Source organism: Bartonella sp. AA78NXGY, from assembly GCF_042197005.1.
GTDB lineage: Bacteria > Pseudomonadota > Alphaproteobacteria > Rhizobiales > Rhizobiaceae > Bartonella.
Genome location: NZ_JBHIRI010000003.1, coordinates 57,672 through 115,342, shown reverse-complemented (window position 1 = coordinate 115,342; position 57,671 = coordinate 57,672). Strand labels below are relative to the sequence as shown.

45 protein-coding genes and 5 pseudogenes (1 of these 50 only partly in view) are annotated in these 57,671 nt (G+C 38.6%); 22 read left to right on the top strand and 28 right to left on the bottom strand.

Translation table 11 applies throughout. The features are described 5' to 3' along the window. The 5 genes from ruvB to ACFINL_RS02880 all read right to left on the bottom strand — a co-directional run. A protein-coding gene (ruvB, locus tag ACFINL_RS02900; protein WP_375649934.1) for a Holliday junction branch migration DNA helicase RuvB crosses the window boundary here: on the bottom strand, positions 1-387 show its start. Its footprint begins 708 nt before the window's first position; only the first 387 of its 1,095 coding nucleotides appear in the window; its start codon is at positions 385-387; its stop codon lies off the left edge, out of view. Positions 388-400: 13 nt separating this feature from the next. Then, positions 401-1,015: a Holliday junction branch migration protein RuvA gene (gene ruvA / locus ACFINL_RS02895; protein WP_375611757.1), complete on the bottom strand. Its 615-nt coding sequence runs from the start codon at positions 1,013-1,015 to the stop codon at positions 401-403. A gap of 13 nt (positions 1,016-1,028) precedes the next feature. Continuing rightward, the gene (gene ruvC, locus ACFINL_RS02890; protein WP_375613206.1) at positions 1,029-1,544 is read right to left on the bottom strand and encodes a crossover junction endodeoxyribonuclease RuvC; all 516 of its coding nucleotides are present in this window, start codon (positions 1,542-1,544) and stop codon (positions 1,029-1,031) included. A 1,560-nt stretch (positions 1,545-3,104) separates the two neighbouring features. Further along, complete coding sequence (locus tag ACFINL_RS02885; protein WP_375649927.1) at positions 3,105-3,623, bottom strand: DUF1465 family protein; 519 nt, start codon at positions 3,621-3,623, stop codon at positions 3,105-3,107. 180 nt (positions 3,624-3,803) lie between these two features. Continuing rightward, positions 3,804-4,946: an OpgC family protein gene (locus tag ACFINL_RS02880; protein ID WP_375649919.1), complete on the bottom strand. Its 1,143-nt coding sequence runs from the start codon at positions 4,944-4,946 to the stop codon at positions 3,804-3,806. Between the two features lie 365 nt (positions 4,947-5,311). On the opposite strand from ACFINL_RS02880, the gene ACFINL_RS02875 reads away from it, so the two are divergent. Together ACFINL_RS02875 and ACFINL_RS02870 are read left to right on the top strand one after the other, a co-directional pair. Next, positions 5,312-5,974: a thiamine phosphate synthase gene (locus ACFINL_RS02875; protein WP_375649912.1), complete on the top strand. Its 663-nt coding sequence runs from the start codon at positions 5,312-5,314 to the stop codon at positions 5,972-5,974. Between the two features lie 308 nt (positions 5,975-6,282). Beyond that, positions 6,283-7,020 carry a TIR domain-containing protein gene (locus ACFINL_RS02870; RefSeq protein ID WP_375649905.1) on the top strand — a complete coding sequence of 246 codons (738 nt, stop codon included), beginning with the start codon at positions 6,283-6,285 and terminating at the stop codon, positions 7,018-7,020. Positions 7,021-7,295: 275 nt separating this feature from the next. Here the strand turns inward: ACFINL_RS02870 and ACFINL_RS02865 are convergent, their stop codons facing one another. After that, entirely contained in the window at positions 7,296-7,604 is a 309-nt protein-coding gene (locus ACFINL_RS02865) for a type II toxin-antitoxin system RelE/ParE family toxin (RefSeq protein WP_375649898.1), read from the bottom strand. Next, positions 7,582-7,770: an antitoxin gene (locus ACFINL_RS02860; RefSeq protein WP_375611750.1), complete on the bottom strand. Its 189-nt coding sequence runs from the start codon at positions 7,768-7,770 to the stop codon at positions 7,582-7,584. Before ACFINL_RS02860 ends, ACFINL_RS02865 begins: the two co-directional genes overlap by 23 nt. 466 nt (positions 7,771-8,236) lie before the next feature. Between ACFINL_RS02860 and ACFINL_RS02855 the strand changes: the two genes are divergently transcribed. The 10 genes and pseudogenes from ACFINL_RS02855 to ACFINL_RS02810 form a co-directional block, all read left to right on the top strand. After that, positions 8,237-8,638: a helix-turn-helix domain-containing protein gene (locus ACFINL_RS02855; RefSeq protein ID WP_375649891.1), complete on the top strand. Its 402-nt coding sequence runs from the start codon at positions 8,237-8,239 to the stop codon at positions 8,636-8,638. Positions 8,639-9,009: 371 nt separating this feature from the next. Further along, positions 9,010-9,375, top strand: a complete 366-nt coding sequence (locus tag ACFINL_RS02850) for a helix-turn-helix domain-containing protein (protein ID WP_375649886.1) — start codon at positions 9,010-9,012, stop codon at positions 9,373-9,375. 344 nt (positions 9,376-9,719) lie between these two features. Then, positions 9,720-10,763, top strand: coding sequence for a tetratricopeptide repeat protein (locus ACFINL_RS02845; protein WP_375649880.1), 1,044 nt, complete (start codon positions 9,720-9,722; stop codon positions 10,761-10,763). A gap of 605 nt (positions 10,764-11,368) precedes the next feature. Then, positions 11,369-11,737, top strand: coding sequence for a helix-turn-helix domain-containing protein (locus ACFINL_RS02840; RefSeq protein ID WP_375632054.1), 369 nt, complete (start codon positions 11,369-11,371; stop codon positions 11,735-11,737). 633 nt (positions 11,738-12,370) lie between these two features. Then, a complete protein-coding gene (locus ACFINL_RS02835; RefSeq protein WP_375649877.1) occupies positions 12,371-12,769 on the top strand; it encodes a hypothetical protein in 399 nt (132 codons plus the stop codon). A 164-nt stretch (positions 12,770-12,933) separates the two neighbouring features. Further along, positions 12,934-13,143 carry a hypothetical protein gene (locus ACFINL_RS02830; RefSeq protein ID WP_375649873.1) on the top strand — a complete coding sequence of 70 codons (210 nt, stop codon included), beginning with the start codon at positions 12,934-12,936 and terminating at the stop codon, positions 13,141-13,143. After that, positions 13,104-13,502: a helix-turn-helix domain-containing protein gene (locus ACFINL_RS02825; protein WP_375611779.1), complete on the top strand. Its 399-nt coding sequence runs from the start codon at positions 13,104-13,106 to the stop codon at positions 13,500-13,502. The genes ACFINL_RS02830 and ACFINL_RS02825 overlap by 40 nt, the downstream gene beginning before the upstream one ends. A gap of 441 nt (positions 13,503-13,943) precedes the next feature. After that, a complete protein-coding gene (gene efp / locus ACFINL_RS02820; protein WP_015856958.1) occupies positions 13,944-14,519 on the top strand; it encodes an elongation factor P in 576 nt (191 codons plus the stop codon). Between the two features lie 11 nt (positions 14,520-14,530). Further along, the gene (locus tag ACFINL_RS02815) at positions 14,531-15,322 is read left to right on the top strand and encodes an inositol monophosphatase family protein (protein WP_375629708.1); all 792 of its coding nucleotides are present in this window, start codon (positions 14,531-14,533) and stop codon (positions 15,320-15,322) included. A 6-nt stretch (positions 15,323-15,328) separates the two neighbouring features. Further along, positions 15,329-16,007: pseudogene (locus ACFINL_RS02810) on the top strand (inositol monophosphatase family protein); the annotation flags it as partial. A 494-nt stretch (positions 16,008-16,501) separates the two neighbouring features. On the opposite strand, the gene ACFINL_RS02805 reads toward ACFINL_RS02810, so the two are convergent. The 4 genes and pseudogenes from ACFINL_RS02805 to rpmE form a co-directional block, all read right to left on the bottom strand. Next, a complete protein-coding gene (locus tag ACFINL_RS02805; protein WP_375611744.1) occupies positions 16,502-17,782 on the bottom strand; it encodes a hypothetical protein in 1,281 nt (426 codons plus the stop codon). 854 nt (positions 17,783-18,636) lie between these two features. Beyond that, positions 18,637-18,883, bottom strand: a pseudogene (locus ACFINL_RS02800) (ABC transporter); the annotation flags it as partial. A gap of 209 nt (positions 18,884-19,092) precedes the next feature. Continuing rightward, positions 19,093-19,313 (bottom strand): annotated as a pseudogene (locus ACFINL_RS02795) (ABC transporter); the annotation flags it as partial. Positions 19,314-19,566: 253 nt separating this feature from the next. Then, positions 19,567-19,788 carry a 50S ribosomal protein L31 gene (rpmE, locus tag ACFINL_RS02790; protein WP_005774581.1) on the bottom strand — a complete coding sequence of 74 codons (222 nt, stop codon included), beginning with the start codon at positions 19,786-19,788 and terminating at the stop codon, positions 19,567-19,569. A gap of 187 nt (positions 19,789-19,975) precedes the next feature. Here rpmE and ACFINL_RS02785 point away from each other — a divergent pair, with 187 nt between their 5' ends. Further along, positions 19,976-21,766, top strand: coding sequence for an ABC transporter transmembrane domain-containing protein (locus ACFINL_RS02785; RefSeq protein WP_375649865.1), 1,791 nt, complete (start codon positions 19,976-19,978; stop codon positions 21,764-21,766). Between the two features lie 1,968 nt (positions 21,767-23,734). Here the strand turns inward: ACFINL_RS02785 and ACFINL_RS02780 are convergent. From ACFINL_RS02780 to tkt, 5 genes are all read right to left on the bottom strand, one after another. Then, positions 23,735-24,076, bottom strand: coding sequence for a hypothetical protein (locus ACFINL_RS02780; RefSeq protein ID WP_375630921.1), 342 nt, complete (start codon positions 24,074-24,076; stop codon positions 23,735-23,737). Positions 24,077-24,832: 756 nt separating this feature from the next. Beyond that, positions 24,833-25,864, bottom strand: a complete 1,032-nt coding sequence (locus ACFINL_RS02775) for a class I fructose-bisphosphate aldolase (RefSeq protein ID WP_375649855.1) — start codon at positions 25,862-25,864, stop codon at positions 24,833-24,835. 109 nt (positions 25,865-25,973) lie between these two features. After that, complete coding sequence (locus ACFINL_RS02770) at positions 25,974-27,167, bottom strand: phosphoglycerate kinase (RefSeq protein WP_375650189.1); 1,194 nt, start codon at positions 27,165-27,167, stop codon at positions 25,974-25,976. A gap of 515 nt (positions 27,168-27,682) precedes the next feature. Beyond that, positions 27,683-28,690, bottom strand: a complete 1,008-nt coding sequence (gap, locus tag ACFINL_RS02765; RefSeq protein WP_375611739.1) for a type I glyceraldehyde-3-phosphate dehydrogenase — start codon at positions 28,688-28,690, stop codon at positions 27,683-27,685. Positions 28,691-28,893: 203 nt separating this feature from the next. Continuing rightward, the gene (gene tkt, locus ACFINL_RS02760; protein WP_375638265.1) at positions 28,894-30,900 is read right to left on the bottom strand and encodes a transketolase; all 2,007 of its coding nucleotides are present in this window, start codon (positions 30,898-30,900) and stop codon (positions 28,894-28,896) included. Positions 30,901-31,234: 334 nt separating this feature from the next. Here tkt and ACFINL_RS02755 point away from each other — a divergent pair, with 334 nt between their 5' ends. Continuing rightward, positions 31,235-31,510, top strand: coding sequence for a DUF4164 domain-containing protein (locus ACFINL_RS02755; protein WP_005774573.1), 276 nt, complete (start codon positions 31,235-31,237; stop codon positions 31,508-31,510). 12 nt (positions 31,511-31,522) lie between these two features. Beyond that, complete coding sequence (locus tag ACFINL_RS02750; RefSeq protein ID WP_375629691.1) at positions 31,523-31,912, top strand: cell division protein ZapA; 390 nt, start codon at positions 31,523-31,525, stop codon at positions 31,910-31,912. Positions 31,913-33,393: 1,481 nt separating this feature from the next. On the opposite strand, the gene pyk is transcribed toward ACFINL_RS02750, so the two are convergent. After that, a complete protein-coding gene (pyk, locus tag ACFINL_RS02745; protein ID WP_375628685.1) occupies positions 33,394-34,830 on the bottom strand; it encodes a pyruvate kinase in 1,437 nt (478 codons plus the stop codon). Further along, a complete protein-coding gene (locus tag ACFINL_RS02740) occupies positions 34,827-35,315 on the bottom strand; it encodes a DUF1036 domain-containing protein (protein ID WP_273790491.1) in 489 nt (162 codons plus the stop codon). The genes pyk and ACFINL_RS02740 overlap by 4 nt, the downstream gene beginning before the upstream one ends. Positions 35,316-35,577: 262 nt before the next feature. Between ACFINL_RS02740 and ACFINL_RS02735 the strand changes: the two genes are divergently transcribed. Then, positions 35,578-35,838, top strand: coding sequence for a DUF2312 domain-containing protein (locus ACFINL_RS02735; protein WP_005774567.1), 261 nt, complete (start codon positions 35,578-35,580; stop codon positions 35,836-35,838). Between the two features lie 537 nt (positions 35,839-36,375). On the opposite strand, the pseudogene ACFINL_RS02730 reads toward ACFINL_RS02735, so the two are convergent. The 4 genes and pseudogenes from ACFINL_RS02730 to ACFINL_RS02715 form a co-directional block, all read right to left on the bottom strand. After that, positions 36,376-36,935, bottom strand: a pseudogene (locus tag ACFINL_RS02730) (GNAT family N-acetyltransferase). Positions 36,936-37,497: 562 nt separating this feature from the next. Beyond that, the gene (locus ACFINL_RS02725) at positions 37,498-39,360 is read right to left on the bottom strand and encodes an ABC-F family ATP-binding cassette domain-containing protein (protein ID WP_375611776.1); all 1,863 of its coding nucleotides are present in this window, start codon (positions 39,358-39,360) and stop codon (positions 37,498-37,500) included. Continuing rightward, positions 39,360-39,746, bottom strand: a complete 387-nt coding sequence (locus ACFINL_RS02720; RefSeq protein ID WP_375611735.1) for a hypothetical protein — start codon at positions 39,744-39,746, stop codon at positions 39,360-39,362. Before ACFINL_RS02720 ends, ACFINL_RS02725 begins: the two co-directional genes overlap by 1 nt. 100 nt (positions 39,747-39,846) lie before the next feature. Next, positions 39,847-40,482, bottom strand: a complete 636-nt coding sequence (locus ACFINL_RS02715) for a thiamine diphosphokinase (RefSeq protein WP_375611734.1) — start codon at positions 40,480-40,482, stop codon at positions 39,847-39,849. Positions 40,483-40,629: 147 nt separating this feature from the next. Between ACFINL_RS02715 and ACFINL_RS02710 the strand changes: the two genes are divergently transcribed. Beyond that, positions 40,630-42,192: a M48 family metalloprotease gene (locus tag ACFINL_RS02710; protein ID WP_375649843.1), complete on the top strand. Its 1,563-nt coding sequence runs from the start codon at positions 40,630-40,632 to the stop codon at positions 42,190-42,192. Between the two features lie 308 nt (positions 42,193-42,500). Here the strand turns inward: ACFINL_RS02710 and ACFINL_RS02705 are convergent, their stop codons facing one another. Beyond that, a complete protein-coding gene (locus ACFINL_RS02705; RefSeq protein ID WP_015856975.1) occupies positions 42,501-43,412 on the bottom strand; it encodes an RNA polymerase factor sigma-32 in 912 nt (303 codons plus the stop codon). 576 nt (positions 43,413-43,988) lie between these two features. Between ACFINL_RS02705 and ACFINL_RS02700 the strand changes: the two genes are divergently transcribed. From ACFINL_RS02700 to ACFINL_RS02685, 4 genes are all read left to right on the top strand, one after another. Further along, a complete protein-coding gene (locus ACFINL_RS02700; RefSeq protein WP_375649836.1) occupies positions 43,989-45,569 on the top strand; it encodes a hypothetical protein in 1,581 nt (526 codons plus the stop codon). 21 nt (positions 45,570-45,590) lie between these two features. Beyond that, positions 45,591-45,932 carry a ferredoxin FdxA gene (gene fdxA / locus ACFINL_RS02695; protein WP_015856977.1) on the top strand — a complete coding sequence of 114 codons (342 nt, stop codon included), beginning with the start codon at positions 45,591-45,593 and terminating at the stop codon, positions 45,930-45,932. A 303-nt stretch (positions 45,933-46,235) separates the two neighbouring features. Beyond that, entirely contained in the window at positions 46,236-46,820 is a 585-nt protein-coding gene (locus ACFINL_RS02690; RefSeq protein ID WP_273790499.1) for a CarD family transcriptional regulator, read from the top strand. 371 nt (positions 46,821-47,191) lie between these two features. Further along, the gene (locus tag ACFINL_RS02685) at positions 47,192-47,395 is read left to right on the top strand and encodes a hypothetical protein (protein WP_375649830.1); all 204 of its coding nucleotides are present in this window, start codon (positions 47,192-47,194) and stop codon (positions 47,393-47,395) included. Positions 47,396-47,727: 332 nt separating this feature from the next. Here the strand turns inward: ACFINL_RS02685 and ACFINL_RS02680 are convergent. Further along, positions 47,728-48,477: pseudogene (locus ACFINL_RS02680) on the bottom strand (tyrosine-type recombinase/integrase); the annotation flags it as partial. A gap of 1,601 nt (positions 48,478-50,078) precedes the next feature. Further along, positions 50,079-50,258: a 50S ribosomal protein L32 gene (rpmF, locus tag ACFINL_RS02675; protein ID WP_005774555.1), complete on the bottom strand. Its 180-nt coding sequence runs from the start codon at positions 50,256-50,258 to the stop codon at positions 50,079-50,081. A 424-nt stretch (positions 50,259-50,682) separates the two neighbouring features. On the opposite strand from rpmF, the gene ACFINL_RS02670 reads away from it, so the two are divergent. Continuing rightward, entirely contained in the window at positions 50,683-51,585 is a 903-nt protein-coding gene (locus ACFINL_RS02670; RefSeq protein ID WP_375621012.1) for a polyprenyl synthetase family protein, read from the top strand. Between the two features lie 1,731 nt (positions 51,586-53,316). Here the strand turns inward: ACFINL_RS02670 and ACFINL_RS02665 are convergent. The 3 genes from ACFINL_RS02665 to ispG form a co-directional block, all read right to left on the bottom strand. Next, complete coding sequence (locus tag ACFINL_RS02665; protein ID WP_375611730.1) at positions 53,317-53,640, bottom strand: hypothetical protein; 324 nt, start codon at positions 53,638-53,640, stop codon at positions 53,317-53,319. Between the two features lie 1,077 nt (positions 53,641-54,717). After that, the gene (locus tag ACFINL_RS02660) at positions 54,718-55,869 is read right to left on the bottom strand and encodes an MFS transporter (RefSeq protein ID WP_375621014.1); all 1,152 of its coding nucleotides are present in this window, start codon (positions 55,867-55,869) and stop codon (positions 54,718-54,720) included. Between the two features lie 502 nt (positions 55,870-56,371). Beyond that, positions 56,372-57,613: a flavodoxin-dependent (E)-4-hydroxy-3-methylbut-2-enyl-diphosphate synthase gene (gene ispG, locus ACFINL_RS02655; protein WP_375649823.1), complete on the bottom strand. Its 1,242-nt coding sequence runs from the start codon at positions 57,611-57,613 to the stop codon at positions 56,372-56,374. Positions 57,614-57,671 lie beyond the last annotated feature (58 nt).

The window sequence follows — 57,671 nt, the reverse complement described above, 5'->3', positions numbered from 1 at the left end:
TGCTGGGTACAGAATTTCTTCAATCGCCGGATTTAAGCGATGAATTTCATCAATAAACAAGACATCACGTTCTTCGAGATTGGTCAAGAGAGCGGCTAAATCTCCTGCTTTAGCGATGACCGGCCCTGAAGTAGAGCGAAAATTAACGCCTAATTCTTTTGCCATAATCTGTGAAAGCGTTGTTTTTCCCAACCCCGGTGGCCCTACAAACAAAACGTGATCCAGCGCTTCTTGCCGCGTTTTTGCTGCTTCAATAAATATTTTTAAATTAGCCCGCGCCGCTTCTTGACCAATAAAGTCATCGAGAACTTGTGGCCTCAAGGAACGATCTGGATCGTTAGGAAGGGAGGCGGAACCCAGAAGGCGTTTATCTTCATCTTTATGCATTGTTACCTTGATTTTAAGTAGGAGAAGAAAGCAATTTGAGACTATGGCGGATCAGCAGGGCAGAAGAAACAGTTTCCCCCTCAAGAGCATTCATCGCAAGAGCAAGAGCACGGGATGCATGCTCCCGTTCAAACCCTAGCTTCATCAACGCGGAAAGCGCATCATGCGCAGGTTGATTGGTCATCTCACGCTGAGAAACCGAAACAGTCTTGACCGCTTGTTCAAAGGGGAGTGTTTTACTTTTCAACTCACCCACAATTCTTTCACTGACTTTTTTACCAACGCCCGGCGCTCGACTAATCATCGCAACATCGTTTAAAGCAATAGCCTGTGCAAGTTCATCTGGCGATAAAGTACCCAAGATTGCCAAAGCAACCTTTGCCCCTACTCCAGGAACATTTTGTAGAAGACAAAACCACTCCTGTTCAGCTCTTGTAGCAAAACCAAAAAGGCGGATTGCGTCTTCCCGAACATGCGTTTCAATAAAAAGGCTTAACGCCTCCCCAACAGAGGGTAAAGAAGGACGCAGCCGATTTGACACAAAAACAACATACCCCACACCGTGAACATCAAGAAGGATATGATCATCAAAGATATGTTCAAGAGTGCCCTTTAATTTGCCAATCATGCTTCCACCCCACTCATATCGCCATCCTTGCCTGATAAGATCGGTCAATACTGTTACGGTGCATACTATGACAAAGAGCAAGAGCAAGAGCATCAGCCGCATCACTGCTATCAAATTCAGCCCGTGGGAGGAGAACTTTGACCATCATATGGATTTGTTCTTTAGCCCCATGTCCAACCCCAATAACTGATTTTTTCACTTTGTTGGGCGCATATTCAAAAACAGGAAGATTTGCTTGCGCAGGAACCAGTAGTGCAATTGCACGCGCTTGGCCAAGTTTTAAAGTTGCTGTAGCATCTTTGTTGACAAATACATGTTCTACAGCGGCTTCATGGGGCATAAATTGATGCACAACCTCTGAAAGACCTTTGTGGATCTGACATAGTCTGGAAGCCAGCTCACACTGTACATCAGAAGAAACCGTCCCTGCTGCAATAAACTGAAGACGATTACCCGCAACATCGATAACGCCCCACCCTGTACGCCGTAATCCGGGATCAATGCCTATAATACGAATCGTCTCTGCCATAAACTACAGTCTATACACTTTTCCCCCCTGTGAATAAAGATGTGAATAAAGACAAGACCACAAAGAAACCAGCAACCCAAGACAAAACCAGTAAAAAGATAATCATATCCCCCAAATTTATACAATTATAACACACAACGAACAGCATCTTTATGGAATACACTTTATGAAGCATAACTGAAATCAATCAAAACCATTCACACATCACAAGCAAGCACCCTCTAAAGCATAAAAATTCCCTTTCTGTATCATTTCCAACGCCATAATGGTTAAACATCGCAAACGAGCAAATAGATCAGTGCTGGATTGCACATTCATAAGTATAAAGAGGCTATGCAATGAATAGTATACACTTTACGGAAACTTTTTACATTATAGCATGACGCTACCACAATAACTCAACACATTGATTTACAAAGATAATTAATTATTTTGTATGTTGCATAAGAATCCCGAATATCCTAAGATTTTCTCATTACAAATCTGTTTATATTGAAGCAATCAAAACCATTCTCTTACATATGAAACGTGGGATTGCCGTATAGAGTGAAACTGTACAAGACAGGACTAAAAATGCCTCTAATGAATTGTCTCAAGTTCCAAAAGCTGTTGCAACATTGGGGACTGGCAAAGATGATGATAGTGCCGGCTTTTTCCTTTGCAAGCGTAAAAATGAGAGAGGCTCAACGAATGTGAATAAGAACTGAGAGGTGTTTTTGAGTATACTCATCACACCACAATGACATTGCATATAGAGGGACATTGCATGGGGGCACAGGGAACCCATGGGGCATTCATTATATGGCACTTTATTTTGGATATTTTACTTTACGCGAGGAAAAATAACTTCCATTCAAAACAAAAGAAGCCCCAAAACTGCAACAATGTGTATCATCCTCATTAACACACACTTTACAGCAGCTTTATAGGCATAAATTATAGAGCATAAATAAATTGATGTACAAGCCCCTGCTCTATCTCAGAGCCAAAACAAAATCACACGATAGATCAACAGAAAGTGTTCCAGCTGCAATCAACCAAAGTCGATTTCCATAAGACCAACCATACTCCATCCCATGCCATAATTTACAATCAATACCTATACCCTTCAGCTATAAGCTCAAGATATTTCCTACGCTCAAATAAAATTAGGCAGAAAAAAGCACTCTAGTTTGGTTTTAGTTGTGAAATTTCGGTTGTAAAAAAAAATGGGTATACTGCTCTAAATATCGTAAGAAAGAAGCAAGGAGCTATTCTTCTCAGAACGCCCAAAAGCTGTTTTCAGTAATTCAATTTATTTTCCCACTGGATTATCATCGCTTAAACGTACAGCCGCCGCTTATTGACCAAAGCGCTTAAACTACAGCCGCATCTCTAAATGAAACAAAATGCACGCTTCTAAACGTAATGAATGAGAACAAATTGACGGAAAGTTTCTGGCAATTCATGCCAATGAGGGGTTTCAAGTTCCAATGTCGGTGTATGAAGTGACACTTTTACAATTTCTTTTTTTATTTGTTCTGATGATATTTCCCCTTCGCACAAAGCAAGGGAGTACCTCTAAGAACGCCCAAAGGCTGTTTTGAGCAATTCGATTTGTTTTCCCACTGGATTATCATCTTCTAGAGCACAGGAGGCCGCAGTTTCCCACCCAGCACGCATATAGGTTATCCGCGCTTCTAAACGCAATGAATGAGAAACAAATTGGCGAAAAATTTCTGGCAATTCATGCCAATGCGGGGTTTCAAGTTCCAATGTCGGTGTATGAAGTGACACTTTTACAATTTCTTTTTTTATTTGTTCTGATGACATTTCCCCTTCACGCTCTGCGCGAAGAAGAAGGAGTTGAGAAGCGATTTGCATAAGTCGTGTACTTAAATACATAGCCTCTTTTGCATAGATTGCAGAAACCTCTGCCGAAAGAGAGCGTGCTACTAATTTCCCTTCTGAGTCAATATACGCTGCGGTTTTTTCAATCAGCGCCATTGTTTCTTCATAGAGACGATTAAAAGCATTTTCAAAAGCATTATGCTCAATCATGATAATAGGTTCATCATATGGACGTTTATGTACACTCACGCTTTTATACTCCAAGTATCAGCACAAAATCATACCCCTTAACGAATAGAGTATTAAAAAGTTTCTTTTGTTGCTGTATAGAACGCTTTTTTTTAAAACTGCTACCTCTTTTAATTTTTTTGCGCAACGCACTTTTTATACTAAGGTTAACGTGCCCAACAAACACTACAGGAATATTTTTTATAAACGGATCATTTTCCTTGAAAAGGACCACTGCCAAGATTGCCGTTTTTCACAATAATAAGCGACTCCAAATTGCAAAGCAATACCCGTTATTATTAAGAGGGTATCGGAAAAAAACGTTTCTGTCATCACTGTTTTTATAATTTGTCCAAACATCGCAAAAATGGTTCCCGTTACAAAGACCGGTAAACTATGTTTTCCTAAGATTGCTAAAGGATGTTTTGGAGAGACATAAAACCATTTATTGATGCGCGGCAAAGAAAGAATGAGAAAGGCTAATGCAAGAACATGGAGTAAACGTGGCAAGCTTAAAAAGGTTTTATTAAAGTTCAACAATGGGGAAGACCAGCCAAGCCACCCCAAAATGCCCCACCAATTTAAGCGAACCCATGACAGCGCCAACAAGAGATACGCTGCCGCACAAACAATCCAAAAAGACTGAAAAGCGATTTTTTTTCCTTGTTTAAGCGCTAAAGTACTGGTCAATCCTATGACAAATAAGAATTGCCAAGACAAAGGATTTAAAAACCACTTTCCCTTTAAAGGATAAGAAGGAGGAGCAATTTTGTAAAATCCGCAGATAAGATACAGTGTAAAGGAGCCCAAAAGCAGCCATTTTGTCTGCTTACAACTCAAATAAAGGATAAAAGGCGCAAAAAACATCAAAACGATATAAAGAGGAAGAATATTATTATATCCCAATTGATGCCCAAAGCTTAAGGTACTCAAAAATGCGATACCAGGCTCTTTAAAAAAGAGTCCCACATTGTTCATCGATAAAAGTTTTTCTGTTCGCCATAATAAAAAGGCAGCAAAAAAAAGACTTAACGTGACAAAAGTAGTAAAAAGATATGCACCATAGAGCTGCAGAGCTCTGTACCAAAGTTTTCGGATAATAAAAGCAAAGGATTTTTGCTGTAATCGTCCATGAAAGCTTAACCCAAGAGCAATCCCTGAAAGCAAAACAAACACTTCTGCACAATCAGAAAAACCGAAATTTCTATGAGTAAAAGACTCATAGATCGTTCTGGGAATATGGTTGATGAAAATCGTCAATAAGGCCAAAGAACGAAAAACGTCAATGCGTGTATCACGATGAGAAGGTTGAGTATTATGCTCAAGAATACCTTGGTACTTCATCAGTGGACTCCCACACGTTGCACCCCCCTTGAAGTCCCATAAAAATGGTGCTTACCCTTATTGCCAACAAGCATGAACAGGATGAAATTTTAATTTTTAAGAGTCAAGTTTCATTTTAAGCGTTTATTTTTTTAAAAGCAAAAGTTTTTTAAAGGCAAAAGAACGAAAAGCGTCCATACGTGTATCACAGCGAAAAGGTAACATATTATGCTTAAAAACACTCTCATTTCTCATAAACAGGCTTCCACACACCCACAAATCCTTTAAATTACGTGAAAATGGTGGTCACTTTCATTGCAAATAAGCATAATAGAATGAAACTTTAATTTTTAAGCGTTATTTTTTCTAAGAAACAGGGATTTGACATGACACAACAAAAAAATAAACCAATTGATCCACCTCTTTTCCCTCAGTTGATTTTAACACTTGATGTTCGGCGCAACACCCCACACACATTTTTGCAGCAAATTTTACAAACAAAGTCTTTTGCATGCGTCATCCTCTATGATTCTGAAAAATTGAAAGATGATAGCTCTTTTTTACAACAACAAGCGCAAACTTACGCAGAAGATATTCAACATCATGACGCAGCCCTTCTCATTGCTGATGACAGCCGCATTGCTGGGCGCATAAAGGCTGATGGATTGCACATAGAAAATGATCTTAACGCTCTTGAAAGCTTCAAAAATCAGCAAAAGGAACAAAAAATTATAGGCTTTGGCAATTTACGCAATCGCCATAGTGCTATGCTTGCAGCGGAAACAGGTGTTGATTACCTGTTCTTTGGAAAACTCGGTGCTGATAAAAAACCCCAAGCGCACCCCCGCAATCTCCAGTTAGCAACATGGTGGGCAGAAATTATGCAAACCCCCGCCATTATCCAAGCAGGAAGCGATTTTTCAACCTTTGATGAAGTCTTAAAGACTGGATGTGAATTCATTGCTGTAGAAGAAGTGATTTTTGGGAACGACAACCCCTTAATACTGCTTAAAACAATGCAAGAAAAATGTGAGAAAACCCCCTTGTAATATAGGAGGAGAATTTATAAATAAAGTGTTAATAAAAATCCAAATACTCACCACTATATTACTTATATAGAACACACAATAACAGATAAAGAGAATACCTCGAAACTCAATAAAATTGCTTAATAATTCAATCAAATTGATAAAAAACTAGCGTCTTTTTTCATATAATATATAGAAAAAAGGATCATAGAAACTTTCTCGTTCAATGTCTTATAAAGACAAAGCATTGTGATTGGGGAAAATGGTCATTTTCAATATTGGTACTGAATACCAATAGCTGACGATACAAATATGCAGGGGACATAAAAATGCAATATAGCGGAACACTTGAAGATCTTAAAAACATAATTCGCAAAGCTGGATATCAAATCAAAGAAACTAAACCTCTATCACATCCATCCCCTGAAGGATATCAGATCAAAACCTCCGAAGGAGGCACTGCTAATTGGTTTAAAAGCACAGGAAAACTTCAAGTTCAAGGCAGCGCAAACATAAAACAAAAGTTAATAGAAGATTTAGCAAAGCATATAGAAGAAACATCAACGATTCCTTCCTCAAAAACTGCCTCCAATCCTTCAAATAAAAAAATTTTTATCGTTCATGGTCATGATTGTTATGCCTTAACGGAGCTTGAAAATGTTCTTCTCAAGCTTGGTCTCGAACCATACATCTTACAAAACACGAGTGGTAATGGTTTACCCATCATTCAAACTTTGAAAAAAGAAATTTGTGACAGTTCTATAAGTTTTGGTATTGTACTCCTCACGCATGATGACATGGGTTATGCTATATCTCAAGGTGCAGAAAAAATTCAACCCCGTGCACGACAAAACGTTATTTTCGAAATGGGCATGTTAGCTGCCGCACTTCCTCTTGAGAGGATTGCTATTCTACAAAAAGAAGGCATTGAAATGCTTTCAGATGTTGGTGGAGTTTACTACCTTTCTTTTAAAGAACACGTAAACGAAACATTTCCCAAACTTATTAAGCGCTTACAAAAAGCTGATTTCTCTTTTAATACAGATACAATTCATGCATTAAAGTAAATTTGAATAATGCTTATGTTTATTTTTTAAAGCGCACACCCAAAATCACAAGGCACCTCACCACATTCCACAGACACACATCCTATAGGCTCAAAGAAACGATCATCCCCCACCCTTCTTCAAACAGCAAGCAATTGTGCAAATTCAAATGAAGAGACCGCGTGTGAATTCACTACCGTAGAAGAAATCATTTTAGTCTCTTTGATAAACGCGGGGCTGTTGTCATGATTTTGGTAATTGTTCCAGAAAGGTTTAAGAGGCAGCCTCTCATTAGATTAAAGAAAAATAGGAAATTCACGTCGGGCTTGTACTACAGCTACAATTTCGATTTTATGTGCAGCTACTCGATACAATATAAGGTAATTTGGATGCGCTACAATTTCTCGTAATCCTAATACCTTCTCACTCTGTCTGTATAAATATGGATGTTCAGCCAATGGCAATACAGATGCTTCCAAAAACCTTTTCATTCGGCGCGCAGCAGATGGTTTCTCGCGAGCAATATAGGTAACATCTGACGCAAATTGTCGCGCGCCGAAGACAACCAAACAACCGGAAGCATCACTTGTCCTGTTCAGCTTCAAGCTGACTGATTATAACTTCCATTTCAGCCATAACCTCATCATGCGGAATAGGAGGATATGGATTTGCAAGACTGCTCGCTACCTTATCGCGCAGCCATGCAGTGTAGCTGCTTTCCTGTTCAACGGTTTCGAACTCTGAAATTAGCGGAGAAAGGGTGGTCTTCATAATATATGTCCTTTCTATTCCTGAATATTGGAGATAATTACTCTTGTCTATGTTGTCAATATTAGCGAATTGAAAATGTTTAACTTTTAAGCGTCCAAAGTTCTTTTGATCTTAAAACTTAAGGCTTTTTAACCCTCTCAAAAAACACGGGGGCTGATGTCATGATTTTGACAATCATTCCAGAGAGATTTAAGAAGCGGATAACCTCTCATAAAAAAACAAATTTTGTAAGTAAAAAACTATTTTTATTGTAAATTTTCTGAAATTACTTTATGAATTAAAAGATGTTTTGGTCGCATACGCAACGACCAAAAGGGGCCTTGAAAACCCTAAGTTCTAGCGTAAAGATGAATCCACTTTGTGGGTATCCCGGAATTCCGGGAGTTTTTGCTATGTCCAGGTGCTTTAAGCACTAAAAGCAAAAAGGCTGACTAGAACTCAGTATTTTCAAGCTCCCGGAATACTCATGCGAGGGCGCTCGCAACCGGCGGGGGGCTTTAAAATGCGAACCAAAGATCTTGATAATGATCTTTTTATTGGCAAAAAAATTCGTTTGAGACGAAAAATGCTAAAAATGTCTCAAACAACTTTAGGGCACGCTTTAGGTGTCACTTTCCAACAAATTCAAAAATATGAAAACGGCTTAAATCGTGTCAGCGCAGGGCGTTTAATGGAAATTTCTGATATCTTGAATGTTCCCATTGCCTTTTTTTATGCCGATATCATTACAAAACAGCAGTCCCCATACCACCATGATGAAATCGCATCAAGCACAGAGGAATACCTGCTGCTCAAAAGATTTAGAGTTCTAACAACGGTAAAAAAGAAAGCCTTTTTACAGCTGATCTCTGATGAGAATGCAAGCTAACATCACGCGATAGTGTGTGCTATTCAAAGTCCCCTTTGTGAACACTTTATTGCTTGAATGCAAAACATGCCACCCCTCCATTTTAAGAAACGACACGTTAAGAGACACTATTTTAATTTTTATTGTAAATTTCCTAAAATTACTTTATGAATTAAAAGATGTTTTGGTCGCATACGCAACGACCAAGAGGGTCTTGAAAGCCCGAAAATCTAAACATGAATTTACCCCACTTTGTGGGTATCCCGGAATTCCGGGAGTTTTTGCTATGTCCAGGTGCTTTAAGCACTAAAAGCAAAAAAAGCTGATTAGATTTCAGTACTTTCAAGCTCCCGGAATACTCATGCGAGGGCGCTCGCAACCGGCGGGGAAAAATGCAATCTCAAAATCTTAATATTGATCTTTTTATTGGCAAAAAAATTCGTTTGAGACGAAAAATGCTAAAAATGTCTCAAACAACTTTAGGGCACGCTTTAGGCGTAAGCTTCCAACAAATTCAAAAATATGAAAACGGCTTAAATCGTGTCAGCGCAGGGCGTTTAATGGAAATTTCTGATATTTTGAATGTTCCTATTGCCTTTTTTTACGCGGATATCATTACAAAACACCAGCCCCCATACCACCATGAAGAAATTGCATCAAGCACAGAGGAATACCTGCTGCTCAAAAGATTTAGAGTTCTAACAACGGTAAAAAAGAAAGCCTTTTTACAGCTGATCTCTGATGAGAATGCAAGCTAACATCACACGGATAGCGTGCGCTATTCATAAGCATTCATACGTATTTTAAAAAGCAACCTCCATTGTAAGCATTTTTTCATTTTATGGGGATAAGCCATTGATATAATAGAAGATAAGCATCTTTATATACGATAACCCTTCATCATTATTATTTTTAACAGAACTGTTTTAAACAGTCTGTCTCTCGTCGACATTTATGCTACTTTTTTAACTTACCCAATCCTACCTTGAACCAAGACGAAAAACTGAGAGATAAAAAGTAATATAGAAATGAAATTCTTATACGGCTTGTAATGATGAAAAAAAAATGTGAAAATTCTGATCGGTAATGAGGAGAAAACACCATGATCAAGAGAAGCGTGAAGCTGCTCATCTTAGGCGTGATTGGGCTTGCAAGTTCTGCTGTAAGTTCAGCGGGAAACACTGAAGAAATCTCAAATTCTGAAAGCTCTTTCAATACGATTCAAGAAGCTTCAAACACTCAAGAACCCTTTCAGCCCTTAAAAGCTGGAGACTATGACCAAGCCTATGACTATTACATCCAAGGTTATTATTTAAAAGCTTTTCGTGAAGCACTCCGACGTGCTGAAAAAAATGATCCTTTTGCACAAACTCTTCTTGCCCGAATTTATATGGAAGGATGTGCTGTTCCTATTGACGGTGCGCGTGCTGCTTTATGGTTTGAACGTGCTGCAAAACAGGGGGAACCCCAAGCACAACTACGCTATGGACTTATGTTGTTTGATGGTCACTTTATAAAACAAAATCAAGAACTTGGTGAACAGTTCATTCAAAAAGCTGTCAAAGCAGGCGTCAAGGAAGCCTATTTTTATTATGGACAACTGCTTCTTTATAAAGCCTCACAGGAAAAACAAGCTCTCCCTGGTGTTTCTTCCCAAAGTCGTGAAAATGAAGCAATAGAGCAAGCCTTAAAATGGTACTTAAAAGGTGCTGCTCTTGGGGATGCTGAAGCGGCTTTTTCTGCTGCAAAAATTCTTTCCTTAGGCACATTAAAGCGACCAAAGGATGATCGCAATGCCCGCAAGCTCATGGAAGTAGCAGCTCAAAACAACCACTTAAAAGCTCAACTTCATTTAGCACAATGGCTTGTACAGGGGCGTGGAGGAGAAACAGATTTTCAGCGTGCTTTTCATTTACTTCACAGAAATGCCGTCAACATGATTGCACCAGCACAGATTTCCCTTGCAAGGCTTTATCGAGATGGCACAGGAACAAAAGGCGATATAATAATGGCAGCGGCATGGTATATGCTCGCAAAGGAGGCAAAAATGCAAGCTCCTGATCTTGAAATAATGCTCCAAGGCATGGATAAGGCACAACTAGAAAAAGCGCACAAAGAAGCAATAAAGCTCCTTCCTGTTTTTTAAAATACTCCTCTCTGCATCAAAAAGATAAAATTTATAGAAATTCCGGGAGATTTTGCTCTGTCTAGGTGCTTTAAGCACTAAAAGCAAAAAGGCTGATTCGGATTCAGTATTTTCAAACTCTCGGAATACCAACGCGAGGGCGCTCGCAACCGGCGGGGGCTTTAAAATGCGAGCCAAAAATCTTGATAATGACATTTTCATTGGTAAAGAAAACGCACTGGTATCATTTGCTTAACAAACAATACCCAATAAGCAAAAGAGCTAGGCTATCCTGAAAATTCCGCAAGCTCTATTTTTTCATTCTTTTTGCTTGGATGAAAAACACGCCGACTCTCAGTAAAAAGCTATTTTTTATTGCCAAGCCTCCGAAATTACTTTACATATTGAAAAGTGTTTTGGTCGCATACGCAACGACCAATAGGGCTCTAAAAACCCGAAACCTCGTACATAAATTTACCCCGCTTTGCGGGTATCCCGGAATTCCGGGAGATTTTGCTATGTCCAGGTGCTTTAAGCACTAAAAGCAAAATGCTGATTCGAGGTCAGTGTTTTTAGACTCCCGGAATACCAACGCGAGGGCGCTCGCAACCGGCGGGGGCTTTAAAATGCGAGCCAAAAATCTTGATAATGACATTTTCGTTGGCAAAAAAATTCGTTTGAGACGAAAAATGCTAAAAATGTCTCAAAAAACATTAGGTCAACATTTAGGTGTTACTTTCCAACAAATCCAGAAATATGAGAACGGCTTAAATCGTGTCAGCGCAGGGCGTTTAAAAGAAATTGCCGATATCTTAAATGTTCCACTTGTCTTTTTCTATGCAGATATCTTAACAAAACAACAGCCCCCGTACTCTCATGATGAAATCGCATCAAGTACAGAGGAATACCTACTTTTAAAAAGATTTAGAGTTCTAACCTCGATAAAACAAAGAGCCATTTTACAATTACTCTCTGATCAAAATGAAAGCTTTTAACATCATAATATAGGGCGCTACACTCTCTATTCTTGACTTGCCTCCCACCCCTCAAAGGACAGAAGCCCCTTCCCTATCCAGTTGGGAAACAATCCGTCTTCTCAGAACAGAACTCTTTTAGCTTCCCATTTTATGTGGTTCATTTCACAAGATTATCCGGACAAGCTCTCCCTCAAATATTCACCACACACTCTCATAAAAACATCACATGTACAAAGTTTTATGTCTTATAGCACCACACCTCAAACGACAGTATTTTACAGCAAACAGAATAAGCATTCATACGTATTTAAAAAAAGACAGCCCTCAAAAAGCAATGCTTGAAAATTTTTTTGGTCGATCTGGAACAGAACCTAACGCATCATTTTATAATGGTGATAGAGGACATGATCTTAACATGCAAACGCAAAAAATTGCTTTTTTATCATAATCACTAAAAGCAGCTGTTTATTAAAATATACGCCACCAGAAGCACTTCAAGCAGCCTTTACAGCTGAAACCATTATTCATTGATTAATTAACCGATTGATTAGATACCGATATGTTGTTAATGTGCTATAAGTAAAGTTGCTCTTAATTTCTGGAAGAGGAGCTTCGCAAATAAAGAGCAACAATAAGTAAGGGGAATTAAAGATGTTAAAATATTTATTGCTGTCACCGGTTGTGTTGGTGGCTGGTTGCGCATCTGTAGGCAATTATTCATCAAATTATGTTGATCAAAGTCTTACAAAGCGTCAGGCACAATTAGTTGCTAACAAATTTATTAGCGATATCAAGAGATCTCTACCACCAGCTACAACCACACTTCTTATAAAGAAAAATAATACAGCAGACAACTTTACTCCTTTATTTATCAATCTGTTGCGACGGAATGGATATAATGTGATCTATACAGATCAACCTCAAAAGCAACAAAATATGGGTGTAACTTTGAGTTATAGAATAAGATTAAATAGTAGAGTTATAGTGTCTCTTCTTCAGTATAATGTGAACGGAGAACCACGTGCTCATATAAGTACTCAGCCCAAATGAACCCGCTATTTAATGTAAACATTCTCTATATTTTACACGTAAAGACTTAAAAGTTCTTGCGAAAGGCAAAGAGATTTGCACCTCAATAAAAAACCTCATTTTTAGCCAGAGTGGATAAATTTTATTATAGATTGTGACAATACAAAATAGTGTAAATTATAGCTTTGAGATTAAAGAAGAATACTAAAAATAATGAAAATGCCCCACACCCTAGTGAATTGTTACGCGAAGATGTAAATGCAAAACTTGGCTTATCTGTGATTAAAGCAGCTGAAGAGTTTTCTATATCCCGTGTAGCATTTTCTAGGGTTTTGGTAAAAATCCTTATAACGACATTTTCAGCGGCAAATTCATTGGCAAAAAAATTCGTTTGAGACGAAAAATGTTGAAGATGTCTCAAAAAACATTAGGTCAACATTTAGGTGTTACTTTCCAACAAATCCAGAAATATGAAAACGGCTTAAATCGTGTCAGCGCAGAGCGTTTAAAAGAAATAGCCGATATCCTAAATGCTCCACTTGTCTTTTTCTATGCTGATATCTTAACAAAACAACAGCCCCCGTACTCTCATGATGAAATCGCATCAAGTACAGAAAAATACCTGCTTTTAAAAAAATTTAGAGTCCTGACCTCGATAAAACAGAAAGCCTTTTTACAGCTGATCTCTGATAAGAATACAAACGAACACCCCGCGATAACACACACCACGCTCTATCCCATGAGACACTCATAATAAACTCCGTATTCACATATTCATCACATATTCTTAATTAAAAACACCTCATGGTTTTAGGGAACTTATATCATTGCCATCAATTATATTATTGCCATCAATGATGATATTTTACGACACAACGGGATAAATTTCCCCAAAAATTCTAAAAAATTTTTGTGCAAATTTTTAAAAAGCTTGCGTCTGAGCGCTTTTTATGGTCTTGCAAAGAACTGAAAAGCAAAAATACATAAAGGTCCTTTTTTACTTAAGCTTTTCTCTTTGCAAAAAGTAGGAGAAAGCCCATAAAGAGCACACAGGACCATGAGAGAGCCGCAAGGTTAATCAAAGGGATTTTAGCCCGAAAATAACAAAAGAGCTTGACTGTTAAAGGCAGCAAAGAAAAGCGCCATAAAAACAACAAGAGAGTTCTTTTTGCAAGAATAGAATTGGATAGAAACGATGAAAATTAATGGCAATGAAATTCGCCCTGGTAATGTGATCGAACATCAAGGAAGTTTATGGGTTGCTGTTAAATGTAACGCTGTAAAACCAGGAAAAGGTGGTGCATTTAACCAAGTTGAAATGAAAAATTTGATTGATGGTACAAAACTTAATGAACGCTTTCGTGCTGCTGAGACAGTTGAACGCGTGCGCCTTGAACAAAAGGATTTCACATTTCTTTATCAACAAGGGGATGCTTTGGTCTTTATGGATTCAGAATCTTATGAACAACTTGAACTTCAAAAGGATTTTGTTGGTGAACGTGCTGCGTTTCTCCAAGATGGGATGACTGTTACAGTTGAACTTTATCAAGAAAAGCCTATTGGCATCTCACTTCCTGATCAGGTTGCTGTCACGATTGCAGAAGCCGACCCTGCCATCAAAGGACAAACGGTTACCTCCTCTTATAAACCCGCCATTCTTGAAAACGGGATTCGTATTCTTGTTCCCCCCTTTATGAATGCTGGTGAACGTATCATTGTAGACACCAATGAGTTGATTTATTTGCGTCGTGCAAATGAAAAAGATAAATAAAGGAATAAACAATGGCCCATTCTGCAGTCATGAATGTCATGGTGCAAGCTGCAATGAAAGCAGGACGCTCGTTGGTACGTGATTACGGTGAAGTGCAAAATTTGCAAGTGTCTTTGAAAGGACCAGCAGATTATGTCAGCCAAGCAGATCGCAAAGCGGAAAAAATTATTTTCAATGAATTAAGCAAAGCGCGCCCCAAATTTGGTTTTCTGATGGAAGAGTCAGAAGAAATCATTGGAGAAGATTCACAACACCGTTTTATTGTTGACCCTTTAGATGGCACCACAAATTTTCTCCATGGCATTCCTTTTTTTGCTGTTTCCATTGCCTTAGAAAGCCAAGGAAAAATCGTTGGTGGTGTCATTTACAATCCCGTGAGTGATGAACTCTTTACCGCAGAACGCGGGTGTGGTGCTTTTTTCAATGACCGCCGCTGTCGCGTTTCTGCTCGACGCAGACTAGAAGATTGTGTCATTGCTACAGGAATGCCTCATTTTGGTCGCCCAAATCATGGAGCCTATCTTATTGAATTACGTAATGTGATGGCAGAGGTTGCCGGACTTCGCCGTTTTGGTGCTGCTGCGCTTGATTTAGCTTATGTGGCTGCTGGAAGAACCGATGGCTTTTGGGAAGATAACCTGCAAATTTGGGATATGGCTGCTGGAATATTGATGGTTCGTGAAGCCGGTGGTTTTGTCACCGATAAAGAAGGCGGCAACAATATATTTCGCAAAAAAAATATCATTGCCGGCAATGAACACATTCGCCTAAAATTAGAAAAAACCCTCAAAAAAGGCATTTAAGCCTAAAAAAATCCAGCAGATTACCTCAGCCAAGCAGATCGCAAAGCGGAAAAAATTATTTTAAATGAATTAAGCAAAGCGCACCCCAAATTTGGTTTTCTGATGGAAGAGTCAGAAGAAATCACTGGAGAAGATTCACAACACCGTTTTATTGTTGACCCTTTGAGATGGCACCACAAATTTTCTCCATGGCATTCCTTTTTTTGCTGTTTCCATTGCCTTAGAAAGCCAAGGAAAAATCGTTGGTGGTGTCATTTACAATCCCGTGAGTGATGAACTCTTCACCGCAGAACGCGGGTATGGTGCTTTTTTCAATAACCGACGCTGTCGCGTTTCTGCACGGCGTAGACTAGAAGATTGTGTCATTGCCACGGGAATGCCTCATTTTGGTCGCCCAAATCATGGAACCTATCTTATTGAATTACGCAATATAATGATGGAAGTTACTGGATTGCGCCGTTTTGGCGCTGCTCTTGAGTTTATCTTATGTCGCCGCAGAAAAAACCGATGGTTTTTGGGGAGATAACCTGCACATTTTTGATAAAACTACCAGCATACTGATGCTTCGCGAAGCCGGTGGTTTTGTCACCGATAAAGAAGGCGGTAGCGATATATTCCGCAAAAAAAATATCATTGCCGGCAATGAACACATTCGCATCAAACTATAAAAAAAACTTCAAAAAAGCATTTAATTCTTACAGTTTTTTACAAAACCCTTAGAACCTTAAACAAACACATGAAGAAAGAGTTTTTAATTTTCTTTCAAATAACGATAGGAAATAACTGATTAGATAGTGACAAAAAACATCACCACGAACAAAAAATGTACTTGCTATAAGCCCCCACAAAAGCAATCCCCAATAGCTTACCTTATGGACGTTTCTGTTATTCAAATTCCCCTGCAAACAAACTGAAAAAGGCAATAAACAAAAAAACATCACAACCAAACGCCACAAGAAACAATTATCGCACCTGAGGCAAAAACCTCTCCTACTTCTCTTGAGAGATCACTCTTACACTGCGCGCAAAAACTTGACTCTAGAAGAGCCCACTCTCTCCTTTTTGGTAAGAGCTGCGGCATATACCTCTATTCTCTTTTCACAAAAATACGCAATTATGCCAATTTCCATTAATATATTAATTCATACAATTGTTATCAGCTTCTCCTTCTTTTCAGCATTATTCTAAAGTATGTATCAAATAGGCATGGGATTTATAAAAATGCACATTTTTGTTCTCGAGAATTGCTTCTTGAAATTCGCTCACGAACTGTTCTTGATCTTTTTTGATAGCCTCTTCCAGTGCATTTACCTTTTCATCACCAAAAATGATTTTTAATTTTTCTTTTGAATTTCCTATTTTGACAAGCATTTTCCAAAAGATCCATTGATTATCACATTTCTTACTTGACCACTTCATCCATTCTATGACTCCTAATTTATAGGCTTTTTCATATGTTGGAGTCTCTTTAGCAATACGCAACCCCTTTTTCTTTTCTTTATCTTTCTCTCTACAAACATCAATGTCATTTCTAACCGTGGAGTAACGACAATCCTTATCAAAGGCCATATATCCTTCTTTTACCGTATCAATAAGCTGCTTATAGTAAATAAAAGTTTTTCTTGCCGCTTTATAAGCACTGGAAATATCATACAATAATGCTAGAAGCTCTCTTTTACAAATGCATAGTAATTCAGCATCTCTAGGCAGACTAAGATACCAACAAGACAGTATCTCTTCTAGCGTTTCATATTCTGTATATTTAGGTATATCTTCATAATAAATTTCCAAAGACTTTAACTCTTCATAGTATCCTGAAGCCTTGTCTTGTAGTTGCTGTTCATATTCAGCCGTAATCATATCATCAATCATATATAACCACCAATGAAACAACAGCATTGTAGGCTTATAGCGCTTTTTTTTCGTCAAAGGGTCCACAAACTTTCGTAATGTGACACCATTCTGTCTCATGAATCGCACAACTTTAGGATAAGTTTCTTTAAAAATTGGACGCATCATTAATTCATTTATTTTTTTGATATGTTCATCAGTCAGTTCTTTTGTCAGCGCCTTTTCATACAAAAACCACGCTTCTCCATATCCTTGCATACAAATATCTTTTACCATCAAAGGCCATTGTCCGCTCGATTCAGAAGATAGCCAATGTTCAGGATTTTTTATCTCCAGTAAATCTCTTTCCCAATGCTTTGCTTCTTCATCCCATTGTTTAATCCATTTTGGCGATATTTTTTGAGTTTTTTTAACAAGCCTTTGTTCCCATTGTGCAATAATATCGTGGTATATCGCGCACTCTCGATCTTTTAGCTGCAGTAATTTCTCATATTGCTCAAGTTGTTCACTTAATTGCTTTTTCTGATAATTTGCTAACCAAAGACTATAGATTATGCTCCCTATTATAACTATTCCTACTATAACTATGAAAGTATCGTGATCACTCATTCTTGCTTTCTTCTATCCTCACCAACATTTAACGCAGCTCTTTTATCGACTTCTCGATATTGCATCATTATGTGTATATCTGATTTGAAAATCACTACATATTCTATTTTAATAAAAACAATACACAAAATATAGATGTTTTTATTGGTAAAATAAAACAATTTGTATTTAATTGTACTGCTCTAATGATTTATGCACTTTTAAGAAGAGCTTTATAATTCTTAAAATGCACTCCCACAATATTGGTTCAAAGTACTCAAAAGCCTAACACAGCAAAACATGGCTGCGTGCTCACCTTGTTTTATAAAATTGATAAAAAGCGTCTTTTTACTCATTTATCGGCTCTTTTTTAGTAAAGCGACATCATCATACACTTTCCTAATCCCTCAATATTACTACAGCCCCTAAAACTTGAGACGATTCATAAAGAGGACTTATTCTTTCTAAAGTGTTTTATTCACGCGAGCTCTCTCTGCTTGCCACATACAAGAGACATGGTTTTGATTGATTTAATATAACTACATTTGGCATGAGAAAATCCTATGTTTTTCATGATCTTTCATGAAAAACAATGAATTATCCTTATAAATCAACGTGACAGTGCTGTTATGAAGAGAACTCCTTGCTCATCTTAATAGTCCATAGCGATTTAACTGGGTATTATTTTATATTCTGTACACAGAAGTGTCTTTATAAAAATACTTCATCTCAGGCAAAAAAAGAACAGCCCGTTAAAAAAGAAAAACACCTCAATGCTTGCTTTTCTTTTTTCCATGAGAGATTTAAATTGATAAGCCTGTCTGAAAAGAATACTGTTTATGCCCTTAAAGATACTGCTCTTGTATCAAGATCACTTACTCAGATGAAAATTGCAGTTGAGCCAAATGCGCATAAACATTATTTTTTATAATGAGTTGTGTGTTCCTTCTTCCACAAAAGCGCCTTTATCCATCACGAGAATACGATCTGCTTTTAAAATTGTTGCCAAACGATGTGCAATGACCAAGATTTAGGATTTTGCATCAATCCTTCTAAGGTATCTTGCACCAACTTTTCACTGTTTGCATCTAAAGCAAATCTTGCTTCATCAAGTGGCAACATTTTGATTTATAATAATAATTCATTGTCTTGTATGTTGAATGAGAATCCCGAATACCGTAGGATTCTCTCATTTCAAACCATGTTCCATGGTGAACCAACCAAAACCATGTCTTTTGCACGTACCAAGCGGAGAGAGCCCGCGTGAATAAAAAACTATTAAGAAAGAACTTAAAATGCCTATAATAAATTATCTCAAGTGCCAAGGGCTGTAGCAACATCCACGAGTTGGCAAATATAATGACGGTGCCAGCTTGCAACAAGAGGGCTGCATTTCTTAAAAAATGCGTTGTTTTTGCCCCCCAGAAAGCATAGTACCACGTTCTTCTACTTGCGTATCCAAGCCATCTGGTAAAGCTTGAATAAATTCAAATGCATTGGCAGCTTTAGAAGTGGCCAAAATTTCCTCTCCATGGGTATGTTCAGTTCCAAAAAAAGAAGAAAAGTTTACAATTATTTTATTTCAAGTCTTTATACTCTAGGGAAGAAAGGATTTATGCATATATTCAAAATGATTTTTGAATTTAAAAACGCAACCACAATGATTTATAAGTGTTTAAGACCCATCTGTTTATGTCGGATGCGTTTTTGAATTAATATTTAAAGTGCACTCTTTGATAGGATAAAAAACTCATCGTTTGCAATCGATTTGTTTAAAACCCTTGTTCCCCATAAAAAGGAGGCTTTTACATGCCAATATTACCAAAACGATTTTTGAATTTAGAAAGACGACCACCACGATCTACGAGTGTTTGGGAGCCACCTGTCCATGCCGGATGCGTTCTTGGATCAATATCTAGATTAAGAGTATCGCCTTCTTTTCCCCAAGTAGAGCGCGTCGTATATTGGGTTCCATCCGTCATAACAACGGTAATTTTATGATAGTTGGGGTGAATATTCGCTTTCATGCGTCAAACCTTTTGCGTTTATAGAATGAAATAGCACTTGCTTGTTTTTTTAAGTGCACTTCCTTTGTCTTTTTGATACATTGATTTAAAGTATTTATTCCTATAACTGAGCACGCATCAAAAAACAAGTGTTCAAGATACATCATTGTATCAAGTGTTACAAATCCAATACAGTGAGCAAAATTTTATGACATTACGTTCTCGTTCAGAAAAATCGACAAAGTCTTCCCCTAAAAAATCTTCATTCTCTTCGCTTGCAATTTTTGTTCCTTATCTTTTGCGCTATCGTTGGTTGTTTATCTTTGCTTTTCTAGCGTTATCTGTTGCTGCTCTAGTCACATTAGCTTTGCCTGTGGCTATCCGCCAAATGTTTGATCATGGGTTTTCTACTTCAAGCCATGGACATATCAATTTTTACTTTGGAATTTTGTTTATCTTAGCCTTGTTTCTCGCATTTGCTTCAGCAGCCCGTTATTACTGTGTTATCACCTTAGGAGAACGGATTGTTGCCGATTTACGGCGTGATGTGTTTGTCCATATTATGAAACTTTCTCCTGCTTTTTTTGATCGATCACATTCAGGAGAGATTGTTTCAAGGCTTCTAACAGATACCACACAAATAAAATTAGCTGTGGGCTCTACCGCCTCTACCGCATTGCGTCAGCTGATTATCGTGATCGGAGCCGTCGTGATGATGGTGATCACCAATGCTAAATTGTCTTTGTTGGTTTTAGCAGCTATTCCTGTTGTGGCCATTCCCTTGGTAGTCTTTGGACGTAAAGTTCGCTCTCGTACCCGCGCGGCGCAAGATCGTCTCGCAGATGCCAATGCTGTTGCTACAGAGCAGGTAAGTGCTATTCGCACTGTGCAAGCTTTTACCGCTGAAAAACGCGTTACAATACGTTTTTCACAATTGATAGAACGTGCTTTTCAAACAGCACGTGCTTCTGTAATCTTGCGCTCCTTTTTTACGGGGTTTGCAATTTTTTTGGTTTTTAGCAGTGTGGTTGCTGTTTTATGGATTGGATCGCGCGATGTTTTGAATGGAACGATGACAGGAGGGACATTAGGGCAATTTGTTCTTTATGCGGTTTTTGGAGCTTCTACTTTTGCGCAATTATCGGAACTTGGGGCAGAATTAATCCAAGCAGCAGGCGCTGCTGAACGGCTTGCCGAATTATTACAAGAACAACCTACTATTGTAGCACCTAAAAATCCTTTATCATTAGAGCAACCTGTTCGAGGTGAACTTGTTTTTGATCAGGTTGATTTTACCTATCCTTCTAGACCACAAGAGAAGGTTTTACGCTCGCTTTCATTTTCTGTAAAAGCAGGCGAAACGGTTGCTTTTGTTGGGGCTTCTGGAGCAGGAAAAAGCAGCATTTTTTCTTTGATCCTTCGTTTTTATGATCCGACAAATGGAACAATTCGGTTGGATGGCATGGAAATTAATCGCCTTTCTTTACAAGATTTACGCAGTGCAATTTCCTATGTTCCACAAGATGTTGCCATTTTTGATGGAACATTGCGTGATAATATTATTTTTGGAACTGAAAATACCCATGAAGAGGAAATCCTTGCTGCCGCTAAAGCGGCTAATGCACTTGAATTTATTCAAGCTTTACCAGATGGCTTGGATACGCAAGTAGGAGAACGCGGTACCATGCTTTCTGGGGGACAAAAACAACGCATTGGTATTGCGCGGGCAATTTTAAGAAATGCACCCCTGTTGCTGCTTGATGAAGCAACATCGGCTTTAGATGCAAACAGTGAAAAGTTGGTGCAAGACGCCTTAGAAGGGTTGATGCAAAACCGCACAACCTTGGTCATTGCACATCGTTTGGCAACAATTTTAAAAGCAGATCGCATTCTTGTGATGGATAAAGGCGCCCTTGTGGAAGAAGGAACCCATGCCGAACTTGTGGCAAAAAATGGCGTTTATGCTTACCTCGCAAAACTCCAATTTTCACCCGAATAAGTAATCTTGATACAAGAGCAATATCTTTAAGGGCATAAACAGCACTTTTTTCAGACAGGCTTATCAATTTAAATCTCTCATGGAAAAAAGAAAAGCAAGCATTGAGATGTTTTTCTTTTTTCTGCGCAAGATGGAGTATTTTTATAAAGACACTTCTGTGTACAGAATATAAAATAATACCCAGTTAAATCTCTATGGGCTATTAAGATGTGCAAGGAGTTCTCTTCATAACAGCACTGTCACGTTGATTTATAAGGACAATTCATTGTTTTTCATGAAAGATCATGAATACCATAGGATTTTCTCATGTCAAACCCTCATAGTGAGTCAAACAAAATCTCTTGGCTTGCTCATCACAAGCAGAGTTGGCGTGTGAAGTGAAACGGTACAAGAAAGGAATAAAATACCTCCCTTGCCCCTTTACGTTCTAAGGGCTGTCAAAACATTGGGGCGCTGACAAAAGAGTATACGCTGGCAAAGAGTATAATGGTGCTCGCTTGCTGAAACCCTTATGCGGCTCACTTGATAGGCTCTAGGGACACAAGCACTACCCTAAAGACTGACCACACTCTTTAAAAAACTGAATATGAAAAACTTTTCATACCCTCTCTCACCGCTATAAATAATAGTGTTTACCGAAAATCATGACAAATTGTAATTCACAAATACGCTTCTCTCTATTGCAAGAATATCCTTTTCTTCTCTTTCAAAAAAACGAACACTGTTTGCAGATCCATATTATTGAAAAAGAGCAAAGACTCTTTTAGCACTTTTGAGCTTCTTATAACTTTGTGAGAGCACATGAGCAACAGCTTTTATAATAAACCGGCTTTTGGCAAAATCGTAAAATTTTATCAAATTTATTGTTTGTAAATATCACCACGACCACTGTTCTACTCTTGCAGACACGCAACCTCAGAACAACGTTCTCTTTACTCACAAATCGTCTCTCCAGCTCTCTCTTCCAGTCATAGCCCATAAAATAAGGATAGAGTACTTCGATTGAACACCATCTTCACACCCCCTCCAAGCCCCATATATTTTACAGCCCTCAACTTTATAGCACCCCCTGTCGTGCTTTAAGAAGGCATTGTAACGATGATAAGAACATATACAAAGAGGATATATCTTTAGGGTATTTATGTTTTAAAGCTTGCACTAAATCATAATTTTTTTGTATAGCGAGCCAAGTGTGTGTAAAATACACACCCTAACCATTTCAAATCATTCAGCTGTTTCAGGAACAGATAAGCCAAGTTCTACGATTATATCTTCAATCACAAATTCATCGAAGTGCAGCGGATTTTCATCATTTTTTAGCGCTCCTCTTCAGTAATCCTCTAGATAATTAACTCATTCAGCATCTATACCAGCAAAGCGAAATATTATGTGCTAATTTTTCTTTACATTCATTAACCAAGAACCCTCAAAATGACCTTTTAGCGGATAGAGCTAAAAGGATAAGTCTTCAAAACCATTTGGTGAGATAGCTATATCAAGAGCACCTAAAATACGCCTTAGTTTCTAAGATAGGCAACTTCCCCCTTTTATCGTATCAGTCTTGTAGAAGGCTTTAAACCCTTTATGTTTAAATCAATAAATCATAATTGGATTATATTGCATAAAGATGCTTTTTCTCATTTTTCCATTTAACACACGATAAGTTACCATTTAGGCACGATGAGAAGCTTGCCCTTTATATCATGATTTCAGAACCGCATGAGAAGAATAAAAGATGATGTGGCTTAATAAGAGAGTTTGTTCATAAGCCGTTTGGGTGTCTTAATCAAGGATGCCGTTAGGCGCACCGCCCTTGTAAAGGGTTGCCTTGAGGCTTAAGGACCCAAGGCTTGTTAGTCCCTTCATTAAAAGCGGGTTTGATGTTATGATTTTGGAGAGCGATTATTAAGAATTTGAGAGGCAGACAGCCTCTCATTTTTATTTGTATGCAAACGAATTGCACTCTATTTATTCAGGGAGAATAAGAACATACCCAGGAGGTGCTAAACGGAATAAGAGAGCGTCGTAACCCCACGCAGCAGACAGGCAGCAAATAGAAGAAACGCCTTCAGCAATTGCCATGAGTAATGCGAACGATATACCGGCTTCATCTGCTGTTGCGTCACGGCGTTCTAAGTAGTATCCGACAAAAAAGAAAAAGCACCCTATTCCACTCACCGACCCAAAAACTTTTAATGCGGTATGAACCGGTCCACGTATGCTGAGCAAGATAATAAAAATTATGAAAGTAAATACTGTAAAGATCCCTTCGAATACCCCACGCACCATATTGCACAATTTTCGCATCATAATTGCAGAAAAGCTCTGTTCTGCGTATCGATTTTTTCTTTTGATGCTTGTATTCTTAGAAGATATGCTGTTATTTTTAGAAGATATACCGTCCACAACTCCCCCCGTTTTAAGCCAAGATGCTATGAAGTTATTTATTTTTAATTATATCATCACAAAATACAAGAAAAATTTATCCATTTTAACGAAAAAATAGGTGTTTTATTGAGGTACAAATCTATTTTCTTTCGCAAGAGTTATTCAATTCGTTCGCCAATAGAAAAACTACCCCCATTGAAGAGGAAGCTATCCTGACGCAGAAAAGCTTCATAAGCTGTATTCCAATCCGCTCAGAAATCGCAACTCTCTAATCTACCCGCTTAATCCACCTTTGAAACTGCAATAAAATAAATTCTGCTGATGACAAGTAATGATAACATGAAAAAGAAAAAATATCACAATATCAAACTCTTCAATACAGTATGAGCTTTCTGATTTTCACTCAAAAAGCAAGTGCCCACCCATGAACGACACCATACTAAAGTGCTGTGCATTCACAAATTTCCTAGCATTATCTCCCCTTCTCGAAATTGCACCTCTCCCGCAATCTTATCTCTCGATAGCACCCATTAAAGACTTTTAAAAGGTCCAAGGAAAAAACTCTCTGAGAAAGCTTTCAAGTCTAAAACGCCCCCGCCATTTTTATCATGATGAGGGCACAAAAAATCACGCAGAAACATGCAAAATCTCTCCGCATTTAAAAACAGGGCTTGTGCTTCAATCGCACGCTTTTTCTTGTTCTCTTGTCCATTGTCCCAAAGCCGCAAGATGGTTCATCCGAGCCCGATGACGAAATGCCTTCTGTGCAACAGCAATATTTTCATCTTTTCCTGCCCATGCTTTTAAGGCAGCTGCTTGCAATGCGCGTCCATAGGAAAAGGTCAATTTCCAAGGCAATACGCCCAAAGAATTCATAGCAGATAAATGCGCCGTTGCTTCCTGATCAGACTGCCCTCCAGAAAGAAAAGCAATTCCGGGAACAGCGGCAGGAACAGTCTGTTTAAGCACTTGGACGGTCTTTTCAGCAACTTCTTCAACAGAAGCCTTGCGAGCATCCTTTCCATCAATCACCATATTGGGCTTTAAAATCATCCCCTCCAAAAGAACACGAGCTTCAAACAATTCTTTAAAGACAGCTTGCAAAACAGTGCGTGTCACCTCAAAGCAGCGTGTGATTGAATGCCCACACGATGATCCATCCATCAACACTTCCGGCTCAACAATGGGCACAATATTGAACTCCTGACATAAGGCAGCATAGCGTGCAAGAGCTTGTGCATTTTGTCTTATGGCGCCTCTTGTTGGCAAAGTGTGTTCATCAATAGCAATTACCGCACGCCATTTAGCAAAACGTGCTCCCAAAGCATAATAATCTTTTAGCCGCTCACGAAGACCATCCAACCCTTCGGTAATTGTCTCTTGGGGAAAAGCCGCCAAGGGTTTTGCACCGGTATCAACTTTAATGCCTGGCAAAGCGCCTGAATCCCGAATAAGATCCGTCAACATTTTCCCAGTTGATGCTTTTTGCCGAATGGTTTCATCAAATAAAATAACCCCAGAGATGGCGTTTTCCATCGCTTCTTTTGTACTAAAAAGCATTTCACGATAAGCACGGCGCTTATCTTCATTGGATTCAACACCAATGCTTTCAAAACGCTTTCCAATGGTCGCCGTACTTTCATCTGCCGCCAAAATACCTTTACCCGCATGCACCAAAGCAAGTGCAATATCTTCAAGCCGTTCATTCATAAAAAAATTCCTCTTTATTTTGTCTTAATTTCTAAAAATGCGCAACACTATCAAAACACTCTACACGACTGTATAATTTTTCTTTAACCTTCCCCTCCAAAGAAGCCCTTTAAGCCTGCATGAGGGCAAGAATACCAGGAAGAGTCTTTCCTTCCATCCATTCCAAAAAAGCTCCTCCAGCAGTCGAAAGATAAGTAAAATCATTGGCAACACCGGCATGATTAAGGGCAAAAACCGTATCGCCCCCTCCGGCAATTGAAACCAACTTTCCCGTCAAACTACGTTCTGCTGCATGGCGTGCAACGGCAATGGTTCCCTTATCAAAAGGAGACATCTCAAAAACACCAAGGGGTCCATTCCACACAAGAGTAGCAGCTTCATCTATCGCAGTATTGATATGCGCAATAGAGCGCGTCCCAATATCCAATATCATGCCATCTTGTGGAATATCTTCAATGTCATAAAGACGATGCGGTGCATCTTTTTCAAAACGAAATCCAACGACAGCATCCTGAGGGAGCAGAAGCGTACAGTGACACTCTTGCGCTTTTTTAATAATTTTTTTTATCGTTTCCATCAATGCATGTTCACACAGAGACTTTCCTACATGGATACCTTGCGCAGCTAAAAAACTGTTAGCCATCCCCCCACCAATAATTAAGGAGTCAACTTTTTCCACCAAATGATTGAGCACAAAAAGCTTACTAGAAACCTTTGCTCCTCCCACAAGAGCAACCACAGGACATGCTGGATTGCCAAGTCCTTTTTCTAATGCCTGCAATTCACCTTGCAAAGAGCGTCCTGCATAAGAAGGCAACAAATGCGTTATTCCCTCCACCGAAGCATGGGCACGATGAGAAACTGAAAAAGCATCATTAACATAGAGATCTCCATTATGAGCCAAAGCTTCTGCAAAAGAACAATCATTCTTTTCTTCACCAGCATAAAAACGAACATTTTCAAGCAGTAAAACACCACCATTTTGTAATGACTCAACTGCAACCTGCACCGCCGAACCGATACAGTCCGGAGCAAAAGCAACCGGCTGATTAATGATCTTTTCCAGCACTTGCACAACAGGACGGAGTGAAAACTCTTGCTCTACCTTTCCTTTAGGGCGACCACAATGAGAAAGCAGAATAAGTTTAGCACCACGCTTTTGCAGCTCAACGAGTGTCTCTTTATGTCGTACAAGACGGGTCTCATCGCATACCTTACCTTGCGCCATAGGAACATTAAAATCTACGCGCACCAGAACACGTTTACCCAAAACATCAACATCATCAAGTGTACGAAACCCCATCACTGCTTCCTCTTCACTTTCCATTGTTTCAAATAAAAACGCATCCAACAACCCTGCCCACTTTTCTTTCCACTTATCCCCCTCTTTGCTTTTACAAGAGATCCACGACAGCCTATCTCTCACCCTTTGCTTAATAAAAATCCAAAGCTTTTATCGTCAAATGTACAAAAGCCCACCATTGCTCTTAATCTTCATATTCCATTGTGGCAAACAAATGCATTGGCTCAACTTGATCTCTATTAAAGCTTCCTTTTACTTCTAGGAAAAAGAGTTTACATCTCCTGTTTTCTAACGTTTTCTCAAAAGGTATCTCGTTCAGATCTTACTTTTTCAAAGTTTACTCTTTCATGCATCTTTTAAAAGCACGTATTGACACAGTATTAAAACAAAACACATCATCAATTTTTCAATAGCCTCTTCTCTCTAGCGCATGAGAACAACAGCCTCTAACTGTTTTTCTCAAAATTGCACAAAAATGAGACTTTTCCCTATAAAAAGAGGACCCTGAGGTCCTCTTATATTGTCTTAGCAAAAGCCACAGCCGTATCACTCATACGGTTAGAAAAGCCCCATTCATTATCATACCAAACCAGAACGCGACAGAGCTTACCATCAATCACTTTGGTTTGATCATTGTGGAAAATAGCTGAATGAGGATTATGATTAAAATCACAACTCACGAGTTTCTCTTCTGTAGTGTCCAAAACACCCTTCAAAGAACCTTGTGCAGCAGTAGCAATAGCTGTATTAATTTCTTCGATTGTTGTGGAACGCTTAGCGATAAATGTCAAATCAACCACAGAAACATTAGGGGTCGGAACACGAATCGATACACCATCAAGCAATCCCTTTAATTCTGGCAAGACCAATCCCACAGCTTTTGCCGCTCCTGTTGAGGTAGGAATCATAGAAAGAGCTGCCGCACGTGCACGATAAAGGTCCCGATGCATTGTATCCAACACAGGTTGATCACCCGTATAAGAATGGATTGTTGTCATAAAGCCCTTTTCAATGCCCACCGTGTTGTGTAAAACTTGTGCAACAGGCGCCAAACAATTGGTTGTACAAGAAGCATTTGAAACAACGCGATGCTCGCTGCTTAAAGATTGGTGATTAACCCCATAGACAACCGTAAGATCTGCTCCTTCAGAAGGCGCAGAAATAAGAACACGCTTTGCCCCCGCATCTAAATGAGCACTTGCTTTATCACGCGCAGTAAAAATACCCGTACATTCCAAAGCAATATCGATATCCAAATCTTTCCAAGGCAATTGAGCAGGATCACGCTCTGCGCATACCTTTATTAAACCACCTCCCACATCAATAGCATCCCCTACCACCTTAACGATCCCAGGAAAACGCCCATGAACTGAATCATAGCGTAATAAATGGGCATTTGTTTCCACCGATCCCAAATCATTAATTGCAACCACTTCAACATCTTGTCGTCCACTTTCCACAAGTGCACGTAAAATATTGCGACCAATACGACCAAACCCATTAATTGCAACACGAACTGTCATTTCACATGTTTCCTCATCAATTTTTAAAAGCACAACATTTAAAACACAATAAATGGGTATTTCACCAATCCAAAATCATTAATTCCCACAATGTCAATATCTTGATCACTCACTCACTTATCCACAATAATGCACAAGATCATCCACAATACTGCACAGAATATGATGCCCTACAATCACCCCATTCATGACAACACAAGCTGTCACTTTGTCTTTTCCTCTTTGATCTTTTCCAGCCCTTTTTCAACGGTGGCAACAACATTTTCCCAAGTAATACCAAAATGCGCATAAAGGGCATCAATTGTTCCACTTGCCCCAAAGCCCTCCATACCAATAAACACACCATCACAGCCAATAAAACGGTCCCATCCTTGGGCGACAGCAGCTTCAATGGCAACTTTAATCGGTGCATCTCCAATGAGAGCACGCTGATAGGAGAGAGATTGTTGAGAAAAAAGTTCAAAACAAGGCACAGAAACCACACGCGTTGGGATGCCTTTTTCTTCTAACACCGCATGTGCTTCCACTGCAATTTGCAATTCTGAACCAGAAGCAAACAGCGTCACTTGTGCATCATCGCTAGCTGTTAGGAATTCATAAGCACCAAGCATACAGAGATTTTCTTCTTCATACTCTTGACGCAAAAGCGGTAGATTTTGTCGACTTAAAGCCAAGGTAGAAGGCGTCCCGCATGCTTTCAAAGCCAATTGCCAACACTCGACTGTCTCCATAGCATCGGCAGGACGGAACACAAAATGATTAGGCATTGCACGCAGGCAAGCCAAATGCTCTACGGGTTGATGGGTCGGACCATCCTCACCAAGACCAATAGAATCATGAGTCATGACATAAATCACCCGCAACCCCATGAGAGAAGACAAACGCATAGCAGGACGCATATAATCAGAAAAGCATAAAAAGGTTCCCCCATAAGGAATAAAGCCGCCATAAAGGGCAAGACCATTCATCACAGCTCCCATTGCATGTTCGCGAATTCCATAATGCAGATAGCGCCCTGAAAAATCTTCAGCAGAGATACTTTTCATCTGGCTACTTTTTGTATTATTAGATCCGGTTAAATCAGCCGAACCACCAATAGTCTCAACAACGACTTCATTGATCACTTCAAGAGCCATTTCCGAAGCTTTACGCGTAGCAACAACGGGGCGCTCTTCAACCAATTTCTGTTTATAAGTATCAATAGCGCCATCAAATCCGCCCACGAGATCGCCCCGCATCAATCTTTCAAACTCCACACGCTCTGAGACAGGAAGATCAGCAAATTTTTCTTCCCATTTTTGGCGTTTTTTAGCAGCATTGAGACTAGCCAAGCGCCAATTATCGAGAATATCGGCTGGAATAACGAAAGGCTCAGCATCCCACCCTAACGCGATACGGGTTTCAGTGATTTCTCGTGCGCCCAAAGGGGCTCCGTGAACTTTATTGGTACCCGCTTTATTGGGTGCTCCAAAGCCAATTGTTGTTTTACAAGCGATCAAAGTTGGTTTATCGGAATTTTGTGCCGCCTCAATAGCCCGCGCAATTGCTGCTTGATCATGCCCATTGACTTTATGTGTCTCCCAACCAGATGCCTTAAAACGCGCAATCTGATCTGTACTGTCAGCAAGGGAAATCTCTCCATCGATAGAAATATTATTATCGTCCCACAACACAATAAGCTTATTGAGTTTCAAATGACCAGCAAGGGAAAGTGCTTCTTGAGATATCCCTTCCATAAGGCATCCATCGCCCACCAACGCATAAGTGTAATGGTTGATAAGATCACCAAAACGAGCATTTTGCAAACGCTCTCCAAGAGCCATCCCCACAGCATTAGCCAACCCTTGTCCAAGAGGACCAGTCGTTGTTTCGATTCCTGCCACATGCCCATATTCTGGATGCCCAGCAAGCTTTGCTCCTAATTGGCGAAAATTTTTGAGATCTTCAATGCCAATATCTTCATAACCAGAAAGATACAAGAGAGCATAAAGCAACATAGACCCATGTCCTGCTGATAACACAAAACGATCACGGTTAGGCCAGCGAGGTTTTTTGGGGTCATGAGCAAGGAATCTTGTATAAAGAACCGTAGCAATATCGGCTGCTCCCATTGGCAAGCCCGGATGACCAGAATTTGCTTTTTCAATCGCATCAATAGCAAGAAAACGGATAGCATTGGCCATCTGATTCTGTTGGTGGGTGTTTGTCATGAATACTCGACCATTTCGTTAAATACGTTATTCTGTTGCTTTTTCCGTATTCTCTTAAAATTCTCAAGAAATACTATTTTCTAACCATTAGCGTGAGACTTTTTGCCACCACTTCAATAATATTAATAACATTCCCCTCACGCGTTCTGTATATCCATGTCATTTATGCCAATACGCGCAAAAAATCCAGCTTTTAATTTATATCTATCCCCTGCTTTGCTTGCTAAAATATCCTACATACTTAAAAATAAAATGCACACAACACAAGAGTGAAAGTGATTCGTTTTTGCATAACACATTGATAAAGGATACAATTACCCAAAGGATAAAAGCAATGAACCAAGAGACTACAGTTCTACAAGATGCTTTAGAGCACCTAGAAAAGGCACTTAGAACTTTAGAGATCACCATAATAAACCGCAATGCCGTTATTGATAAAAATAACGAATGGGAAGAAGAAATCCAACGAATGAATGCTGACCGCAGCCATCTTGCCCAAGCGCTTGACAAAGCTGAAGCCCAAATTGAACGCTTAGAGTCCGTAAACAAAGAAGTTTCCAAACGTCTTATTAAAGCAATGGAAACAATTCGTGTTGTCATTGATAGATAAAGGTTTGAATGTATGGAAACTGTTTCCGTTACCATTGATGGTAAAGTTTATCGCATGGCTTGTGACAAAGGACAAGAACGTCGTCTTATTGCGCTTGCTGCTCAATTGGATCAATATATCACACATTTAAAGAACAATTTTGGTGAAATTGGCGACCATCGTTTATCGGTTATGGCTGGCATAATGATTATTGATGAAATGGAAGAAATAAAACGAGAAAATAAAAAATTACAAGAAGACTACAATACTCTTTTACGACTCCACAACGAAAGAGACCGCACCATGGGGAAAATTATGCGTGACACCACACAACGCATTGAAAATCTCACCAACCAATTGCTCAAAGATGATCAAAACTGCACAAACCTTCAAGAACAAGAACAGGAACAGGAAGATTTCTAAAAAGTACATCAGCGCGTAATAAACCAGAGATTTGACTTGTCCGCCACATCTCACAGGATAAAAATCTTAAACCCACACCAGTGTGTAAACAGTCTGGTTTTTTATAGGAAGGATTCCAGCTACTCACGACTTATGGGATTAACTTAAACCTCAACGAGAAAGCCCTACCCTGAATATTTCACCTCCGCACAAACGCTTCCTATATCAAGGAGACTGCCTTATATCACCACATTTCAAATGAGATGTCTTTTAACCGCGCAATAAGATAACAAAATCAACATCATTGTAAAAAAATCATATAAATGACAACAGCAACAAACAAATAAAGCACCCTTCGAAAAAAAGAGCTATATTCATGTTCCCTATGAATGCATGCCCAAAAATCCTTGCCCCTTAGATAATATCAAGCAGATTCAATATATATTAAAAAATAACCTTATCTATTATACCGTAAAACACCGCTATTTGATACTATAAGCACCATGGAGTCTTTGCACCTGAGATGTCCATCCGATGAAACCCACCGAAAAGAACCGTATCATTTATAAACCAGCGTGAATTAAGTATTTTCATCCTTTAGAGCAGGAAAAAAGTCAAACCCGAAGAGTATGTTAATCTCATACAACCTCAAACATCATAAACAACAATAATAGCTCTTGAAAACATCCTCTACCGCTATTTTTATCCTTATAACAAATAATCCATATTTCTCTCCCCACCCCTCAAAATCTCCAAGCTTAATAAAAGAAAGAGCAAGTCGGCATCATCATTATAGTCAGACCTCAATATTGCGATAGCCCCCTTAGCTCGTAAAACGATTCATAAGAGGGACGCCTTTCTTGTACAGCTTTTTCCCATAAAACCCACCCGCTTGTGATGTACAAACAAAGAGTTATGATTAACAAAACATAAATAAATTTAAGAGAATCTTACGGAATTCGGGGTTCTAATTCAAGTTTAATAACGATAAATTATCATTATAAATCAATATGTTGCAAATGCTTCGACAAAGCATATTTTAAAAACACATTCACCCATCACTTTTTCTCATAACATACCAGTACGATTTTTTAGGCACATAATTTTAATTTTATTCAATTCTGTTTGCAAAAGTTTAAAATGGGAAAAATTTCAAGGCTCTCATTCAAAAAGAAAAAGAATAAATTCTCATTATCAATGAACATCTGGCTCGTATAAACATCAATAAAGCAATCCCCAATATGCCTTAATGAAATAAAAGGGGGGCTCCCATTAAATGCCCTACCGTAAAAGCAGCTTCCTCAGAACTAAAACAAAATCAACAGACAACATCACCGCATCTGCTCCCATCCCCAAACTGGACAACCTAACGCAATACCTTGCTATCTTACGATAAGAGATAAAAGAATAATGGGTTCTATGGAGGCATTCACAAGAAGCGCACACCCGTTGTTTTTAAAGCCTGTTCAAAGGCGCATGAAAAAACACCATACGTAAACGGCTCAAATCCCTTTCGTTCCATCTTGAGAGACAGAAGCAATACGCAAGAGATTTGTCGCACCGGGCGTTCCAAGAGGAACACCGGCTGTTACAAGGAAACGATCCCCTCCTTGGCAAAAGCCTTCCTGAAATGCAATGGCTGCTGCTCGATCAACCATATCTTCTAAATTGCGAGCATCTTGCGTGACCACACAATGAAGCCCCCAAACGAGAGCCAAACGCCTTGCTGTTTCCACAATGGGCGATAAAGCAATAATCGGTCTATTAGGGCGTTCACGAGAGGCGCGCACCCCCGTTGTTCCTGAAGCCGTATAGGCAACGATAGCGGATAGAGCAAGTGTTTCAGCAATCTGACGCGCAGCAAGAGAAATCGCATCCGTTCCTGTTGATTCTGGTGCTGGATGTTGTGCTCCAACCTGAGCGGCATAAGTGTGATCCTGTTCGATTTGTCGCGCGATTCGGTCCATCATAAGCACAGCTTCTTCAGGATAACGACCAGAAGCAGATTCAGCAGACAACATCACCGCATCTGTTCCTGCATAAACTGCTGTAGCAACATCCGACACTTCTGCGCGTGTGGGAACAGGAGATGTGATCATTGATTCGAGCATTTGTGTTGCCACCACAACCGGTTTTCCAGCTAAACGACAAGCTTTTATCAACTCCATCTGAAGTGCAGGGACCTTTTCCAGAGGCATTTCCACACCGAGATCACCCCGTGCAATCATAATACCATCGGAAATTTCAATAATCTTCTCTATATGCTCCAAGGCTTGAGGCTTTTCGATTTTAGCCATCAAAGACACCTTACTTTTCGTCAACTGACGCACCGCCATAATATCTTCTGGACGTTGAATAAAAGAAAGAGCAACCCAATCAACAGGCTGCTGTAAAAGAGCCTGAAGATCCTCCTTATCTTTTGACGTCATCGAATCAAAAGGCAAAATTGTATCGGGAAAACTGACACCCTTTCGATCAGAAATACGGGTACCAGCAACCACGCGACACTGTACAAAGTGATCATCACAAACTTGCGCACGCAGTTCCACCCTTCCATCATCAATCAACAACCGGTCCCCTGGTTTAACAGCCGAAAATACATCCTCATGAGGGAAAAAAACACGCTGTGCATCACCAAGAACATCGCGATTATCTAATGTAAAGCTTTGCCCAACACGCAAATCTTCTTGCCCCTTAGCAAAACGTCCCACACGCAGTTTTGGCCCCTGAAGATCCACCAAAATACCTATGGGACGTCGAACTGTTTTTTCAACTTCTCGTATAGACTTGACCAAATCACCCAGCATATCACGATCAGTATGGCTCATATTAAGACGAAAAACGTCTGCCCCTGCCCTAAAAAGCTTTTCAATCATCAAACGAGAAAAAGAAGAAGGACCAAGAGTCGCAATAATTTTTACTTTACGTGCACGTTTCACGGTGGAGAATTTCCTGAAAGAGAAGGTATAACTGAATTGTTTAACAAAGACTCATCCGTCAACTGTACCATCCAACTGGTTTGATTTCCGGTATCGATCTCTTTAAATTCAGCCTTTTGATATCCTCGAGGGAAACAATCATGAACCCCTTGAATGGTAAATTGGCTATCTTGTACACACATGGTCACAGAGCCTGCCCAGTTCCCTTTTTTTTGTGCCCCTTCCGCATAAAAATAATAAAACCGTGAAGCAAGAGGCCCCTCAATTAAAGTTTTACATTCCGTCACTGGTACCGTCCACCAGCCTTCGCTCACCCACCCTGAAAATGTACGATATCCAAGAGCAACCCCTACAGACTGTTGGGTTGTATTACAAACTCTAAAGTCAGCTTTTGCAAAAACAACAAGGGGAAACAAGAGCAAAATGCTCAAGAGAAAAACTTTTAATCCTTTCTGAAACACCCAATATCGCTTTTTTAAAATCACAAAACTTCCTCTATAATGCCAAATTCTCAAAACAAATTACACATTTCTTTTTTTAAAGCTTTTCAAATCTAAAACGTATATTTTTATATTTTTCTTTTTATAGCCCTTTTATCAATGCATATATCTTAAAAATTTTACAAAATATTTAAAGTCAATTTGTAAAAAAGCTGTGTAGCTTGATTTACTTTTTGTTTTCAAGCTTTTTTAACATAAATTCGTCGTCGAAAAACAACTTAAAATATATAACTTGGAGAAAAATACAATGAACGATACAGTAACCGATCAAACACACGCTATATCCGTAAACCAATTACGCTCTTTTATCGAACGTATTGAACGACTAGAAGAAGAGAAAAAAACCATTTCTGATGATATTAAAGACGTTTACACTGAACTTAAAGGCTCTGGTTTTGATAGTAAAGCTGTTCGAAGCATTATACGGCTGCGTAAAAAAGAAGAGCATGAAAGAATGGAAGAAGAAGCAATCATTGAACTTTATAAAAATGCGCTTGGTATGAATTAAAACCATTGATAACATTGGAAATTTTCTTAAGAAAAGAAAATACAAAAAACAAATGGCAAAAAATAAATGAATGTATAAAAATTTCACCCAACAATAAGCCGTTTGTGTAACTTGTAACGAGACTATCGGTCACAGAATACACAATATTGCAACAGCCCTCACATTTAAAAGGATTTATACAGAGAATTTTTATTCTTATTCTTCAATCATTGTTTATCCACATAAACCCTCACTTGTATGCCAACCCAGTTTGTGATGTGCAAGAGAGGTGTTTTTTATGATTAAACATCTATAAATTTGAAGTGAGAAAGTCTTCCGATATTGAGGACTCTCTTCAAATTGAAAAAAATGAATTATGATGATAAATCAATTTATTATCTACGAAAAGAAACATATGAAAGCGGTCAGCAGTTGAAACCCGCTAAACGAGAGTCTGAACCGTTTACAAAAGAAGAGGTGGTTAAGGATCTTCGTCTTTTAGGATAGGGAAAAGTGCAGCATATTTACACATTTGATAAAAAGACCCTTATCAAAACTTTATTCGAATCTATTAACGGACTCATAAAGATCATTGATTCGAGAGGTTAGAATGTGATCTCTCCATTTTCCAGAAATCATCAAATTTTGGCATAGCCTTCTTTTTCAAAATGAAGGCGTTTTAATAAACGTTCGCTTTTTATGTTCTCAGGTCTATAATTTGCCATCACTCTATGCAGATGATAAACATGAAAGATATGGCGTATTAGAGCCGATAAACTCTCAAACATGAGACCTTTGCCTTGTTGTTTTTCATCAAGAGAAAAACCAAGATGACAGGCTTGAAAAACACCCCGAACCACATTTGTAAAATTCACAACACCGATGACTGTGTTTTCATTTTTTAATCGTACAGCATATCGGTATGCTTGTCCCTGTGCGCTTTCATAAGCAAATGCATTGGCTCGTGTTTCCCAAGCTGTTAGGCTGTGGTAACCATCAGATCTAACAGGTTCAAAAGGACGCAGATGATTCGCATTACGGAGGAAATAAGAAGACAGTTCAGCTGCATCTTCTAAACCGATCAATGTGGAAATTGTTCGCTTTGTTTTAATTGCCATCATTTTCTCCTCCTAGACAATGTCACAATAACACGTTGATTTATCTTAACAAATCATCATTTTTAAACTCAAATCATAATGTCGAATACAGTAAGCTTTTCTCATCACAACACTTCTTACGTTAGAATCAATGAGGATCTTTTGCTTTTCCGTCATAAGTGGGGGTGGTATGTTTAAAGCATAAGGTAAAGACAGGGGAATATTTCTTATGAATGCTCTCAAGTTCTAAGGGGCGCTGTAGCAACATTGGGGACTGGCAAAGTATGCAAGGGAATTGGCGTACTTCCATATACGAAATTTTGAAAAAACTTACGGCAAAGATAGTTTTGTTTCTTTGCCTTGTAAGCTCAGAGCATGCTTGTTTTGCGCTACCATATCACTGCTCCCCCGTATACAAATCCCAATGACCATCGCCTTGAGATGCTATATGTTACAGTGCAATCTAAAAAGTCTCTGCCATAACTCGTCAACAACACTGTTCCCGCTAAATCAGCGACAAACTCTTGTAACAAATTAAAGAAAAGCGATGATGCAATACAAATCTTTTAAAGTTTTTTAGATATTATCGTGAACACGATTCCATTTCTTCGCGTAAAATTTCAAGTTCTAACCATTCTTCTTCTTTTTGTGTGCAAGTATTTTTCTTTTTTTCCAACGTTGTTGATAAACGCTCAAAACGCTCTTTATCACTGCGATAAAGGGCTGGATCAGAGAGTTCTTGCTCAATTTTTTTGATTTCGTCCTGTAAAACAGCAATTTCTTCAGGCAATTTTTCCAATGCATAAACCTGCTTATAAGACAATTTACTTCGTGTTTTTTTCTCTCGCCCTATCAAGCTATGATCTATTGATGTGTCCTGTTTTGAAAGCTCTCCCACATGAGATTTTGAAGGTGTTTTACGTTGCGATAATTCTGTTTTTTTGCGTTGTAAACGAAGAGCATGCTGGTTTTGCGCCATCATATCACTATAGCCGCCCGCATACAAAATCCAATGACCATCACCTTGAGGTGCCAACATATGCGTTACAGTACGATCTAAAAAGTCTCTGTCATGGCTGACCAACAATACTGTCCCCGCAAAATCAGCAATAAATTCTTGCAACAAATCCAAAGTTTCCATATCCAAATCATTGGTCGGTTCATCAAGAATCAAAAAGTTTGCAGGACGAGAAAGAAGTCGTGCAAGCATGAGGCGTGCTCTTTCTCCCCCTGAAAATTCTTTAAGGGGAGTGCGAGCTTGTTCCGGTAAAAATAAAAAGTCTTTCATATAAGAAACGACATGCCGCTCCAGCCCATTGATCACAAGAGTATCACCTCTTCCTCCCGTTAAATAATGCGCTAAAGTTTCTTCTTCATTTAAAATACGTTGCTGATCAAGCAATGCCATAGAGAGGTTATAGCCATGCCTCACCGTTCCACTATCCACGGCTTCTTGCCCAATTAATGCAGAAAGGAGCGTTGTCTTTCCGATTCCATTGGGTCCTACCAAACCGATTCGATCACCCCGCTGAATGCGCAAAGAGAAATCTTTCACGATAATGCGATCACCATAGGATTTTGAAATTTTCTTTGCTTCAAGCACCAATTGCCCAGAATCATGACTTTTTGCTGCTGTCAAAAGTGCATTTCCTGGCTGCCCTTTATAGGTTTGATGACGCTGTCTTAAGTCTTTTAATTCGCCTAAGCGCCGTACATTACGCTTACGCCGTGCGCTCACGCCATAACGCAACCATTGCTCTTCACGAGCAATTTGGCGCCCCAATTTATGCTGTTCGATGGCTTCTTCTTCCAGTGCTTTATCACGCCAATTTTCAAACTCAGAAAAACGCTTTTCCAGTCTTTTGGTTGTGCCACGATCAAGCCATACCGTTGACCGTGTAACATTTTCTAAAAATCGTCGATCATGGGAAATCACCACAATCGCTGAACGCAAAGAAGCCAAAACAGCTTCCAGCCATTCAATAGTTGGTAAATCAAGATGATTGGTTGGTTCATCTAAGAACAAAATATCGGGTTTTGCAGCAATGGCCCGTAACAATGAAACACGCCGCTTTTCGCCTCCCGAAAGCGTTTCCAATTTTTCCGTCCCAGAAAACCCTAAATTTGTGCGAAGCGTATTAATCCACTGAACATCAGATATATCATCCAGCCCCGCTTCCATATAAGCGTTAATATCTTCAAATCCTGAACAATCCGGATTTTGTGAGACATAACGGAGCGTTACTCGCGGGTGGCGAAAAATTTCGCCACCATGAGGTTCTAATATTCCTGCGGCAATTTTTAATAAGGTCGACTTTCCACAACCATTACGGCCAACCAACGCAATACGCGCCCCCTGCTCAACCGATAAAGAAGCTTGATTGAGCAAAGGCGTTTTTCCAAAATTTAAGAAAATGCGGTCAAGCCGCAAAAGCGGCACCGCCATTAACGAACGCGGCGCGGACAAGGTGCTTTATACATCACCCCTCTTGCATCACGGTAAGCACACAATTGCCGTACAGGAACTCTCTGTCCACAAGGTGCTTGGTAAACATGCCCTCTACGACCACGATACGTGCACAATTGTGATACCTGTCTTTGTTGTTTTCTTTGATTTGCAGCTGCACCTGTTACTGTTCCAGCCAAAGCACCAAATGCTGCACCGGTAAGTGCTGCTCCAGGCGTACTTCCACCAATAGCAGTTCCAGCCAAAGCACCGATCGCCGCTCCTCCTACGCCGTAACGTGCAACGCGTTCATCGTTTGTAGTACAAGCGACTGAACTGAAACCAATGGCTGAAACAACGGCCACTTTAAAAATTGATTTTAACATATCAAAACCTTTCCTTCTCAAGATCAATACATATATCGTTTATGTCGGCACTTCATCACTAGGCCCCCCCCTGCCTTATTCAAAATATATTGGAAGAGCTTTATGGAATAGGTACAGACGCTAACAATATAGCTTTTCCAGAACCTAAATAGCAAGAAAAGGTTCCACAAATACGGTTAGAAAGTGTTAAAGAAGAGCCAAATGACACATTTTTGTCACAAATTGGCCATTTTACCCCTTTAAGAGTCAAGCCTTTTAAATCAGAAAAGCCGATAATACTAAACAAACATCCCTTAGGCAAATCATACGAACAAGGTTTTGACAAAACCGGCCAACCTTCTTCCGAACCGCTTGTCAACAACACTGAAATACCCCTTTCAGCCATCATCAACGCTTGCGTCATATGAGAAAGGCTATGATCACTTCGCTCCCCTCCCAAAGCACCGCACAAAATAAGCTTTTTAGCGCCATTTTGCAGCGCTCTTTCACATGCCAGAGCACTATCTGTCATATCTTTATCAGAGGGAAAAACTTCACGCGGAACATGACTATATTGACGTATTAAGTTCTCATCTGATGAATCAAAGTCCCCTAACCACAACTCAGGCGTCACATTAAGCGCTGCCGCATGACGCATACCACCATCAGCAGCAATTACCCGACTGTTTTGAATTTTATTAAGCAAACGATCAGTGATATGAACATCCCCATTTAATAATATCGTAAATGTTGTCATGCCATACTTTGCCTTTCACAAAATCTTCTTTACAGTGCATCTTTTTATAAGTGAGAGTCATTTTTTATAAACAAAAAGCGTGATATAGCCAAACGAATCCTTATTCTTAATGCCTTTCTTAAAGAAACATACGATACAAAGATACAAATGCAATTTGCCAAATTACTCCGCAGAAATAATGTGCACCATGGTCCAACGCACCCCATTTTTCACCGCAATTTTCTTTTTCGCTCTTGCCTGTATAAAGCCACTCTCATAAGTTTAACGTTTCTCCTTTCAGCTTGTCATACACCCTTTTCTCAAAATGATAGGCTTTCTTCCACTTCTTCTAAAACGATCAAACGTACCAACAACCACAATATCTATGTCACATTAAGCGCTCTGCAACACCCACGTATTTTGCAAATGTATGGTGGCGCTTATCATGATGCAAAACTTGAACACCTTTTAGCAAAGATTGTCCGTAAACTAGCAGTTGCATCCCATAGTTCTCATCAAAACTATTCTGTAACAATTTTAAACTCAGAAACTATCAATGCTTTTGCGCTCCCCAACGGCTCGATCTACATCACTCGTGGTATGCTGGCATTAGCCAATGATTCTTCAGAAGTTGCAGCCATTTTAGCCCATGAGATAGCACATATCAGAGCCAATCATGGCATTTTACGCCTGCAAAAAGAAGCCCAATTAAAGATGACCAATCACATGTCTTCACGTCTTCTTTCTTCTATTGGCAAAAAACTTCATAACCCTATGCAAAACAAGCAACAACTCGCGCAATTTTCCCGCAATCAAGAGCTGGAAGCTGACTCCCTTGCGCTCGAAATGCTCCAACAATCAGGATATGATCCTTTTGCTTCACCGCGCTTTCTTCAAACAATGGAAGCCTATAGTGCTTTTCGTAATATTTCTGGCACCCAAAATGCCTCTCTAGATTTTTTAGCCTCCCACCCAACTACCCCTCAACGCATTCGGCTTGCGATAGAAAAAGCGCGTAAAATCAGTAAAGGGAATAGTAAAATATCCGATCATGATTCTTTTCTCAAAAGCATTGATGGCATAATTTTTGGAGGAGGCTTTTATACAGGTTTTGTACGAGGCAACCAATTTATTCACCCACAATTGCGCATAGCTTTTTCTGTTCCAAACAATTTTACAATAGAACATTCAGCACACACTGTTTGGGCCAGTGGACCAGATAAAATTGCGATTCGTTTTGACGCTATCCCACATCCTGCTGAAATATCTGCGAGTGATTATTTGAAAAGCGGCTGGATTATCGGTCTAGACCAATCATCTATCCGCCCCATCACAATTCAAGGACTTACAAGTCAAGGTTTTCAAAGCCAAAGTTTACTTGGAGCGCGGGCCCATGCTACCAATGATCAATGGCAATTTGATGTGGTTGTCATTCCATTCAACAACCACATCTTTCGTTTTTTGACGGCCGCTCCACATAATTCTCGAAATTTTGCAGAAATTGCCCAAAAAACGCTACAAAGCTTTCATTCTCTTTCATCTTCACAGTTAAAAAAATTGCAGCCCTTAAAAATCCGTGTTGTCCGTGTTAAACAAGGAGAAACCGTTGCCAATCTTGCAGATAAAATGCAATACACACCATATAAAGAAAAACTCTTTCGCATCCTCAACGCCCTCTCACCAACGCAAACTTTACCCGCAGGTACAAAAGTGAAAATTATTACAGAATAAGCCTTTCTTCTCATCCGTTACAGTTTTGATTCTTTTCTGTCTGTATCACGCCCTCCCCCTTAAAGCATATTCGAAAATAAAGAGGAACACTTTAAAATCCAACTTCATCATGCCTTTATAGGCCTCCGTGTGATACATATTTCCTCCAACTAACTGTGCCCCCTATCTTCCTCTGTTTATCAGTAGCGCCCCCAAGGAGGCATATTCCTAAACAAATATGAACACCCCCTAAAACTGACTTTATCATATTCTCATATGCCCCCACTTAATACATTCTCTTTCCTCCCCCCCCCAAAGCCTTTCACTGCTTATATATCGTAAGCATCTTCTGAATGAACCGTAAGGAGAGCAGAACGCAATTTTTGCAAAGCCCTAGCTTCAATTTGACGCACGCGCTCTTTCGAGATTCCTAACTTTTCACCCAAAACTTCAAGAGTCGCCCCCTCTTCATTTAAGCGACGAAAGCGAATAATTTCCAACTCCCGTTCGTTGAGAATTTGCAACGCATCGTAAAGCCATTGTGTACGCCGTTGACCATCAATGACTTGCTCAATTAAAGCATCAGGAAGAGGACTATCATCCACCAAAACATCCATCTTAGCAATGGGATTATCACTGTTCTCAGAAACAGAAACACTCAAGGAATTATCAGAACTGGAAAAACGAAAATCCATCGTTTCAACATCGCGCACGGAAACACCGAGTTTTTCAGCGATTGTGCGAAAAATATCCTGTTTTGACAAAGCACTATCATCTTGTATCAGTTTTGCACGCAAACGCCGAAGATTAAAGAAAAGTGCTTTTTGCGAAGAACTCGTTCCCCCTCGAACGATTGACCAATTTCGCAAAATATAATCTTGAATAGAAGCGCGTATCCACCACGTTGCATATGTTGAAAAACGCACTTCCCGATCAGGTTCAAAACGTGCAGCTGCTTCCAATAGTCCCACATACCCTTCTTGTACCAAATCCCCCAATGGCATTTTGAAACGTTTAAAGCGATTAGCAATAGCAATCACTAAACGCATATGAGCCGCTGCAATTTGATGCATGGCATCATCATCACGTTTGTCTTTCCACCGCAGAGCCAAATCATGCTCTTTTTGTCGTTCAAGATAAGGTGCTTGCATAGCAGAACGCATCATATTACGTCCTAAGCTTTTGTCTGCATCGCTATAATTTTTGCTGCTTTTATAAACAGCATTTGAAAGATTACCCATAATAACCCCTTGCGATTAAAATTATCAAAATTGATTTGGCAACGACATCATTGTTCTTCGCTTAAAAAGAACGCAAAAGTTGTTAACTTCTGTGACCACTACTTTAACGTGTAATTTTATAATCGCAATTGTTTTTTTTACTGTCATGGTAAAACTTCTTGACATAAGACACAATTTCACCTGCAAAATGCCTTTACAATATGCCTTTTAGCCTATGAAATATTTGAAAAAACTTTCTCTTCACTTTTCATGACAAAACAGCAAAAAAATAAAGTGATCATGCAAAAGAAATGCCGTTTTTTGATAACCGATTCCGTTTCCTTTTAAATTGAAGAATTTATTTATGCTTTTAGCTTTACAATACAACTAATAAGTGTAATTTGCAAATATAAAGCATCCAAACTGAATGAAACCTGAATGAAAAAAGAATCATTCAAGTTTTAAAGGCGCAAAGAAACAGCAAAAAATGACAAGAGTGATTGAAGCAAACGCAACAAACGTGTTAAAGAAAGAGCACCATTATGAAATTGTCGCAAAAAGCTTTTGACCAGTGTCACACTGAGAAAGAAAATGATCATGGATAGCAAGATTGTTCAAAAGAATGAGATTCTTCAAGATGATATTCTCATTGAAAAACACGGAAGGGGTAAATTTGAAGGTTTTCGTTTTTATGCCAACAAAAACAGTACCGATCAAATAGCTGAGAAGCAAATTTCAACAGAGAATGAGAATTTGATTCTTGCTTTTTCCAAACGCGCGACACGTTTTTGTGCTTCTGCAAATGGAGATTTTACCCTCAGTTCTGATGGAATTGTGCGCTGGATTGGTCAACCCGTAGGACAACTTGTAGCAACAGAAGATTTTTTCAAACCAAAACTGATTGTTTTAGCAGATGAACAACTCACAGGAGAATCCCGCAATAACGTTGTGAAACGATTAGAACGCTTTGTCACCTTTCATTTTGAAACGACTTTAAAACCCCTGTTTGATTTGCGCAATGCTGATAATTTAACGGATTCAACAAACAGTCTTGCTTTACAACTTTTTAACTCTTTAGGGATTTTACCACGCCGCGAAGTCTTAGACATTGTCAAAAACCTTGCGCAAGAATCACGTGCCGTTCTTCGGCGTCTAGGCGTGCGTTTTGGCGCTTTTCATATCTATGTTGCCGGAATGCTTAAACCTGCTCCGGTTCAAGCCATTACTCTCCTGTGGAATCTTCAAAATGCGGGACAAGATCAAACTGGTTTGGGTGAAATTTTTTCAGCATTATCTGCTGGTCGAACCTCTTTAATTGTTGACCCTAACTATAACCGCCAATTTTATCAATTAGCCGGCTACCGAATCTTAGGACAACGTGCTGTACGGATTGATATTTTAGAACGTCTTGCCAATCTCATCCGTCCCGCACTTCATTGGAAACAAGGAAGTGATCCCAGACCCGATGGAGCCTATGATGGCAAAAGTTTTTTTGTTACACCAGCCATGATGTCCATTCTTGGGGCCAACGGAAACGATATGGAAGAAATCCTCAAAGGACTTGGTTATCAATCGTACAGCATAAGCAATACTGTTTTTGAACAAAATCTCTTTGCACACCAAGCCTCTTCCCCTGTCAATAGGGCAATGCAAGATGTTCCTGCAGCAGAATGCGTTGGAAGTCAATGGCAAACAATAAGCGATTTAGAAACAACACGAGAAGAAAAAAATACCTCATTCCCAAACACTTCATCCTCTGGTATTGAAAAACATCTCCATAAAACCAATCGTTTACCAGCAGCTGAACCTGTTGGGAATTTCGCCAAATCCCCTCGCTCTACAGAAGAAGATAAAGTTATTTTATTATGGCATTATAGGCACCAATTTCACCACCAAGCACAAAAAAAACGTGATAAATTAGGAAATAAGTGGCAAAATAAATCGAAGAACGCTGTAAAAAAAGCGGAATACAAAAATGAAAATTCCCCTCAAGAAGCACCATCACAAGCAAAACGCTCTCATAAGTTCCACAAATCCCAAGGAAAACATGCAAATCATAAGCCCTTTCAAAAAGAAAAGCGCCTTAATCCTGATTCACCTTTTGCGAAACTAGCTGTACTACGCGATCAACTCACCAATCATAAAAACACGCACACACTTTCCTCTAAAGAGAATTAAAGTAACAAATGGAGTTTGATCTTGACCCACGTAGTAACCGACAACTGCATTCACTGCAAATATACGGATTGCGTTGAAGTCTGCCCAGTTGATTGTTTTTATGAAGGGGAAAATATGCTTGTTATTCACCCCGATGAATGCATCGATTGTGGTGTTTGCGTGCCAGAGTGCCCAGCAGAAGCGATTTTACCTGATACAGAACCAGGATTAGAAAAGTGGTTAGAACTCAATCTTCATTATGCAAACAAATGGCCTAATCTAACCACCAAAAAAGATCCTCTTCCTCAAGCAAAAGAAATGGATGGTGTTCCAAATAAATTAGAAAAGTATTTTTCAGAAAATCCAGGAAGTGGCGAAGAGTAATGATAAAGTGTACACTCTCCTCCTTCAACGATTGAAAGACTTCTCTTGTAAAAATAAAAAATCCTTAAGCGAAATGATTGATTCTTTTAAATTTTGATGTTAGTGTTATTTTAACATGATCATCTTTCTAAGTATTTTTCTTTGCTTGTTATAGTAAAGCGGTGTATTTTTTTTTGATTTAAAAGTACTCGGCTTTTATGCTCACTTAATTGGTACAATATACTTGGTTAAAGAAAACTCAACCCTCAGGTTTATAACCTGTTTTCCGATACATTTGTTGATCATAAGGGAGTAAACTAAAATATGGCATCCCAACATGGAACGTCTTCCAAGACCAAAGAATTTGCAACCTCTGAATATATCGTCTACCCTACGCATGGAGTAGGACAAATTATAGCGATTGAAGATCAAGAAGTTGCAGGACATAAATTAAAACTTTTTGTCATTCATTTCGCGAAAGATAAGATGGATGTCAAAGTCCCCATTGCAAAAGCCCTTTCCGTTGGAATGCGTAAATTATCTGCTAGTGATTCTGTCGAACGTGCCTTAAAAGTTTTACGCGGAAAAGCACGCGTTAAACGGACCATGTGGTCACGTCGTGCACAAGAATATGATGCTAAAATCAACTCAGGAGATCTTATTTGTATCGCTGAAGTGGTCCGTGATCTTTTCCGCTCTAATCTACAACCTGAACAATCTTACTCTGAGCGCCAACTTTATACAGCTGCTCTTGAAAGAATGGCCCGCGAAATTGCGGTTATTAATAGTCTTTCTGAAACAGAAGCTATCAATCTCATAGAGATGCATCTCTCCAACAAGCCGGAACGCGAGTTTAAAACTGAGAGAGAAGAAACAGATGAAAACAGTAAAGCTGTCTACGCTGCATAATACACTCTTTCATCATAATGATGATATTTCGATAAAACCAGCGAAAAGCTGGTTTTATTTTTTAACATCCTCTCTGCCCTTAAGGACAAAGTTTCTTAACCAGCGCCAATCTATAAACAATCTAACTTTTCGACAAATTCCTCTTCCTCATTTTCTTTCTTCATAGATAACAAACTGATTAATCATCATAATCTAGCATTATTCATTATTAAATTAGAATCTTGAATATGGTAAGATTTCTCATTTCAAATTTCTCTCATGTTGAAGCAATCAAATCACTTGCTTGTCAATCACAAGTGGAGTTGATCTGTGGGTAAAAACTGTACAAAAAGAGCGAGACACTGTCTCAAGCACCAAAGGATATACCAACATTGGAATCTGGCAAGATGTGTAAGGGCGGGGCTTGCTTTTTTATTAAGCGTAAAGATCATAGTGCCGTTTATACACTACACCGAAACTTTACCATTGCCCCCCTTCTACAAAACCATTGTAACATTCAAAAACGCCGTCATAAAATGGATGCCACAAATATTGAAAAATATTCCTTTAAAAAAATGCCTGACAGTACAACATAAGCATATTTTGTCTTGGGCGCTCTATTTTGCATGAGAAGCATTCCCCCCATTAAAGAACACGATAAAAAAAGCATGAACTAAAACCATCATCTCCATTCTGTAAAAGGCATTCCAAATACTTTTGAAAGCTGTAAAACTAACTTAAAAAATAACAATAAAAATGAACGTTAGCATTGCCCCTTTCAATTTCATATTTTTCCCAAATGAAGTTTCTTATTTCAGAAATTACGAGATATACGCAATATTCTTATTCCAATCGAACACAAAAAATCTAGAACGATTCATAGAACTCTTAAAAGTCTCAATCTCTATTTTAAACAGACCGCTAAAGATTGGATATTCTCAGCAGGAATTGTCCAGTTATCATCTTCAATCTGATCTTCACGAATATGACGCAAAGGATTAGTACGAACGCCTATCAGGACAAGCAAACGCAAAGCCAGTTATGTTATGTTTTACAGAGTAACTGATAAAAGGCAGTGACTTCTTTCCAATCCATGGCTAGTCTATTAATAGTTTTATGACGTTGCTTACCTTAAGAGCGCGCGTGCTTTTATCGTTGCTTGTAAATCAACATCCACACCCAATGCAACCGCATGTTTGAGACAAAAATTAAGACGCTTCAGTGCTTTATCTGCTGTTGCAGCTTTTGTATGCCAAATAGAGGCAAGGGTATTGCGTATCTCTGTTTGCGTAATCTCTGAAACAGGCAGACAGCCTAATTTGGGGAAAATATAAAGGTGTAAGGGTGAAAACCAATCACAAGCCTCACCATCATTTTTTAATTCAGCTTTACGGCTTTCAAAAGCATCCAACACGATATCTTTTAAATAATGGAGATTGCGCATTGCCTCACGCTTTTGTTTCTCACGTTCTTTAATGGGATCACGCCCCTCACGTAAAACAGCCCACCATCCAGTTGCCAATTCACGGGCTTGTTTTAAAAAAACATCTCGCAAGGCACCCAAGCCCATTTCACGGCGCCGACCATGAATGGTATAACGATAAAGCCATTGAGCACCACCATCTTTACGTTTATGAAGAAGCAAGCCGGCACCATCATTATATTTGCTAGCCCCCAATGTTGCGACAACCCTTGGCTCTTAAGACTCTTCATAAGAACCATTTTTAGTTCTTTCTTATACAAATTTTATCCACACACTCATCCCACTTGTGACGTGCAAACGAGTGGTTTTGATTGATTCTAGATAGAGAGATTTGAAATGAGTGAATCTTACGTTATTTGGGGTTCTAATTCAATATGAAAAACAATGAATTATATATATAAATCAATATGTTGTCTAGTGATGAACAGATAACAAAAAAATCATAAACTTAGGTAAGCAACACCATAAAATCATTCATAAACCAGCTATGAACTGGAGAGTCGTACCGGCTTTGATAAAATACTTTGCTCACCCCCACACATAACATATTTGGTTTTAAGTTTACTTATTTTTACAAGCTGTTCGCAACAAATCCCTTATATTCACAAAAATAAGAAAAATATATAGACAATTCTTAGTTCAAAAACATGAAAATACAGCGTGATATTCATAGAAAAGTCTCATGTACCTTTATCATAAAAAGCACTAAAGGTTATTGAATGTGTACACCTTCTGTCTTGTAACGGTTTTCTCTTTTCTGCTCATAAGAAAGCACGCTGGCATCAGCATACACTTAACCCCAATGTTACAACAATTCTTACATTTGAAAATATTCATTATAAACATTTTTCCTTTTTTATAGAGTTTTCACCCACATGCCAGCCCCACTTGTGACCGAAAAGCAAGTGATTGTCATTGATTCAACATGGGGGAAAATTTGAAATGAGAAAATCCTACGATAGACCTTCCATTCAAGGCGCAAAACAACAAATGATCTTTATAAATCAATGTGATGTCGATCTCTATTTTTTTAAGGAGAATCACATGTCACAATATAAGCCTATAGACAAACCATTGCCTTAAATATTCTCATAAAAAACACCGGTATGCTTAAAGCCTTACATGGATCAACCGCCTTAAACGACGATATTTTACGGTCTAATAGGATTCTCTCTACAGTCAATAAAGATTAAGTGCGATACAAAATGATTTTATTACTGAGCTAACTTATATCAATACCCAAGCTCTTAACGAAGTCATCATAAAAGACACTGATACAAGCAATCCCTTATAGCCTCTCAAGAAAACAAGAAAATCATCTCCCACAATAGAATCATTTCTCTACAGCAAAACTTTATCCCACACATGTTCTCAAGAAAAAGTGAAAAACGCATCTTACCCAATGCATTCACTAATGAAATAAAAGAAGTTCACCACTGGAAAAGAAAGAAAACGCTAAAGTTTTAACTACTAAAACGGAACATCCACGATACATTCCCTGTTCCACATCGATAGAAGACGATGCAAGGGAACCTCAACATTCATCTTAAAGCGAAAATGCACGCCCCAAGCGTGCATTGATCGATGAAATAAAAGAAGTTGACCTCTGGAAAAGAAAGAAAACGCTAAAGTCTTAACCACTAAAACGGAACGCCCACGATACATTCGCTGTTCCACATCGATAGAAGACGATGCAAGGGAACCTCAACATTCATCTTAAAGCGAAAATGCACGCCCCAAGCGTGCATTGATCGATGAAATAAAAGAAGTTGACCTCTGGAAAAGAAAGAAAACGCTCAGTCTTTAACCACTAAAACGGAACGCCCACGATACATTCCCGTTTTCAAATCAATGTGATGAGGACGACGTAATTCACCAGAATTTTTATCTTCGATATAAGTCGGCGCCTTCAGAGCATCAGCCGAACGGCGCATGCCCCTCTTCGCTGGAGAGGTTTTTCGTTTAGGTACAGCCATAAAAAGACACTCCAAATCCATTAAAACAGAAAAAGCAATGTCAAAAATGACAATGCTTCATTTAAAACACCATAAAATTTGAGGATATTATACACTGATAAAAAAGAAGAGGCAATGTCAAAATGATCCCCCTCTTACCAAAAATGACCTTCCTGTTATCAAAAATGGTGTCACAATAATCAAATGAATATCAAAAACACTGCAAAATTTAAGAATTTTATACACCAATGAAAGCTTTTTTATAAGCCCTTCATTCAATTTTTATTTGGTTTAAAAAGGGATTTGCGCATACAGTAGGGATACAGATAAAAAGAGAAGTTGTTTTTTAATAAAAAACGACGCCAATTTATGAAAACAAGAAAAAGCGACAACCTTTCTCTTTAAACTTCATAATTTCATTTTTGTAAAAACAAAGGAAGCAAGAATGCACGAATTTACCACCCTTCTTGCAAAACATGGACATACCGTTGAAAAGCGGCTTGATACCCTGTTAAGTGATCAAATCCAAAATGGTGAAATTTCACGCCCTAAAAATTTAATCAAAGCCATGCGCTATGGTGTGCTGAACGGTGGAAAACGCTTGCGTCCTTTTCTTGTAATTCAAAGTGCTGCACTTTTTGATGTCCCTGTAGAACATTCTCTTGATGTTGCGTGTGCCTTAGAATGTATCCATTGTTATTCGCTCATTCATGATGATCTTCCCGCTATGGATAACGATATACTCCGGCGTGGAAAACCCACCGTCCATATAGCATTTGATGAAGCAACAGCAATTCTAGCAGGCAATGCCCTCTTAACATTTGCCTTTGAAATCATTGCCCATAAAGCTAGTAATCTATCTACAGATATTAGAATCAAGCTGATCACGTCTCTTGCACAATCGGCAGGACTTGGCGGTATGTTAGGTGGACAAATGCTGGACCTTGAAGCTGAAAAAAGACCGCAAGAAAGTACTGACATCATCACTCTACAACACATGAAAACAGCAGCCCTGATAAGCTTTGCTTGCCAAGCAGGTGCCATCATTGGCAATGCATCTAAAGAATTAACTGAAAAACTTACTGATTTTGGGACCTATCTTGGTTTAGCCTTTCAATTAACCGATGACCTTCTTGATGTCACTGCCAACACGCAAACCCTAGGAAAAACGGCTGGGAAAGATGAAACGGCACAAAAAGCCACTTTTGTTCATCTTTACGGCATTAAAGAAACCCAAAAAAAGCGAGATACACTCATCAGTAAAGCAGAAGCATTCTTACATCCTTTTGGCGCTAAAGCACTCCCCCTCCAACAAGCAGCACACTTTAGTGCAATACGCCAAAATTAAACTTCATCCACCTATTGTACATAGTGTACACCGTCATATTTATTGAATGCATAATAGACTTTTCCAAGAAACATTACCATTAATCTCCATTATAGTCCTTATCATGAAATGGGTGCGACAAATCTTAAGAGGAATTTCATTAAAACAAGCCGCGTAAATTTATAACACAAATGCATTCTAGGTATCCTATTTTGCATGAAAAATGCCTTTCATTAAAGACTAAAAGAAACAAAATGTAAAACAATGCGTAATCACCATGTTTTAAAAGATATTACAGTGGGTAGTGGGTGCTTTAAAGCCGAATAAAAAACAACCGGAAAGAGAAAAACTCGTTTTCTCCTTTATGTCTTTAATCTTCTAACGATAAGGCAAAAAATAAACAGAATAAGTAATAAAACAAGGCATTTTATAAACCCGCAAAAAACAATAAAAATGCCGATTGGCTTTGTAGCCTTATCAAAGTCATCTGTTGTTTATTGCCAACCCTAGGAGTACACTGCCCTCAGTAAAGAGTCGTAATTTTTATGCCTTTCCACGCTATCTTGTTGTAAAAGATCAAATATGGTCACATTCTGTAAATTCACTCGTGTATTACTTGCTCTCTAAAAACACTTTTACAAAAGTGCTCGTTGTTTAGTTTAGGCATCATTTTTTTGAAGCTCGTATTTAAAATATCAGAAAAAAATGAATATAATGGCTATTTTGATTTTTATGCCACCCTCAAAGAACAAAGTCTTTTAATCCAATCTGCTCTGTAAACAGTCTAGTGTCCTACCGAGTAGGTTTCTCTCGTTTTCCACGCATGCGATTCACTTAAACTAAAGACGCAATAAACAAGACTTAAGAATATTCACCATACACTTCTTAAAATACTTAATGTATCAAACAAGATACCTTCACCACCCCTCAAATGACAGTATGTTACGGCATAACAGGATAAATAAAGCCATTAATTTCAATAGAACGAAAGACCAAAAAAATATTATTACCGATCTCTCTTTTCTTAGCAAGAAATATATAATACATTGATTTATAATGATAATTTGCGGTTTTTAACTTGAATAAGAACCCTGAATACCGTAAGATTCTCTCATTTCAAATCTGTGTATGTTAAATCAATCAAAATCACTTTCTTGCACGTCACAAGCGGGAAAAGCCGTGTGGGGCAAAACATCAAAGAAAAGACTAAAAACTGCCTCTTATGAACGTCTTAAAAGCCAAGGGCTGTCCGCAACATTAGGGGCTAGCAAAGTGAATAATTGTGTCGGCATGCTCCTTCAAAAGAAGAAACATTTTTATTTACAAAAGTGTGTAATAACTTCAATTGAATAATAATCATGATCACTGTACAACTTTAATTCATCACGCTCTTTATCTCGTTTATTCAATTCATCACATAAAAAGAGAATTGATAAGATAAACAGAGAATGATCATTGCAACAGAAAGATAAAAAAGTCCTTATTATTATATATAATAGCGCAATCTAATTTGTGATAAGTAGTTTTTTCAATCCAAGTGCAAATTTCCTCCTTTAAGTGCAATTTTCTTATTAAGATGAAAAGCATCATTGTAAGTGAACCTATGCCTGTTGTAAAAGCTGGAAAATATGTCCACCTTTTGAAGCCATAATAAAAAAACATGCAACATGGCCAAGAAAATGCCGCAATTATCAAGAGTATTATAGCCATTGAATATCCTTCGAGAGAATTTTTCTCATTATCCATTCAATGTCATTTGTAAATTCTTCTTGGTTTCATCATGTCATATATCGTGTTTAGCTCTATGCAAAAACGCGCTATTTGTTTAACATTTTCATCATCACCGGTCCTCATACTCGACACGAGATCAATCATTTGTGTTTTGAAACTCATGCCATTTTCACTTGAAGAATTAAGAAACTTTTTCGCGTAATCAATCATGGGGTCGGTAGAATTCATAGACATATTATAAGCCCAGATAAAATCGCTTTCTCTCCAATTATAGTCATAACGCAAACTGCTTATGACATTGAGTAACATATCTGCTGATATCCATTCATTATAATCACCACGCAATAAATTAACAAAACGTCCACATAAAACAATCAGTATGTGACGATGCCGTATAATGTCAAACTTTGGTACGATATTCTGATAGCCACGGCTATAGACGAAATTTCTTGCTTGTTCTTGCTTTTGAAAATGTTCAAAAGCCTCGTATTTTTCACTTATATATTCTTCGTAAAGTTTATTATACTACTCTAGACTATCTACGCGCGTACATCCCAACAACACAGATACAAAAAAAGAGTTATAAATGTTACAACACGCGTTATGGATAACGATTTCATCGCTTTACCTTTTAATGACCATAATTTGTACGGCTTAACAGATTCCTATCAAATATATCAATATATGCTGTTTTCTTGTGGCTTATTTATAGCAAATTGTACTCAACAATATTTCTGTACTTGGTTTTATTCCCTCTCAACGAGGGGAGATATCATTCAAAGTTTCCATAGATAAGTTTATTATCTGGATAAGAGTATTTTCTAACATCAGAAAATACAGAGCTAACGCCACAATCAAAGAGAAAATACTCAAAAATGAGAATGTACAACGTAAAAAAATTATCTCAACAAGATGATTGATATTTTAAAGGAGGCAATGGTAAAATCCGCTAAATATACCAACAATAAAATAGATCATCAAAATATCAAAATCGATCATACGGGAATTCTTATGAGGACAGGCTATAAATTGTCCGACTGCTTAAATTAGCTCTAATGAGATAAAGGGTTACCAGCAAGGAACCAATGAAAATGGGAAAACTGCTCTATCACCATTCCTTAATAAGCATATAATCTGGCACAATCATTTTCTTTATCAGCGTCCACTCTTGTCAGCAACTCTTTGTGCAATATTCATGAGCAGCATTTTCATTTCTTTTGTAATGATTGTTATGCCACGCCCACTTATAACGTACAAGCAGGTGACTTTGATTGCTTCAACATACATAGATTTTAAATAAGAATAACTGAGACTATTCAGCTTTCTCATTCAACATGCAAAAACAACGATGCGCCTTAATAAATAAAAGCCTTGCCCCACTATGAAACCCTATAAAATACGTATCGTAATAAGTTAATATTTTCACTGAACTTTTTTGAGAGTTCCTTCTAAAAAAAATACCGCCAACAAGTAAATCAATAAATAAATAGCAAAAATATAAACGAGTGAGAAAAAGCCAAATATATTGACCATATACGCACTCATGTAAAAAAATACCAATAAGCTAAATCTCCCAACGGTTGACAAGAAAGATTCATATGTAGCCCTGAAATGATCACTAATACTATCGTGCAAGATAACTTCTACACGAAGATATGTATACTTAATGAGATAAAAAATCATACAGACTAAAATGACAGCCATTTCTTTTCTTGGTTCAAAGAAAGCGACTGTAGAAATCAGTAAAGCCGAAAGAAACAACAGTAAAATAAAATTCACTCTTTCACTTAGTTTTGTAAAGAGAAAACTAGCCAAGAGCTGAGAGAGCAATATCAATGAAAATGTCACACCAAGATCAAAATAAGTGACATTAATATTATGATCTTTAAATATCCACTGCCAATACTGCGAGAATATATTGAAAAAAATCAATGAAAAATAAAAGCATAAAGAGATATAAGGAACTTTAATAAAAATAGATAACATCTCCTTAGCTTCACAAATGAGAGAATTCGCTTTATTTGGTTTTTTCTCCCCCTTCAAGTCATCAAGAAAAAACAAACCAAATAGTGTTGTCATCAACATTAAAAACGCCGCGATATACCATATATATTGGCTCGAATAATCAGCAAAATATGCCCCGATTAAACTGAATATAAACATGCCGATGTAATTATATTGAGAGCTGGAACCAAGCACTTTTTTAGTGGATGTCAATTTTTCTTTTGCATATTGAACAAGTAAAGCATTATAGGCTCCAGCAATTAATGTCAGCGATAAGGCATTAAAAGTTTCTGCCAAAAGAAAACCATAAAAGCTTGTAGAAAATCCCATGAGAAAGAGCCATGTGGCAGCAAAAGCCGCTGCCAAAACGATCGATATTTTATAACTTTTTCGATCAGCAAAATATCCCAGAGGAATATCGGTAACCATCATAATAAAAGCCTGAAACGACTTAATGACACCTATATCAATAAGCGTTAAGCCTTTTTCAAGCATATAAAAGACAATAAAGGCGCCAGTTAAAATCCTTATACCGTTAAATAAAAAGCCAAACGCTAATATACTTGTCATGCACTCCCCCAATAACGCCAAAAAAGGCACCCGTATACATCATTTTATATCAATATAAAAGCTTACATTTTACGACAAATAGGACTATAATCGCTATAAGGATTTCCAATCCTATCAATTTGATACCCCAAAAAATGCTGGGAAAATGCCTGAAAAATCAATAAACAATGTTCTTTCTATAATTTGATATTTGAAGAATCCGTTAAATATTTTACTGTCTCAAGAGCAGCCAAAAAACCAGCAACAACATTTACGGATCTATTTAAAGTATTCATATCGTTTTGCTTAATAGTCTTAACACACTCAAACTCATTAATATCCTTCATAAGCTTCTGATTCTAAAACAGGCATATCATCTGGTTTTACCTAAAATAATAAGCAACCAACAACAGTATTGACCATAGCTAAAGCAGCATACAACAGCACCATCTTCACATTGAAGACAGCTTGTTTAAAAAAAAACGACACACCCTTTTTACTTCAACCTTATGCGATTTTTACCTCAACCTTGCCCAAAGCGTGTATGAATATAATCACTCAAAAGCGCTTCAAATTCTTCAGCAATGTGATCACCCCGTAAAATTTTTACCTTTTGTCCCTCAATAAAAACAGGTGCCGCAGGACTTTCCCCCACTCCAGGCAAAGAGATTCCAATATCCGCATGCTTTGACTCCCCCGGTCCATTGACGATACATCCCATCACAGCAACCTTCAAGCTTTCAACGCCAGGGTATTTTTCACGCCAAACAGGCATATTTTTGTATAAATCTGCTTCAATTTTTTGTGCCAATTGTTGAAAGACCGTTGAGGTTGTGCGCCCACAACCAGGACAAGCCGCAACAACAGGCAAAAATTGCCGAAACCCCATCACTTGCAAAAGTTCTTGCCCCACCTTTACTTCTCGTGTCCGATCACCACCAGGTTTTGGTGTTAAGGAAATTCGTATCGTATCACCAATCCCTTGCTGTAATAAAATACCCAAAGCCACCGAAGAAGCAACAATGCCCTTTGTTCCCATCCCAGCTTCCGTTAATCCCAAATGAAGAGCATAATCACAACGCGCCGCCAAGGTGGTATAAACAGCAATAAGATCTTGGACATCACTCACTTTAGCAGAAAGAATAATTTTATCACGCCCCAATCCTAACTCTTCTGCTAAAGCAGCCGAAAGCAAAGCCGACTGAACAACAGTTTCCCGCATCACTTCAGCAACCGATAAAGGATTTTCTTGCTGTGCATTTTCATTCATAAGCCGTGTTAACAACGCATTATCAAGAGAGCCCCAATTCACGCCAATGCGAATAGGTTTATGATACCGACAAGCAATCTCTATAATTTCTGCAAATTGACGATCTTTTTTTGCGCCAAAACCAACATTTCCAGGATTGATGCGATATTTTGCAAGCGCCTCAGCACACGCAGGATGCTCAGATAAAAGCTTATGACCAATATAATGAAAATCCCCAACCAATGGTACAAAAAATCCTAATCTCTCCAATCGCTCCCGTATTTTTGGTACAGCCGCCGCCGCTTCATCGCGATCAACAGTAATTCGAACCAATTGTGAACCAGCTTGCCAAAGAGCAGCTACTTGAGAAACAGTTGCATCAACATCAGCGGTATCTGTATTAGTCATTGACTGTACAACTATCGGGCTCTGCCCCCCAATAATCACATCACCAACAACAACACCAACAGATCGACGACGCTCAAGTGGTTTAGATAAAAAATAGGTCGTACTCATCAAGTCCTCAAATTTTTAAAACCTGCGCTATCAATCATTATTTACATTGACTTCCTCC

Coding starts and splice junctions, on each gene's coding strand:
- ruvA (WP_375611757.1), bottom strand. CDS start 1,015: ATGATTGGCAAATTAAAGGGCACTCTTGAACATATCTTTGATGATCAT.
- ruvC (WP_375613206.1), bottom strand. CDS start 1,544: ATGGCAGAGACGATTCGTATTATAGGCATTGATCCCGGATTACGGCGT.
- ACFINL_RS02880 (WP_375649919.1), bottom strand. CDS start 4,946: ATGAAGTACCAAGGTATTCTTGAGCATAATACTCAACCTTCTCATCGT.
- ACFINL_RS02875 (WP_375649912.1), top strand. CDS start 5,312: ATGACACAACAAAAAAATAAACCAATTGATCCACCTCTTTTCCCTCAG.
- ACFINL_RS02870 (WP_375649905.1), top strand. CDS start 6,283: ATGCAATATAGCGGAACACTTGAAGATCTTAAAAACATAATTCGCAAA.
- ACFINL_RS02860 (WP_375611750.1), bottom strand. CDS start 7,770: ATGAAGACCACCCTTTCTCCGCTAATTTCAGAGTTCGAAACCGTTGAA.
- ACFINL_RS02855 (WP_375649891.1), top strand. CDS start 8,237: ATGCGAGGGCGCTCGCAACCGGCGGGGGGCTTTAAAATGCGAACCAAA.
- ACFINL_RS02850 (WP_375649886.1), top strand. CDS start 9,010: ATGCAATCTCAAAATCTTAATATTGATCTTTTTATTGGCAAAAAAATT.
- ACFINL_RS02845 (WP_375649880.1), top strand. CDS start 9,720: ATGATCAAGAGAAGCGTGAAGCTGCTCATCTTAGGCGTGATTGGGCTT.
- ACFINL_RS02840 (WP_375632054.1), top strand. CDS start 11,369: ATGCGAGCCAAAAATCTTGATAATGACATTTTCGTTGGCAAAAAAATT.
- ACFINL_RS02835 (WP_375649877.1), top strand. CDS start 12,371: ATGTTAAAATATTTATTGCTGTCACCGGTTGTGTTGGTGGCTGGTTGC.
- efp (WP_015856958.1), top strand. CDS start 13,944: ATGAAAATTAATGGCAATGAAATTCGCCCTGGTAATGTGATCGAACAT.
- ACFINL_RS02815 (WP_375629708.1), top strand. CDS start 14,531: ATGGCCCATTCTGCAGTCATGAATGTCATGGTGCAAGCTGCAATGAAA.
- ACFINL_RS02805 (WP_375611744.1), bottom strand. CDS start 17,782: ATGAGTGATCACGATACTTTCATAGTTATAGTAGGAATAGTTATAATA.
- rpmE (WP_005774581.1), bottom strand. CDS start 19,788: ATGAAAGCGAATATTCACCCCAACTATCATAAAATTACCGTTGTTATG.
- ACFINL_RS02785 (WP_375649865.1), top strand. CDS start 19,976: ATGACATTACGTTCTCGTTCAGAAAAATCGACAAAGTCTTCCCCTAAA.
- ACFINL_RS02780 (WP_375630921.1), bottom strand. CDS start 24,076: ATGATGCGAAAATTGTGCAATATGGTGCGTGGGGTATTCGAAGGGATC.
- ACFINL_RS02775 (WP_375649855.1), bottom strand. CDS start 25,864: ATGAATGAACGGCTTGAAGATATTGCACTTGCTTTGGTGCATGCGGGT.
- ACFINL_RS02770 (WP_375650189.1), bottom strand. CDS start 27,167: ATGGGGTTTCGTACACTTGATGATGTTGATGTTTTGGGTAAACGTGTT.
- gap (WP_375611739.1), bottom strand. CDS start 28,690: ATGACAGTTCGTGTTGCAATTAATGGGTTTGGTCGTATTGGTCGCAAT.
- tkt (WP_375638265.1), bottom strand. CDS start 30,900: ATGACAAACACCCACCAACAGAATCAGATGGCCAATGCTATCCGTTTT.
- ACFINL_RS02755 (WP_005774573.1), top strand. CDS start 31,235: ATGAACCAAGAGACTACAGTTCTACAAGATGCTTTAGAGCACCTAGAA.
- ACFINL_RS02750 (WP_375629691.1), top strand. CDS start 31,523: ATGGAAACTGTTTCCGTTACCATTGATGGTAAAGTTTATCGCATGGCT.
- ACFINL_RS02735 (WP_005774567.1), top strand. CDS start 35,578: ATGAACGATACAGTAACCGATCAAACACACGCTATATCCGTAAACCAA.
- ACFINL_RS02725 (WP_375611776.1), bottom strand. CDS start 39,360: ATGGCGGTGCCGCTTTTGCGGCTTGACCGCATTTTCTTAAATTTTGGA.
- ACFINL_RS02720 (WP_375611735.1), bottom strand. CDS start 39,746: ATGTTAAAATCAATTTTTAAAGTGGCCGTTGTTTCAGCCATTGGTTTC.
- ACFINL_RS02715 (WP_375611734.1), bottom strand. CDS start 40,482: ATGACAACATTTACGATATTATTAAATGGGGATGTTCATATCACTGAT.
- ACFINL_RS02710 (WP_375649843.1), top strand. CDS start 40,630: ATGCAATTTGCCAAATTACTCCGCAGAAATAATGTGCACCATGGTCCA.
- ACFINL_RS02705 (WP_015856975.1), bottom strand. CDS start 43,412: ATGGGTAATCTTTCAAATGCTGTTTATAAAAGCAGCAAAAATTATAGC.
- ACFINL_RS02700 (WP_375649836.1), top strand. CDS start 43,989: ATGGATAGCAAGATTGTTCAAAAGAATGAGATTCTTCAAGATGATATT.
- ACFINL_RS02690 (WP_273790499.1), top strand. CDS start 46,236: ATGGCATCCCAACATGGAACGTCTTCCAAGACCAAAGAATTTGCAACC.
- rpmF (WP_005774555.1), bottom strand. CDS start 50,258: ATGGCTGTACCTAAACGAAAAACCTCTCCAGCGAAGAGGGGCATGCGC.
- ACFINL_RS02670 (WP_375621012.1), top strand. CDS start 50,683: ATGCACGAATTTACCACCCTTCTTGCAAAACATGGACATACCGTTGAA.
- ACFINL_RS02660 (WP_375621014.1), bottom strand. CDS start 55,869: ATGACAAGTATATTAGCGTTTGGCTTTTTATTTAACGGTATAAGGATT.
- ispG (WP_375649823.1), bottom strand. CDS start 57,613: ATGAGTACGACCTATTTTTTATCTAAACCACTTGAGCGTCGTCGATCT.